We start from the raw sequence: 56,709 nt of genomic DNA, 5'->3' as shown, positions 1-56,709 counted from the left end.
TCCGTTAAAAAGATCACATTGGCGTGGGTATCGATCCGCTGAACCGGAGAGCGGCTGTCCAGATGCTGAAGAAATGCAAACACCTCGTTCTGGGACTGGACCATCTCATTTCCCTGTCGTTGCTTGACACTCTGACTGACGTTTGGGCAGATACTCAACACCCTTTGGGACAAAAGGGATTTGACCCTGCTCAATGCTGACGGGCCGGGATGTGACACAAATAAGGGACTGTGTCATTAGAGCGCTTCGCGCTCCAATGGATTCAAACCGGTTTGTCGTTTGCGTTGGCATCTTTGATGTCAGGCAGCGGCAGGCAAACCCGAAGAATGGCGGCTTGCGTCAGAGGAGGACCCCATGAGCATCCACCCGGCCCTGAAGAAGGTCAGGTTGAACCTGGCCCGGACAAAAGACTTTCCCAACGGCTCGGCGCAGCATGGCTATGAATTTACTGCGCCGCTGGATGAGACCGGTCATATCGATGCCGGGCTTTGGAAACAGGAACGGGACCATTGCCGCGTGCGCCGTTTTTGGGGCAGCGAAGAAGAGGAAGTCGGCCATCTGATTCACCGGCCGGGCGGTTCCTGGGCGTTCCACTATGATAGTGACGGCGATGATGATGATGAGGCGGGCTACCGGTTCGGCGCCCATGCTTTCAATCCGGGGGAATATGTCTCCATCAAGGACGAAGACGGCGACATGCACACCTTTCAGGTGGTGACGGTTCAGCCGTTGCAATAGGCCGGGCTGCGGCCCCACCGCTCAAAGACGCTGCCACTGGCCGGTGGTGCCGCGATCTGTGCCTGGTCACGGGTGTTTGGGTATGGTCGCTTGCCTATGGGGATCTTCCGATAGGCATTGGGTGCAGGTTCAATCCATATCAGAATGATCTCATTGCAAATAAATCTGATTTTTGGCTCTGACGGGCGGGTCTTTCATACGCTATAGAATGACCTATCAGAGTATTGGCAATCGGGAATGAGCATATGGACCAGAAAACCGGCGGCGAATTGTTGGTGGACGCGCTGGAGCGCCATGGGGCGGAACGGGTGTTCTGTGTGCCGGGCGAAAGCTATCTGGCCGTTCTCGATGCGCTCTATGATGCGTCCATTCCCGTGACCGTCTGCCGCCAGGAAGGCGGCGCAGCAATGATGGCCGACGCCTATGGCAAGCTCACCGGCAAGCCGGGCATCTGCATGGTCACTCGTGGTCCTGGCGCCACCAATGCCTCGGCCGGTGTGCATGTGGCAGCGCAGGATTCCACGCCGATGATCCTCTTCATCGGCCAGATCGAGCGCGGCATGCGCGAGCGTGAAGCGTTTCAGGAGGTCGATTACCGGCAGATGTTCGGTGGCATTGCCAAATGGGTTGCCGAAATCGACCATGCGGACCGGGTCCCCGAGTTTTTGTCCCGCGCCTATCATGTGGCCACCTCCGGCCGTCCGGGCCCGGTGGTGCTGGCTCTGCCGGAAGACATGCTGGTGGAAACGGCGGCCGTTTCCCAGCCGCCGGCCTGGAAGCAAGTGGAAACCCATCCGGGCCTGAGCCAGATGGCAGATCTGCAAAAGCGGCTCTGGGCGGCCGAGCGGCCCGTGGCGATCCTTGGCGGCAGCCGCTGGTCGGAAGAGGCGGTTGCCGCCTTTACCCGCTTTGCCGAGCGCTTCGATTTGCCCGTAGCCTGTTCTTTCCGCCGTCAGATGCTGTTCGACAATCTGCATCAAAATTATGCCGGGGACGTGGGCATTGGCATCAATCCCAAACTGGCCACGCGGATCAAGGCGTCCGATCTTGTCCTGCTTGTGGGCGGGCGCCTGTCGGAAATGCCCAGCCAGTCCTACACGCTGCTGGACATCCCGTCCTCCGGCCAGCAGCTGGTGCATGTCCATCCGGACCCGGAAGAACTCGGCCGGGTCTATCATGCGGATCTGGCCATCAATGCCAGCCCGACCGGGTTCTGCAAGGCGGTTGAAGGCCTGCAGCCGCCTGCGGAGCTGAAGGGGGCAGGAGAGGCGGCCGCTGCCCATCAGGACTATCTGGATTGGTCCGGAGCGCGGCCCGAAACGGCTGGCGCGCTGCAGATGGCAGGCGTCATGGACTGGCTTGAGGACAACCTGCCGGACGATGTGGTCTGCACCAACGGAGCAGGCAATTATGCCACCTGGCTGCACCGGTTCCACCGGTTCCGCCGCTTCGGCACCCAGGCCGCGCCCACATCCGGCTCCATGGGCTACGGTCTTCCGGGGGCCGTGGCCGCCAAGCTGGCCTTTCCGCAGCGCGAAGTGGTCTGTTTTGCCGGGGATGGCTGCCTGCAGATGACCTTGCAGGAATTTGGCACCGCCTGTCAGGAAGGTGCCAACATCATCGTGCTGGTCATCGACAACGGCATGTATGGCACGATCCGGATGCATCAGGAGCGCACCTATCCGGGCCGCCCGTCGGCCACCAAACTGGTCAACCCGGATTTTGCGGCGCTGGCGCGCACCTATGGGGCTTTTGGTGCCACGGTGGTGACGACGGAAGAGTTCGGCCCGGCCTTTGACCAGGCACGCGCCTCCGGCAAACCGGCCATCCTGCATCTGAAGCTGGACCCGGAAGCCATTACGCCCGCTGCGTCCCTGAGCCAGATCCGCGCGGTGGCCGAAGCGAAGTAATGCTGCCGATGGGCTGATTTCCGACACCCGAAGGGCCGGTGCTCAAGCCTCTTCCGGCACATCTGCAACGGGCAGGGTGACAAGGGCGATGCCGGGATCATCCGGCGACGTGCCGATGGCAAAGCCAAGGGCCTGGCACATGGAGATCATGGAGGTGTTTTCCTTCAGGACCTCCCCCTTGATCGTCTCGATGCCGTCGCTCTTGGCATAGCGGATCAACAGGCGCATCAGCGCCCAGCCGAGCCCGTGGCCTTTCAGGTCCGAGCGCACCATAACCGCATATTCCCCGGTCTGGTGATCGGGGTCCGCATGCAGCCGCACCACGCCGAGCAGGGTGCCGGTTTCCGGATCAAGCGCCGCAAAGGCTATGGCGCGAGCATAATCAAGCTGGGTCAGGCGGACCAGAAACCGGTGGCTGAAATCGCGCACCGGCGCAAAGAAGCGCAGGCGCAGATCTTCCGGCGTAACCGCCTCGAAAAAGGCCTTGAACAGATCTTCGTCCTCCGGCCGCACCGGGCGCACAAAGACCGATCGCCCGTCTTTGAGCGACAGCGTCTGTTCCCATTCTTCTGGATAGGGGGTGATGGCAAGGCGGGAGGCGCCGGTGCGCCCCGGCCGTGTTTCCGGATGGCACAGGGTCATGCGCGCATCCAGCCCGATCAGCCCGTCGGGCAGGGCCACCAGCGGATTGATGTCCAGTTCCAGGATTTCCGGCAGATCAATGGTGATCTGGGACAGTTTGACCAAAGCTTCGGCCAGCGCGGCCCGGTCCAGCGCGGGCCGGGCCGGGCCGCCGCCAAGCAGCCGTGCAATCCGCGTCCGGCCGATCTGTGCCTCTGCGAGGTTGAGATCCAGGGGGGGAAGCTCCAGCGCGATGTCCTCGCTTTCTTCAATGGAGGTGCCCCCTTGGCCGAACACCAGAACCGGGCCGAAATCCGGGGTCTCGGCAAGGCCCATATAAAGCTCCATCCCGTGCCGGTCTTCCTGCATCGGGTGAATGGACAGACCCGCAATGCGGGCCTCTGGATAGTCCCGTTTGGTATTGGCAATCAGCTCGGCCGCAGCCGCCGCAACCGCTTCGGGGCTCTCCAGCCCAAGACGCACGCCGTCTATGCGGGATTTGAAGGGAAGATCGGGCGAGACCAGTTTGGCAACACAGTGCCTTGAGGTTTGGAAAAACGGCTCCGACAGGGCAGCTGCCTCTTCGGGCGTGGTTGCCATGACGGTCGCAATCACCGGCAGGTCATAGGCGGCCAGAACCGCGCAGACCTCACTTGGGTCCAGCCAGCGGCGCCCCTGTTTCAAGGCGGTTTCCACGATGGCGCGCGCCTTTGCGGCCTCGGGGGTGAAGGTTGAGGGCAGGCTGGGCGGGGCCGCCATCAGGAACTCGCGCGACTGGGCGTCCCGCGCCAGATGCATCAGGCTGCGGGCGGCTTCCGCCGGGCTGGCATAGTTGGGGATCTTGGCGGCAGAGAGTTCCGCACGCACAGCGCCGTCGCTGCCGATAAGCCCTGCGACCAGCGCCTTTTTGCGGCCTGTCCGCCGCTTGTCGGCCGCCGCCGCATTAATGACTGCCTTGCCAATGGCAGGAAGCTTGTGAAACATGCTGGCGGCCTGCAGCACCACGGCCCCGTCCACGGCCGGATCTTTCAGGACCCTGGTGATCGCGGTGGTCAGGTCCTCCGGCGACACGCTTTCGCGCAAAATGACGGAGGCATCGGCCGCCGCCGTTTCATCCAGCAGGGACGGGGCGCGGCTGAGACCGGCCAGGTCACCGCGTGTTTCAGGGCTCAGGCTGGCAAAGGCGCCCCCCAGATCCTTCAGCCGGTCAACCGCAAGGCTGGCAAGGCTGCGGCCATTGGCAATCACCGCCAGCTTGTCCAGCCGCGGCACCCGGATATGAGAGAGGGTTTCCAGCGCCTCGAACATTTCGTCCAGATCAAACACCCGCAAGAGCCCGGTCCGGCGGAAAACCGTTTCATAGACCTGATCCGTCCGCGCCAGGCGCCCGGCGTGGGTCCGGCCGGTGCCGCCCGTGTCCCGGCTCTTGCCGGAGCGGATCACGATTACCGGCTTGCTGCGGGCCGCCGCGCGGGCGGCGGAAATGAACTTCCGGGGAAAGGCGATCCCCTCCATATGCAACACAATCGAGCGGGTCCGGTAGTCCTGGGCGAAATAGTCGATCAGGTCGCTGAGATCCACATCGATGCGCGCTCCAAGGGAGACCACCGCCGAAAAGCCGGTATTGTGGGATTTGGCCCAGGACAGGGTCGCATTGAGCACCGCTCCGGAGCGGGAGAAAAAGGCGATATCACCAGGGGCCGGCGTCTCGGCACTCAACAGTGCGTTCAGGGTCTGAGCCGGCACGGCTAGCCCCAGGCTGCCGGGGCCGATCAGGCGCAGGTTGGTTTTGCGCGCCACATCCCGGCAACGCTGCATCAGCTCTTCCGGCCAGACTTCAAAGCCCGGGGAGGGAATCAGAACCGCACGGGTGCCGCCCGCACCGAGTTTTTCCAACGAGGCGGGCAAAGCCTCAGCTTCGGCCAGATACAGCACAAGATCGGGCATGGTTTGCAGATCGTCCAGGCCCGCTGCGCGGGCCCCTTCAAAAGGAACCTCCCCATCAAAGCCGATCAGGGTCAACGGACGGTCTGCGGCCAAACCTTCCAGGCGCTCGATCAGCGCAGCCGTCAGAAGGCCGGCATGGCGGCAGGGACCGACAAGACCGACCGAGGTGGGGTGAAAGAAGCCTTCAAGATTGCGAATGGTCACGGACCTGCATTCCTTCCTTGACGTCTACCGTCTGCCCGCTGCGGCGCTGCTGACGCAGACCGGGGTCCGGCCGCACCAGGTTGATCAGCGTCAGACTAGCTGAACCGGATTACAAAAGAAAAAATCCCGCAGACCGGACGAGCGGCGCTGCGGGATGGACGCTTGAAGGCTCTTGAACGGGATTGCGCACCCGGTAAAGAGTGTGCCGCGTTCAGTTGAGGTCGAACCGCTTGGTCTTTGCGTTGACATCTCTGAAAGTCAGGCCATCAAAGGCAAATCCAATGAAACGCGATGTCTCTAGTGGGCCATGAGCACGGGAACGGTCATGGCTTCCAGAATTTCCCGCGTGGCACCGCCGAACAGGAATTCACGCATGCGGCTGTGGCCATAGCCCCCCATCACCACAAGATCGTTGCCCTTGTCGGACACCTGATTCAGCACCGTGTCGGCCACACCGGTTTGCGGATTGGTGATCACCTCGACAGTGACATCCATGTTGTGACGGGCCAGATAACTGGCGACCTCAGCGCCGGGCTGGCCCTTGGCCGGATTGGCCTTCTTCTCGATCACCAGAACCGTGATCTTGTCCGCCCGTTCCAGAACCGGAAGCGCTGCATGGATCGTACGTGTGGCCGTTGAACTGCCATCCCAGCCGATCAGCACGTTTTTCGGCTCAAAGGACTGGCTGCCGATATAGGGCACCAGCATGACCGGAACGCCGCTTTCGAACAGGATTGTCTCGATCAAGAGTTCGCGCATGGGCTCAGGCCGGTCCGGATTGGCCTGGCCAATCACGACAAGATCGGTAGGGCGGCAATGGACCAGAACGTTTTCAAGCGGCCCGCCGGTGAGAAGTTCCGCCAGACGGCTTTCATGTTTGGCCCCGGACAGGCGGGCCAGTTCCTCATAGTCCTTTTTGGCTTCATTGGCGGCAGCCATCGCCTGCTCATGGGCCGCCTGCATATAGTCGACGGGCATGGGCGCTGCGGCAAAGGCAGGCACAACCGGCTCGAACGACACCGCGAGGCCCGTGACGTGGGCATCGTGCGCCCGGCCGAATTCCAGGGCGTATTTTGCGGCTGGCTGGTCGCCCGCAAGATCCAGAACGGTCAGAACATCTTTGATAGGCATGAAATCCCTCCTTGGTCAGGGCCTTTCCCGGCCGCGCAAGCAATGCCGCACGACCAGCGGTCCTGCCACCCTAGCCACGGCGTCAGGCAGGCGTCCTTGACGCGCATCAATTCCCGGTGGCAGCGCGCGGCTGCAAGGCGGTTTCTGGCGCGGGCGGAAAAAATACGCCATAACGGGGCATGTCGAAACACTGGCTCATACTGGCCATTCCCCCTGTGCTGCTGCTGGCGGCTGCCTTTGTCCTGACCCGCCTGTTCGTGAGCATGGATCAGGACGGCATTGACCGCAAAGCGGCAGAACGCCTGACGCTCTACCGCCAGACCATTTTGGGCGAATACCAGAAGTTCCGCTATCTGCCCTATATGATCGCGCGCGATCCGCGCGCAACGGCAGCGCTCGGGCTGGGCTCTCCACAGGAAAGCGCCAACCGGTTTCTGGAGGAAATGGCGGCGAATTCCGGCGCTGATCTGCTTTACGTGATGAACGCGGCCGGCACAGCACTGGCGGCCAGCAACTGGCGCGAGGAGCTCTCCCTGGTCGGCCGGAATTATGGGTTCCGGCCCTATTTCAAGACGGCGATGGCGGGCCAGGAAGCGCATTTCTTTGCAATTGGAGCAACCTTGGGAGAACCGGGCCTGTTTCTCGCCCGGCCGACGCCGGTCTCCGAGGCTCCAACCGGGGTGGCCGTGGTCAAGGTCGATCTGCGCCCGCTGGAGGAGGCCTGGGCGGAGGGCGGCGAGACCGTGTTTGCGTCTGACGAAAATGGCGTGATCTTTCTGTCCAGCCGGCCGGAATGGCGTTACCGGACCTTGCGCGAGCTGCCGCCCGGGGTCCGGCGCGACATCAATGCCACCCGGCAATATGCCGCCCACGCGCTGGAGCCGGTCAGCAAGCGGCCGGTCGCAGGCAAAGAGCTTGTCACTCTGGCGGGCGAGACCTTCCGCCACAATTCGGCTGATGTGGGGCTTCTGGGCTGGACCCTGCATTTTCTGGTGCCGGTGGAAGAGGCCCGCACAAGTGCCTTTCCCATCTGGGCGGGGGCGATCACCTTGAGCCTGCTTTATGTGGTGGTCGTGCTGGTTCTGCGCGGGCGCCGCCTGCGCGCAGCGTCGGTTGAGCTGCGCCGGGAATCGGCGGATCTGAAACAGCTCAACACGCGGCTGGTGGAGGAAATCAAAGAGCGCCGCCGCATCGAACGCGAACTTTTGGAGACTCAGCGCGGGCTGGCCCGCTCCAACCGGCTGGCCGCCGTTGGGGAAATGTCGGCTGCCGTAGTGCATGAATTGAGCCAGCCATTGGCGGCACTGCGCATGTTTGTCGCCGGAACGCGGAAATTTCTGGACAAGGGGGACACGGGAACGGCGGTTGAAAACCTGAAGGAAATCGATGCCATCCAGCTGCGCATGGCCCATCTGACCCAGGAACTTAAACGTTTCGCCCGCCCGGGCCAAAGCCGGATCGAGAAGATCGATCTGCGCGAAAGCATCCAGACGGCGGAAAAGATTGTCCGCTCCCGGTTTGAGGAGACAGGTGTGCGTTTGGATCTGAACATGCCGGAAACCGCCTTGCAGCTTGAAACAGCGCCGCTGCGGGTGGAGCAGATCCTGGTCAATTTGCTGCGCAATGGCGCCGATGCAGCTGCCGGAGAGGCGGAGGGGCGGGTTTGCCTGACTGCCCGCCAGAGGGACGAAGAGGTTCTGGTTGAGGTCTGCGACAACGGTCCCGGCATTCCGGAAGATCAGCGTGGGCGGATTTTCGATCCCTTTTATTCCACCAAAACCGGTTCGGACGGCATGGGGCTGGGGCTTGCCATCTCGATCCGTCTTGCGGTGGACCTGGGCGGGCGCTTGTGCGTTCAGGAAAACGTCCCTAATGGTGCGCTGTTCGAGCTGGTCCTGCCGACGTTTTCGCACGGGGCAGGCAGCAGCAATCCGGATGCAGACCTGAAACATGAAGCGGCAGAATGAGCGCACCCGACACCCCTCAAAAGGTTCTGATCGTCGATGACGACCCGTCCATGCGGGCGGCTTTGCGGCAATGGATCCGGCTGGCCGGATTTGAAACGCAAGAAGTGGCTTCTGCCCGCGCCGCCATGGCCGGTTTGTCCCCGGCCTTTGGCGGATGTGTTGTCTCAGATGTCAAGCTGGGGGAGGAGGACGGGCTGTCCCTGCTGCGCCGGATCGGTGCGCTGGACAGTGATCTACCCGTCGTTCTCATCACCGGTCACGGCGATGTGCCCATGGCGGTCGAAGCCATGCGCGCGGGGGCGTATGACTTCATCGAAAAACCGTTTGACCCGGACCACATTGCTGAAGTGGTGCGCCGGGCAGCCGACAAGCGGGCGCTGGTTCTGGAAAACCGGGCCCTGAAACGGCAGATCGCAGAAGGAGCGGGGCTGGAGAGCCGGTTGATCGGCACCAGCCCGGCCATGGAGGCGGTGCGCAAGCAGGTTCTGCATTTTGCCCGTACGGACGCTGCGGTTCTGATCACCGGCGAAACCGGCACCGGCAAGGAGGTGATTGCCCAGGCACTGCATGATTTCAGCCAGCGCAAGGACGGCCCGCTGGTGGCTGTCAATGCGGCAGCCTTGCCGGATACCATGGTGGAAGCCGAACTGTTCGGCCATGAGGCGGGGGCGTTTACCGGCGCGGACCGGCGCCATATCGGCCGGATCGAGTCGGCGGACAAAGGGGTTCTGTTTCTGGATGAAATTGTCTCCATGCCGCTGGCGCTGCAATCGAAACTGCTCAGAGTGCTGCAGGAAAACAAGGTGGACCGGGTGGGAGGTACCAAGCCGGTGGAGGTGGACATCCGGCTGGTCAGCGCTTCGAATCTGGACCCGGCTGAGGCGGTCGGGAGCGGGCGGCTGCGTGAGGATCTTCTGTTCCGGCTGAACACGATCGAGATCCATGTGCCGCCGCTGCGCGAGCGGGGCCGCGATGCGCTGCTTCTTTTTGAGACCTTCGTGAACCGTCTGGCGGTGCGCTATGGTGTAGCCGTGCCGGACCTATCGACCCGGGACGAGGCTTTCTTGCAGACCTATGCATGGCCGGGCAATGTGCGCGAATTGCGCAATGCCGCCGAGCGCTTCGTGCTCAATGCAGATGTGACGCCGCAACCGCTGGAGGATCTGGTCACCCGGCAGAAGGGGCGTACCGCGCCTGAGGCCGCAGGGGGGTTGAAGGAGCATATGGACCGCTATGAACGCGTGCTTATTGCCAGCGCCCTGCGCCGCCACAAAGGCCGGATTGCAGATGTCATGCAAGAGCTCAATCTGCCGCGCCGGACCTTGAACGAAAAGATGCAGCGCCACGAGCTCACACGGGTGCGGGCCGACGCAGTAGACGGTTAGGCGGAATCTTGCCGATCTGAAAAAGTTGTCGGCAAAAACTTGCCGATTGGTGCGGGGCTGGCACCACCGCTTGTCAAAAAAGACAAGCCAATCCGCAGATTTTTACCTTTACCGGGAGACTGGCACGCCCCATGCTTTGGGTCTTGCGGCTTGGACCGTCCCTTGGGGAAAACTTCAGGGATGAGTGTCCAGGAACATGAGCGCCTGATCTGGGAGGATTACATGCTCTCTTCTATGAAGTTTGCGACCGCATTGTCGGCGGCCGCGCTAACTGTTGTTTTTGCCACCGAAACCTTTGCTGCAGATGTGACCTGGAATGTGTCCTTGTGGGGCAAGCGCCGGGCGTTCACGGAACATATTGAAAAGCTCGCCGAAGAAGTGTCTGCAAGGACCGATGGCAAGTTTGAAATCAAGCTGCATTATGGCGGTGCACTGTCCAAATCCCGTGAAAACCTCGATGGAATTTCCTTCGGAGCCTTCGAGATGGCGCAGTTCTGTGCCTCCTACCATGCGGACAAGAACCCGACCCTGACCGTTCTGGAATTGCCGTTCCTGGGTGTGAGCGACCTGGAAACCGAAGTGAAGGTCTCCAAGGCGCTGTATGCCCACCCGGCTGTGCAGAAGGATCTGGCGCGCTGGAACGCAAAGCTGCTGATGCCGTCGCCGATGCCACAGTATAATTTTGCCGGCAAGGGCGATGCACCGTCCTCCATCGCCGACTTCAACGGCATGCGCGTGCGTGCCCTTGGGGGGCTGGGCAAGCTCATGGACGCGGTTGGCGCGGTGCCGACCTCCGTAACAGCCTCTGAAACCTACCAGGCGATTGATTCCGGCACGGTTCAGGCCGCCGGGTTTGCCCCACACGCGCATCTGGCTTTCAAGGTGGTGGAAGTGGCCAACTGGTGGACCAAGAACCTCAACCCGGGCACGGTCCATTGCCCGGTGGTCGTCAATATCGACGCCTACAACGGACTGCCGGATGACTTTAAGGCAGCTCTTGAGAGTTCTGTTGATCCGGCGCTCGATCATTATCTGGCCACCTATGCCAAAGTGTATGACAAGTGGTGGCCGGAGCTGGAAAAGCGCGGCATCGTTCAGATCGAATTCTCTGACGAAGAACTGGCCGCCTTTGCCGAAAAGGCCGGTCCGATCCATGAAGCCTGGGTCGCGGAGCAGACACAAAACGGCCTTCCGGCACAGGAACTGCTCGACATGGTTCAAAAGACCATTGCCGAATAGCCCTTTCAAACTGGCTTGACCTTCAGCTTTCCGGCGCAAGGGGTGCCCATGCGCCGGAAAGCCCTTCCTGGGGCTGACACTCATGATGACAACCAATCCCGCCGGAGGCTCCGCTTCGGACCGTCCGGCCACCTATATCCGTTTTTCGGGCCTGCTGGGCCTCGTTGAAAACGGGTTCAATCTTATCGCTGCTTTCGCCATTCTGGCGCTCATTTTGCTGGCTGTGGCGCAGGTTCTTGGACGCATTGTCTTCAATTTGCCTGTCCCTGGCTTTATCGACATCACCGAGCAGGCGATGGCGATTTTTGCATTCGCAGGCGTTGCCTATTGCCAGCGTGTCGGCGGACATATCCGTATGGAGATCGTGCTGGGAAAACTTCAAGGCCGCACGCTCTACATTTGCGAGCTTTTGGGAGTGATTCTGATTGCTTTCACTGTCGCGCTGCTGATCTGGGGCTCCTGGTATCATTTTGACCGGTCCTATGTGATCGGGGACAGCACAATGGATATCCGCCTGCCGACCTGGCCTTCAAAGCTGGTCGTGCCTGTCGCACTTAGTCTTTTGCTCCTTCGGCTCCTGCTTCAGATCTATGGCTATGCCCGGCTCGTGGCTGATCCGCAGCGCGAGCCCGTTGAGGTGCCCATGATCGAGAATGTCGAGGACGTGGCCAAGCATGAAATCGAGGAAGCCTTTGGTGAAGAAGCAGAAGGGGAGACCTCGAAATGACACCGTTTGAAGTTGGTCTCCTGATGACCGGCGTCCTGCTGGTTCTCGTCTTTTTCGGCGTTCGTGTCGCCTTTGCTGCAGCATTCACCGGGCTTGTCGGTCTCATCATTCACTTCTCTCTTAAAATGGGCTTTGAGCGCGGCTTTTTCGTTGCTTTGAAAATGGCGGGAACAATCCCCCATTCCAAATCGGTGACCTATTCCCTTTCAGTGCTGCCGACTTTCATCCTGATCGGGTTTCTGGCCTTTTATGCCGGCTTTACCAAGCAGCTGTTTGAGGCGGCAAAGCGCTGGCTCGGCTGGTTGCCAGGCGGCATGGCGGTCGGCACGGTGTTCTCCACCGCCGGGTTCGCAGCCGTCTCCGGTGCGTCGGTCGCCACAGCAGCCGTCTTTGCCCGTGTTGCCATTCCCGAGATGCTGGCGGCAGGCTATTCCAAACGCCTGTCATCGGCTGTGGTGGCAGCCGGTGGAACCCTGGCATCCCTGATCCCCCCCTCTGCCATTCTGGTGATCTATGCGATCCTGGTGGAACAGTCGGTTGGTAAGTTGCTGATTGCAGGTTTTCTGCCCGGGATCTTCTCGGCATTCATCTATGTGGCCATCATCGTGGGCATTTCCGCCTGGCGGGGAGATGCGCCGCCGATCAAGGGGTTCTCGTGGGGGGAGCGGTTTTCGTCTCTGCCCGGAACTCTGCCGGTCGTCGGGGTCATTGTGATTGTCTTTGCCAGCCTCTACGGGGTGAGCATCGGGTCTTTTGAATTTTCCGCAACACCCACGGAAGCTGGCGCCATGGGGGCGTTTCTGGTGCTGATTGTCGCTTTCGCCAAGGGTATGAAAGTCAAGCAGCTTGGGCAGGCCCTGCATGAGACCGCGAAACTGACGGTGATGATCTTTACCCTGATCTGGGGGGTTCTGGTCTATGTGCGCTTCCTGGGCTTTGCCGGCCTGCCGGATGCGTTCAAGGAGTTCATTGTCGCGCTGGAATTCTCGCCCTGGATCGTGATGATCTGCATTCTTCTGGCCTATGCGGTGCTGGGCATGTTCATGGATGCCATTGGCATGCTGATTCTGACCTTGCCGGTTGTCTATCCGGCGGTGATTGCGCTGAATGGCGGGGAGGGGGTGTCGGCTGCGGACAGCGCGTTTGGCATGTCCGGTGAGGCCTGCGCGATCTGGTTCGGCATTCTTGTGGTCAAAATGGCGGAGCTCTGTCTGATTACGCCGCCGATCGGCCTGAACTGTTTTGTCGTCTCCGGGGTCCGTCCGGATATTCCGGTTCAGGAAGTCTTCCGGGGCTGCGTCCCGTTCTTCATTGCCGATGTTCTGACCATCGCCGGGCTGCTGGCCTTCCCCTCCATCATTACGCTGTTGCCATCGATGATGGGGTGACGAGCCGGGCGGCCAGGATCAGCCACCGTTCTGCAGAGATGAAAACAAACTGAGAAAGCGCTGCTGGTGTCCCCCCAGCGGCGCTTTTTTGTTTTGAAGCAGATCGGCAGACTGGCTGACCGGGGTCAGTCGAAAACCTGCGCCTGGGACTGGGCTGTGTCGAAGCGGTTCGGGCCGGGTGTTCCGGCGAAGAAGCCGTTAGCGATAAAGATGTATATCCCATAGAGGCTGCCGATAATCGGAATGAGCAGGATCAGCAGCAGAAGGCCTGACGCATCGCGGTCATGGCTGCGCCGGACTTCCAGCGACCATAGGCAAACCAAAGTGGCCAGAAGCAGCAAGACCATGAACAGGCCTTGCACCGTGCCGAAGGCAAAGGACAATATGGCACGACCGGCCTCTTCTTCCGGCAATCCTTCGATCCGGGGCGACAGCGTCACGACAAACGCGGTCAAAATAGCGGCGAAAACAAAGAAGCGGATCGCTCCGATCATCCAGTAATGCAGTCTGCCTATACGCCCTTGGAAGCTGAACAGCACACCTAGGCACAGGGCGAGTGCCCTGCCGACGGAAAAGCTGTCATTGTCTTCAAAGGCGGCGAGGCCGGGGCCATCCTTGACAGCGCCGTAAGTCGGCAGAGGGGCAGCAGCGGCGTAGGCCGTCTGTCTGCCGCCAATTTGCGGAACAGCGCTTGCTGCTGCCCCGCGTTTCCCGAACTGTTTGCGTTGCATGTACCCACTTGCCCCGTTTGCGATCTGGATATTGTCATTTACGCTAGGGGAAGCGTTTTAAGATAGCGAAAAGAAATCTGGTTAAATTATGTCTAAGTAAAAGTCGAAAAGCCAAGATGAAATGGCTTTTGTCTTTGTTTTTATTCTGTTTTCTGAGGGAAGGGGCCAGGTTCCTCTAGAAAAGACTTCCCTGGTCACGGGCAGGTGCTTTGGCTGGAGCTGGTTTCCGGGGCTTTGTTTTGCGCGAGGTCGGGGCGGCAGCGTCGGTCATCGCGACCACATCAACAGTGCCATCCGCCAGTTCAACCGCAAGCGAGTCTCCGGACGTAACGGCTGAAGCGGAGCGCACCGGCAGGCCGTTGCGATCGCGCACAACAGCATAGCCGCGCGCAAGCACATCCTTGTAGGAGAGCGACTTGAGCAGTTTCTGCAGTCCGTCGAGCTTGCTCTTGTCCTGTGTAAGGCGGGCCAGGAACGCCCGGTCCAGCCGCTCGGCAAGGCCGGTCACCCGTTCCTGGCCAAGCTGTTGCTGCTGGGACAGGCGGCCCGGCGTCAGACGGGCGGCGACGGCTGCAAAAGCCTGCCGCTTCTGGGAAACGGCAACGGAGAGCGCGCGCTGCTGGCGCTCGCTCATCTGCCCCAGATCCTGCCGCGCCTTGGAACTGATCCGGTTCAGCAGATGGGGGCTGAGCCGTCCGGCCAGGTTCTGGAAACCCGTCCGGTGGCTGCGGGTGCTCACGAACAGAGACCGTTCGAGCCCATTGGCAAGCGTGTCGAATTTCTGGCGCGGCAAGGCCAGAAGGTCCTGGGGCGCGGGCAGGGCAGCACTTGCTGCCCTCAGCTCCGTGCGGCGCCCGGTGACGAACCGGACCAGGCCGGAATTCAGCCGCCGGGAGCGGTCATCGACCATGGCCATCAGTTCGGCTTTCACCGGCACCGCGATTTCAGCAGCGCCTGTCGGGGTCGGGGCGCGCAGGTCCGCAGCCAGATCAATCAGCGTCCAGTCGGTCTCATGGCCGACCGCTGAAATCAGCGGGATGTCGCTGCCGGCAGCCGCCCGAACTACAGCTTCTTCGTTGAACCCCCAAAGATCTTCGATACTGCCGCCGCCCCTGGCGACGATCAAAAGGTCAGGTCTGGGAATGGCTCCGCCGGGGGAAAGGGCGTTGAACCCGCGAATGCCGTTGGCAACCTCTGCACCGGATGTCTCGCCTTGTACCCGTACCGGCCAGACCAGCACATGAACCGGGAAGCGGTCCGCAACCCGGTGCAGAATGTCGCGGATGACGGCGCCGGTCGGAGACGTGACCACACCAATGACTTTGGGCAGGGGCGGCAGGGTCTTCTTGCGCTCTTCGGCAAAGAGGCCTTCGGCGGCAAGCTTTTTCTTGCGCTCTTCCAGAAGCGCCATCAGAGCTCCGGCTCCAGCGGGCTCCAACGCATCGATCATCATCTGGTATTTCGACTGGCCGGGGAAGGTGGTGATCTTGCCGGTGGCGATCACTTCCAGCCCCTGTTCCGGCTGGATCTTCAGTTTAGAGGCGACGCCCCGCCAGATGACACCGGACAGAACTGCCCGGTCGTCTTTCAGGTCCAGATAGATATGGCCTGATCCGGGCCGGGAGATCCGGCCGAGTTCTCCGCGTACCCGCACATAGCCAAAGGCGTCTTCCATCGTGCGTTTGATGGAAAAGGAGAGTTCCGAGACAGAAAATTCGGCAACGTTGGACTGGGATTCGCTCACGCAGATGATTCCTCTTCTTGCTCCCGAAAGTGGCCGTTTGCCGGAAGAGGGTCAAGGGGGGGCGGAAGGGGAGATGCCGGATCCTGGGGATGTGTCAACATGCCGGTGGAACTGCTCAAGGGTCCCGAAGATGGCATCTGCTCCGAAGCTGTCCCTCAACTGGCGGCGGCAGTGGGAGGCGGGGTCGTCAAGCACCTGCACAAAGAGAAGGCGCGTGCCGTTTGCCTGCAGATCCGTTTCCAGCTGCTTCAGGGTTTCCAGTGCGGTGAAATCGATGTCGTCCACGCAGGAAAAGTCGATGCAGAAAATGGAAAGCGGCGCTTCAGCCCCTCCGGCCAGCTGCCGGACTTCCGCCGCCAGCCGGTCGGCATTGGCGTAGTACATGCTGTGGGTGAAGCGGTAAATCATCACGCCGGGCAAAGCCTGTTGCCCCGAGGCGAGCGGACGGGCTTTCCAGTCCGTTTGCCCGGCCTGGACCAGAAGAAGATTGACCGGGTGATAGCCATGGCGCGTGTGCAGGATCAGGGACAGGACGATGGCCAGGACGATACCGGGGCCAACCCCGGCAAGAACCACCACGAAAATAGTCGCAAGGCTGACCCAGAATTCCGGCCGCCGTTCCTGATAGATCTGTTTTAGCCCCTTCAGGTCGATCAGATCCAGGCCGATCTTGAAGACAAGCGCGGAAAGGGCAGCTTCGGGAAGGTCGGTCAGCAGCTCGGTGAAAAAAAGCAGCACCAGAACAACAACGGCGGCGGTCACCAGCATGGCAAGCTGGCTCCGGCCGCCGGCGCTGTCCACCATCTGGCTCTTTGTCGGGCTGCCGTTGACGACGAAGGTGCCTGTCAGGCCCGCCCCCAGATTCGCAAGGCCAAGGGCGCGCAGGTCGGCCCCGGCCTCAAGCTGGTCTCCGTAGCGGCGGGCATAGGCTCGCGCTGTTGCAGTGCTCTGGGCCAGAATGACAACGAGCATCGCAAGGGCGGTGGGCCCCAGCTGAAACACCAGGCTGGGTGTCATCTCCACGGCGGGAAGCGTGAGGCCGGGCAATCCGCCCGGAACGGGGCCGACAACCGCGAGCCGGGAGCTCAACCCGAAGACCCAGCTCACGAAAACCGCCAACCCGAGCGCCAGGATCGGGCCGGGGATTTTCGGGGACACCAGCCTGAGGACAAACATGAGACCAAGGACACCGCAAGACAGGGCTGCAGCCGATCCATTCATTGCAAGGATGGCGGCTGGAAGCTGCATCACCGCCTCCAGGCCATTGGCCTTGGGCCAGGCAATCTCGCCCATGCCGAGAACAGCCTTTAGGGCAACTTGAATGCCGACACCGGTCAGAAAGCCGGTGAGCACGGTGCGCGACAGGAAATCGGCCATAAAGCCGATGCGGGCGATGCTGGCGGCAATCAGGAGAGCGCCCACCATGAGGGCGAGGAAACCGGCGAGGGCGACGAAGTGATCTGATCCGGTGGCGGCCATCCCGGCGAGAGCGGTTGCGAGAATGGCCGCCGTTGCTGAATCTGCGCCCACCACAAGATGGCGTGAGGAGCAGAACAGGGAGAAGAGGACCATGGGCAGAAGCAGGGTATAGAGCCCTGTGATCACCGGCGTTCCGGCGATTTTTGTGTAGCCCATCACTTCCGGGATGGCGATGGCCGCAAGGGTCAGCCCGGCGAAGATCTCGGGCAGCAGGCGGGCTCTATTGACCGGAAGGACACCGGCCAGGACCCTGTTGGAAAGGAAAGCTCTTGCGGGCGAAGGCATTTGCAGATGGTCCGGATGTTGAGCGAGAGCTTATCAGCAGACCGCTTCGGGTGAAACGGTCCGGAATAAGACGTAGGGTCATGTTAAGGCCGCAGGAGCTGGAAAAAGAATAGGCAGGGCACGCGACTCGGCCTATCGAAAGATGTGTGGCACCGGGAGGCGCCGGACAATACGCCTTGAAACACGCACATGCGAGCGCCTACGGTCGGACCATGGGAAAATACGAGTTTAATATGCAACGGCTGTTTCTGCGCCATGTTCTGGCCGAAGGTGCCCGGATCGAGGCCGACCGGAGTCAGGCCAACTATCTGTTGAATGTCCTGCGGATTAAGGATGGCGATTATCTGCTCGTCTTCAACGGCAGCGACGGCGAATGGCTCGCCAAGATCTCCAGTTCCGGCCGCAGAGACTGCGCGCTCATGGTCATGGAGCGCACCCGCGAGCAGACCGAGCGCAATGATCTGATCTATTTGTTTGCCCCCCTCAAACACGCCCGCCTGGACTACATGGTGCAAAAGGCGGTGGAAATGGGCGCGGGCAGCCTGCAGCCGGTCATGACGCAGCATACCCAGTCAAGCCGGGTCAATCTGGAACGCATGGAAGCCAATGTGATCGAGGCCGCTGAACAATGCGGAGTACTCTCTGTTCCTGAAGTGATTGGCCCGCAAACGCTGAAAGAGGTGCTGGCCGAATGGCCCAGCCTGCATCCGGACCGCAAGCTGCTTTTTTGCGATGAGGCGGAAGGCACCAATAATCCCTTGCTGACGCTCGCGCAGATGAAGGAGGCCGGACCGCAGCCGCTGGCCGTTCTGATCGGTCCGGAAGGCGGGTTTTCCGAGGATGAGCGGACCTTGCTCAAAAGCCTTGCGTTTGTGGTGGTCATCCCGCTTGGCCCGCGCATCCTGCGTGCCGACACTGCAGCCGTTGCCGCTCTTACGGTGATTCAGGCAACCCTGGGCGACTGGACCTAGCCCATGGGAGGGGGGGAGCGTTCTGAGCGCGGCAACACAGTTAGCCGGTCCGGGGTGGGGAAAGCGCTCGGTCCGGCTGGGAGCCCACCCAATCCGGCTTCAGAAACTGTTGCTCACTTCAAGCAAGAGCAACCGCTCCCGCCTGCCGGCCCGGCAGCTGCCGATTCGGGCCCAGGAGAAACACAGCACCGCTGGAAGAGCCGCATCCGGTTGCCGGTGGGGGTTGCGCTGGGGCTTGTCTTTTCAGTGCTTCTGGTCGCGGTTTGCGGAATTATTGTCGGATCTCTTGCCGCGGCCGACCGCCAGATCGCCATGCGCCTTTTGAGCCAGCAGGCTCTCTCCGTGCTCAAACACAACGAGACGGTGCTGAACGGGTTCTTCGCCCGTCAGGAACAGCTGTTCCGCTCTTTGGCTGCCCGGACCGCGCGTCCAGGCGTCTTCCTGAGTGACGCGGATCTCAAACCGGTTCTGGAATTGCTGCCCGAAGGAGTGCAGCTGGAACTTGGACGGACGGTGATGGAAGAGGTCCCGGGCGACATGCTGCCCCGTCCGGCCTGGTCTGGCTTTGAGTACCGCAAGGGGTTTCAAACGGCTGTCCGGGTTCTGGAAATAGATCTCGGCAATGGCCAGCGCCTGTCCGGCTATTACCCGCAACCCGTCTTTGCAAGGCTAGCGCAGGAAATGGCCTTGGATGGAGCCCAGTCGGCTTTTTTGCTCGAGGGCAAGAACAAGGCAATTGCCGTTGCCGCAGTTCCCTTAGGCCGGTTTGCCGCCACACCTGAAGCAGCGCTGCCCGATCTGACAGCCCTGACCGAAACGCCGCTGCATCTTCTGTGGCGGGACATGGGCGGGGCCCATCGCGTGGAAGGGGTGGTGGACGGGCGGCTCTTTCCCGCAGATGGCCGCATGTATACCGCGATCTTCACGCAAATTGAGGCAGGGCCCGCCAAGGGCTGGATTGCCGGGGCGCTCTACAAAGCCAAGGATTTCGGGGCGGTTCTCGACCAGACCTGGTTCGTACTCTACGCGGCCCTGGCCACCCTTGTGGTCGGGGCGTTTCTGTCGTTCATGGTGGGCCGGCTGCTGGGGCGGCCGCTGACCCGCCTTGCGGAAGCTGCGGCGGGTCTGCGCCGGCTCGACTTTGACACCGCCGGGCATTTGCCTAGGTCCCGGCTTGCTGAATTGGACGACGTCAATCAGGCCTTCAACGGTTCCACCGGTGCCCTCAACGCCTTTGCCAGATATGTGCCCCGGCAGCTGGTTTCCCGGCTGATCGAAGAGGGGATGACCGACAGCCGGACGGTGGAACTGCGTGAAATGACCATTGTGTTCGCCGATCTGGCCGGCTTTACCGGCAAGGCCTCGCATTTAAGCGCGGAGGAAACCGCCACCTATCTCAACGGCTATTTTGAAACGGTTTCCAACGTCATTGCCGACGGCGAGGGCACCATTGACAAGTTTCTGGGGGACGGGGTCATGGCCTTTTGGGGCGCGCCCTCCGACCAGCCTGACCACGCGGCCATGGCCATCCGGGCTGTGAAGGAACTGGCGCAGCGGATCGGACAGTCCCGGCAAATCGATCTGCGGGTTCGCATCGGCGTTCACACAGGCAAGGTGGTTGTTGGAGATATCGGCACGGCGGCCCGCATGAACTACACCGTGATCGGGGATGCGGTGAATGTGGCCGCCCGGCTGCAGGAACATGGCAAGAGCGTTGACCCTGAGGCCAAGGTGATCGCGCTTGCCAGTGCTGAGACCATAGCGCAAATGCCGGAAGGCCTGGAGGCGGTCAGTCTTGGGCCCGTGCAGTTGCGGGGGCGGGAGGAGGCTCTTTCAATCTTCAGGATTGCGTGAGCTGTGCCCGGTGCCGTTTCCCTGCTTGCATTCTTCTTTCAAGGCTCCTAAATCACGCGGACCCGAAAGCGCTTTTTTTTCAAAACGCGCCGGAACACTGCGGCTGACCGCCTCCCTGCCCAAAGGCCGCGCAGACATTTAGGACGGTTTCATGGCCCGCGATACGGTCGACAGCACTCCGATTGACTCTGTTGCGGATCTGGCCGCGACGCTGGAAGCGGGCTGCAAGCCGGAAGAGCAGTTCCGGATCGGCACGGAACACGAGAAATTTGGCTTCTGTCTCAAAGAGCTGTCCCCCATTCCCTATGAGGGCGCAAACGGGGTCGAGGCCGTGCTGGACGGCATGGAGACGCTGCTTGGCTGGGAGCGGATCGAGGATGCTGGCAAGATCATCGGTCTTGCGGACCAAAATGGCGGTGGGGCGATTTCCATAGAGCCGGGCGGGCAGTTCGAATTGTCCGGTGCCCCGCTGGAAACACTCCATGAGACCTGCCGCGAGGCGAATCAGCATCTGGCCCATGTGCGCCAGATCGCAGAACCGATGGGCGTCGGCTTTCTGGGCATCGGAATGACGCCGACCTGGACGCGGGCCGATGTGCCGCGCATGCCCAAGTCCCGCTATGACATCATGACCAACTACATGCCGAAGGTCGGCGCACTCGGCCTCGACATGATGTACCGCACATCCACGATCCAGGTGAATCTGGATTTCTCCAGCGAAGCGGACATGATCCGCAAGATGCGGATCGGTCTCGCCCTTCAACCGGTTGCCACGGCAATCTTTGCCAATTCGCCCTTTACAGATGGCAAGCCGAACGGGTTCAAGTCTTTCCGCGCGCAGATCTGGACCGACACGGATGCGGATCGGACCGGCGACATACCCTTTGCCTTTGAGGACGGTTTCGGCTTTGAGCGCTATGTCGACTGGGCTCTGGATGTGCCGATGTATTTCGTCAAGCGTGGCGAGACCTATTTCGATGTGACCGGAACCTCCTTCCGGCAGTTCATGGCCGGGGCCCTTGACGGGAAGATCCCGGATGCGACCCCCAGCCTTGGCGATTGGAACAATCACCTGTCGACCCTCTTCCCGGATGTGCGGTTGAAGAAATATATCGAGATGCGTGGGGCCGACGGTGGTCCCTGGCGCCGTATATGCGCGCTTCCGGCCCTGTGGGTTGGCCTGCTCTATGATGCGGGCGTGCTGGATCAGGCGTGGGAACTGGTCAAGGACTGGACACAGGAAGAGCGCGCGGCTCTGCGCAGCGCCGTTCCGAAAACCGCTCTGCAGACACCGTTCCGCAGTGGTACGGTTCTGGATGTGGCCAAGGAGGTGCTGGCTCTTGCCCAGGAAGGCCTCAAACGCCGCAACCGCCTAAGTGACGGTGATCTGGATGAGCGGGTGCATTTGGCGCCGATCGAAGAGGGGCTGGCTGCGGGCATGTGTCCTGCCGACATTTTGCTGCAACGCTATGAGGGCTCCTGGAACGGAAATATTGCCCAGGTGTTCAAGGAATATGCCTATTAAGGCCGGGGTCCCGGTCTGAACGCCCCAGGTTTGTGTTCCCTGTGGGCCGCGCGATTTGACCTGAGCGCCGCAAAGGGTCACTCTGAGGACGGTTGGTCTTGTTTCTCAAGACCTTGCTGATAGTGACCGGAGCAGTGTGATGACTGGCAGCGATACGGGAGCGCCCCCCTTTGATGTGTTCTCCTTGGCGCAGGATGTCCGGGAACGGTTCGGCTGGTCGAATGAGGATCTGAACCGCGTCATGGAACAGTTGATGCCGGCGGCGTTCAACGGCTTCCGGCATTTCGGCAGCGCGGTTCCTGGCTTTTCGCAGTTTCCGGGCATGGCCACTCCCGTCGATGTGCTGTCTTCCACTGCCTTTGCCGGCACTCCCTTTGCCAGTTTTGTCCAGAACGCCTCTGAGGCCGCTCTGACCCCGTTTTTCGGGCCCGAAGCGGTCCAGAAGGCTCTTGCCAGCCAGATCTCCGGCCTGACGGGGCTTCAAAGCGATGCCATTCAGGAAGTGATGCCGGTGGCCGCAACACTGGCCATGGGACACGTGCTGCGCCCCTTTGTCCATGGGGAGGCGCGCAATCTGCTGGATGCCTATCTGCGCGGTTTCGCGCGCGGACGCCCCAAACCCCAGCCGACACCAGCCGACTATATGCAGGGCTATGCCAATGCCATGAACGCGTTCTGGAGCGCGTTTCTGCAGCCCGCCACGCTTGTCTCCCATCCCGATGCGGACGCCGGACCGCAGGACGCCGCGCCGGAGCAGGAGGAAGAGCCGTTGGCCGAAGAGGAGGAGGCTGGCCATGAGCCTTCCGAGTTTGAAGAGATGGTGTCCAGTTGGATGGCGGCCGGGCGGGATATTCAATCCAGCCAGTTCAAAACCTTTGACAGCTTTTTTGAAAAAGCAGCCCGGGATCTGGACGGGGAGTGATGTGCTCAGGACTGGGCGGGGTCCTGTTTTTCTGCAGTCCTCTTAACAAGTCAAAAAAAGACCCGCCAGGCGGCGGGTCAGTTGATGTCAGCAAGGTTTTGCCGACAGGGGCTGCAAATTCAGCAATTTGGCAACGGGCGGGCCTAGGCCGCCGCCACGGGGGCGCGGCGGCCTGAAAGCTCCGGGAGCTAGGCGGCGAGCTGGCCTTTGCCCTTGCATCCGTCAATCACCTTGAAGGAAGGCGCTGCGGGCTGGCTGCAATTGGCTGCCAGATGGGACGGGGCAATCGCGCCGTGGACGGTTCTGGTCAGAACGGCGGTCGGGTCTTTGTAGAAGGGGGTGGCCAAAGCCCGTCGAACGTCGCTCCGGGTCAGCCCAATGTCCTTCAACTGCTCGTCGGTCCAGGTCTGAAGGTCAATCACCTGACGGCGGTGTTTAAACATACGCCATGCGCGAACAACCGTCTGCCCGAGAAGAGCGAGGAAAGGGATGCTGGAAGAAGGTGTCATGGCATAGGTCTCCTGTTGGCGGCCAAAGGGATTTTCGGCAGCCTGTTCCGCGCCAGAGGCGTTGATCCTTGTGATTGGAACATCCTTTAGATGCCCGTTCGCCAAACATTATTCCAACGAATGTTTTTGATGAAAAATATCAGAATGTGTGATGCTAATCTTGGGAGGTTCGTCGGCTCACAAGTGTGATGGGCTCGCGGATTTTTCATTTCTCTGAAGAATGTATGGCGTGGTACACATCGCATTCTGTCATGAATGGAGTTGGCTATGCTCGACCTTGATCAGCTTCGGACCTTTGTCGCGATTGCCGAAAGCGGCAGTTTCACAAAGGCTGCTGAGACGGTGAACAAAACCCAGTCGGCCGTGTCCATGCAGATGCGCCGGCTGGAAGAGCGAGTCGGCAAACCGCTCTTTGTGCGGGTCGGCCGCCAATCCCGCCTGACGGACAATGGGGAACGGCTGCTGCATTACGCCCGCCGACTGGTCCAGTTGAATGACGAGACCCTGTCCGCCTTTGACGATGGTGAATTGTCCGGCTTTGTCCGTCTGGGGACGCCGGATGACTACGCGGACCGGTTCCTGCCGGAGATTCTGGCCCGGTTTTCCCGATCCAACCCAAAGGCAGAGGTGAGTGTGGTCTGCGCGCCGACCCCCAATCTTAGGGATTTGATCTCCGAAGGGGAACTGGATGTGGCCATCATCACCCATGTGGAAAAGCGGGGCCGCAAGAATGTGCCCATCATCCGCCGGGAGCCCCTCTTGTGGGTCGCCTCCGCCCGCCACTCGACCGAAACGGTGTCCCCCTTGCCGCTGGCCCTGGGGCGGGCCACTTGCGAGTGGCGCAAGGCCGCCATTGCGGCGCTGGATGATCTGAAGTGGCCGCATCGGCTGCTCTATTCAAGCTGGAGTTCAACGGCGGTCGGTGCGGCCGTGCTGGCGGGGCTCGCCATTTCCGTGCTGCCGGAATCGGCCCTGCGCTCGGGCATGCGCGTTCTGACCGAGCAGGACGGGTTTCCCAGCCTGCCGGAATGCGACATCGGATTGATGCGTGCCTGGAATGACAGCTCCCGCGTGACGGACGCTTTGGTCGAGCATATCGTCTCTTCTTTGGGCAACTTGTCCGTGCCTCAGGCAGCTGAATAATCGGTTTCCTTGTATTTTGTTGTGATATCAGTCGCTTGTATTGCCTTACGGTTGTCGTGGCAGTTGAAAATTTGTTTGTAATGTAACAAGTTGTGATGTATCTTCGTCGAATTAATTTGTTTCTCAAATCAACCGCTTGATATGTGGCTGAACCGCGGGCTGTTCTTATGAATCACGCGTTGGACATTGATCAACTCCGGACGTTTTTAGCGATTGCGGAGCTGGGCAGTTTCACGAAAGCCGGTGAAGCCGTGCACAAAACCCAATCGGCCGTCTCCATGCAGATGCGTCGGCTGGAAGAACGGGTCGGCCAGCCGATCTTTATCAAGGACGGCCGCCAGTCCCGGCTGACGGAAGACGGTCAGCGCCTGGTGGAATATGCCCGCCGCATGATCCTGTTGAACGACGAGACAATTTCAGCTTTCAATGGCCAGAAGGAAGTCGGTCATGTGAAGCTGGGGGTCCCCGACGACTATGCGGACCGCCTGTTGCCTCAGGTTCTGGCAGCGTTTAACCGGCTCAATCCGTCCATTGAAGTGCAAGTCGAATGTTCGGGCAGCTCCAAGCTGACCGAAGCCATCCGTGAAGGTGCTCTGGATGTGGCGATCACCACCTCTAGCGACACGATGGATCTGCGCGGCGAGATCATCCGCCGCGAGCCGCTCTACTGGGTGACGTCGACCCAGCATTCCGCGCATACTCAGGACGTGATCCGTCTGGCGCTGGGCCCGGCCACTTGTGGGTGGCGCCGCCTGTCCATGGATGCGCTGGATCGGGCGGCGCGGCGCTACCGTGTCTCCTACACCAGCTCCAGTGCTGCGGCTTTGGTTGGGGCGGTTCAGGCCGGACTGGCCGTGACCGTGTTCCCGGAAAGCGCTATCCGTGACGGTATGCGCATTCTGGACGAACGGGACGGATTTCCTGCGCTACCCTACTGTGACATTGCCTTGCTGCGCTCCGACAACGCCCGGGAAGCCATGCATGACACCTTGTGCAACCACCTTGTGGCGGCCATCGGAAATGTGGGCAATGGCGGCGGACAGTTGGCCGCAGAGTAACAGCTCGGTCGTTTTGGAAGCATCCGTGATGTTGAGCGCAATCTCCGTCAGTGCGGGAACTGCTCTCTAGCGGGCGCGCAGCATCAGCAGGTTGCCGCCGAGCACGAAAACCAGGCCAGCCGCAGCAGTTCCCGTCCAGTGATAGTCTTCGAAAAACGTAGATACGGTGAGGGCGACAACCGGAAACACAACGGTGGCATAGCCAGCCCGTGCCGATCCGATCCGGCCCAGAAGCGTCAGGTAGGAGCCAAAGGCGATCACCGAGGCGACAACCGCCAGATAGACAAGCCCGCCGAGATAGGACAGGGTCCAGTCTACCGCAAAGCTGTGGCCACGCAGGGTTGAGAAGATACCGAGAAAGACGGTTCCATAGGTCATGCCCCAGGCGCTGGCCGGTACCACGCCGATGCCGCGCCGCTGGGTGTCGGCGGACAGCATGTTGCCGAGACAGAAGGACAAAGTGCCGCAAATACAGGTGACCAGTCCAAGTCCCGCGCCTGCGGACGCTGCGGCCCCTGCAAGGCTCGGCCAGAACATCAGCGCAATCCCGGCAAAGCCGAACAGTCCGGCCACAAGCGCCAGCAGGTTGGGGCGCTGGCCGAACAGGATCAGCGCCAGAAACAGGTTGAAGACCGAGGTGGTGGAAAACACCACTGCCAGAAGGCCGGAGGGCAGATAGCCCGCCCCGTAATAGAACAGGGTGAAATTGGTTGAAAAGATCAGGGCTCCCAGACCGGCAAATCGCACATGTTCGGCCAGCGGAAAAGCGAGGCTATGCCCGCGCCACCTGGCCCAGCCGATCATGAGCATGCTGGCCAGCACAAAGCGCCAGAACACGGAGACTTCCGGAGCAATGCCCACCACCTGGGTTTTCATGGCAATCCAGCTGAAGCCCCAGGCCAGCACGGTTGTTACATACAGCCCGTAATCGGTTGCGGAAAGGCCGGTGGGTCCGCTGCGTACAGCGGGGGACGCGAGGCTCATCGGGTCAATTCTCCTGGAAATATGCTCCCGACTTTGGCTGGAGTGCCCGTGCAGCGCAAATGATAGTTTTTGATATTCCCATCAGTGGCTCAGATGGATAGGGTCCTATTCTACCGCTTGGGCTTCAAACGGTCCGCCATCCCCCCAGTCTTCTGGAATGTGCCGTATTTGATCCGGAACGCGCCGTTGGCCGTTTGCAGAAAAGCGTGTTTTTCTTGAAGACAGATTTGATCAGGACACTTGATGACGCTGCTTGTAATTGAAAACTATCCCAAGGCCGGTCCGGCATCCCTTGGCCGGCTCGCGGCGGCGGCGGGGTTTGATCTGACCACGGTGCACGCCTATGCGGGCGGGGTCTTGCCGGACAATATTGCCGGGTTCGGCGGGCTGATCGTGCTGGGCGGGGCGCAGGACGCGCTGGCCGATGAAGCCTATCCGCATTTGCGGGCGGTCTGTGGTCTGATCCGGCAGTTCCATGAGGCGGACCGTCCGGTGCTGGGCATTTGCCTGGGCTGCCAGCTGGTGGCGCGGGCCTTTGGCGGCGGCAATATTCTGGGCCGCCCGGTTGAATTCGGCTGGCACACGGTGACGCCCACCCGGGACGGGCAGGCCGATCCGGTTCTTTCAGCTCTGAAAGGGGGCGGCCCGATGTTTCATTGGCACACGGACACGGTGGCGCTTCCCGAAGGCGCCGTGCATCTGGCGCAGAGCGCCATGACCCCCAACCAGGCGTTCCGGCTGGGCCGGGCGACCTATGGAATTCAGTTCCACTTTGAAGCGGCTGAAGAAGATGTGCGTAGCTGGTCCCGGGATCTCATTGAGGATATCCGGCCGCACACCCCCGACTGGCCGCAGCGTCTTGACGGCGAGGCCGCACGCCACGCGCGCGAGGCGGACGCGTTCGGCGCGGCTCTGTCCGCCGCCTGGCTCGGGCTTGTCCGCCAGGGGGGTGTCACCGGCGGACAGGGCGCGCGTTAGAGGGCTCGCGTCAAAGCACAAGATTGTGGCGGCCGACCTTGGTGATGTCGGTTTCGCCGCACAGGCCCATGGTCACGTCCAGTTCCTTGTGCATCATGGTCAGCACCTGAGCCACGCCGGCCTTGCCCATGGCGCCGAGGCCATAGATAAAAGCCCGGCCGATATAGGTGCTGTGCGCGCCGGCCGCGACCGCCTTGAACACATCCTGGCCAGAGCGGATGCCGCCGTCGAAATGGACCTCCACCCGGTCGCCAACCGCATCCACAATCTCAGCCAGAACGTCATAGGAGGCCAGCGCCCCGTCGAGCTGGCGCCCGCCATGGTTGGACACGACAATCGCGTCCGCCCCGATGTCGGCGGCGATTTTCGCATCCTCCACATCGTTGATGCCTTTCAGGATCAGCTTACGGTCCCAGTGGCTCTTCACCCATTCAACGGATGACCAGTCAAGGGTCGGGTCAAACTGGCTGTTGGTCCATTCGGCAAGTGACGTCATGTCCTCCACCCCGGACACATGGCCATGGATATTGCCGAATTCCCGGCGCTTGGTTTGCAACATGTTCCAGCACCAGCGGGGTTTGAATGCCAGGTCGATCAGCACCCCGGGCTTGGGCTTGGGCGGCGTGCTGAGGCCGTTCTTGATGTCCTGATGGCGCTGGCCCAGAACCTGAAGGTCCAGGGTCAGAACCAGCGCAGAGCAATCCGCCGCCTTGGCCCGCTGCATCAGGCTTTCCGAAAAACCCCGGTCCCGCATGACATAAAGCTGGAACCAGAACGGATTTTTGGTGTGTTCGGCTACGTCTTCGATGGAACAGACACTCATGGTGGACAGGGTGAAGGGAACCCCGAATTCCTCGGCTGCCTGGGCCGCCAGAATTTCCCCATCCGCATGCTGCATGCCGGTCAGACCGACAGGGGCAAGGGCCACCGGCATGGTGACCTCCTGACCGATCATTGTCGTCTTCAGGGAACGGTTGTCGATGTTGCGGGCAACCCGCTGGCGCAGCTTCTGGCGCTGCAGGGCAGCCTCATTGTCCCGGTAGGTGCTCTGCGTCCACGATCCGGTATCCGCATAGTCGTAGAACATTTTCGGAACCCGGCGTTTTGCGAGGGTCTGCATATCGGCAACGCTGGTGACGGTGGTCATGGTGATATCTCCCGGAACCTTCAGGTTTGATTGGCTTTTTTGATGGATTTAAGCGGGCGCAGCCCCGCAGTCTGTTCGCGCTGATCCAGCAGCTCAACGTCAAACAGCGTGCCGCGCACATAGTCGATATGGGCTTCAGAGGCGCGGCGCGCCCCGGCGCTGTTGCCTGCAAGGATCGCTTCGGCAATCTCCCGGTGCTGCCGCAGCAACTCACTGCGTGCGTCCGGATGGTGATAAAGCCGGCCGCGATTGTAGAAGACGCCGTTTTCCAGAAGCCGGTAGCAGGCGCGCAGAGTGTGCAGCATCACCACATTGTGGGCGGCTTCGCCCACAGCATGGTGAAACTCCACGTCAAGCAGGGCTTCCGCTGTCAGGTCTTCGTCTTCATGGGCGGTCTGCATCTGCGCGATGATGTCTTGAAGCCGGGCCCGGTCGGACGGTGCCGCACGGTCCGCCGCGTGACCTGCGGCCTGGCTTTCTATGTCCCGCCGGAATTCGAAATAGTCGTTGATGGCAGCCGGATGCCGGGCGATCAGTTGGACCACCGCTTCGGAGAAAACCGGCCCGATCAGATCGCAAACAAAGGTACCGCCGCCCCGGCGCGCCTCGGTCAGGTTCCGCTCTTCCAGAACCTTGAGGGCATCACGCAACACCGGGCGGGACACTTTCAACTGCTCGGCCAGATCCCGCTCGGCCGGCAAACGCTCGCCAGAATGCAACACCCCTTTCAGGATCAGGGTCTCGATCTGCTCGACAACTGCATGGGCGGTTTTTTGATGATCAACGGGCTGAAACATGTCCGGCCAAGTCCTCCATGGCGCACCATAGGTGCTGATCCAAAATTGGTCAATTTTTTTATCCAATTTGAAAGTGCGTGCACCTCTTCGGGAAAATGCGGGGCGCGCCGATTTTAGGCCTTGGTTTCAAACCGCTCTTGGGGGCACACTGAAACCACTGAGCAAAAATGCCGTGGGGCGCCTCCATTGGACAAGGGATCAGACAACGGTTCGTCATTGCCTTCCTTCCGAATGTCTCCTTTACGGGACTGGGTTCTGGGAGAGGTCCATGCGCGTCCCTTTCGCGCACTCTCCGGCCCGCGCACGGTGTTGCACTATGCTTTTTTGACCACGCCGGAAGAAGCGGCCCGGGACCAGACATGGCTGAGCGAATTCTGCCTGTCGCGCGGCACCCACGGCCCGGCACCGGGCACACGGCACCACACCCTGCCATTTGGCGGTGGAACCTTCAGCTGGGAACAGCATGCGGAATTCACCACCTATACCTGGGACGGACCTGCGCAGGCGGAACAGATTTTCGGCCAATTGCCAGCTACCCACCCTTTCGGAGCCGCCTTTCATGCGCCCGGAGACTTGCTGGTGGCCGTGCGTCTGGAGCTGCACGCGCCGATGGACCCTGGCATCTGGCGTGGCCAGTTTGATGAGAGCAGCTTGACGGTGTCCAATCTGGAAGACAGCGCGGCCATGGTGGCCACCGACTTCCGGCAGGACGGGGACGGCCTGACCCGGATGCTGGTCTTCAACCGGGATTTGAGCGACGTTCAGTCCGGCGCGGTGGTGCAGCGGCTTCTGGAAGTGGAAACCTACCGGACACTGGCGCTCTTGGGACTGTTTGAGGCCACCCGGCTTCAGCCCGACATCCGGCGGTTTGAGATTGAACTGGCGGATTTGACCGGCAAGATGAAAGACACATCCGCATTGGGGGCCAATCAGGAGCTTCTGGACAAGCTGTCCGCGCTGGCGGCTGCCCTGGAAGCGGGGGCGGCGGCCAGCACCTTCCGGTTTGGCGCCAGCCGGGCCTATGACCAGATCGTCAAGGCCCGCTTTAGCACCTTGAAGGAAGAGGCTGCGCCCGGAGAGCTGTCTATGGCCGCCTTTCTGGCCCGCCGCCTTGCTCCGGCCATGCGCACCTGCCAGGCAATTGAAGACCGGCAGGCCATGCTGTCGCGCAAGCTGGCCCGGGCCACAACCTTGCTGCGCACGCGGGTGGATGTGGAGCTGGAACAGCAGAACCGCAGCTTGTTGCAGTCCATGAACCGCAGGGCCCGGCTTCAGCTGCGCCTGCAGCAGACGGTTGAGGGCCTGTCCGTGGCCGCCGTCAGCTATTATGTCGTGGGTCTGATCTCCTATCTGGCCAAGGCGGCCAAAGGCGCGGGCCTGCCTGTGCCGGATGCCAATGTCACCACGGGGCTTGCGGTGCCGGTGGTCATCGCCCTCATCTGGTGGACCATGCACCGCCTCCGCAAGAAAAACGGTGATCCCTAGGCAGGGGCAAACTCACAGCGAAGAAGCGGCTCTTTTCAGACCGGCCTGACGCAGCCGGGGTTTCGTTCAGATCGTGTTTTATCGGATGTGCCTTGTGCGGTCTGAACGCTTGGATGTGAACGCAAAAGACAAAACGGTTTGAAGACGCATGAACGCCGCACGCTCGCAAAAAAGGCCGGTCTCCCGGCCTTTTCCATCTCGTCGCGTCCGAAGCAGGGCCCGCTAGTTTGTGGTGCCGTCCGCGTTGAACTGGGCCAGATAAGCGATCACATTGGCACGGTCTTCTTCCTTCCGCAGCCCGGCAAATGCCATCTTGCCTTTCGGAATGAGCTTTTTCGGCTTGGTCAGGTAGACGTCCAGCGTGGCCACATCCCACACCTTGCCATCCTTCATCTCCAGCAAAGCCTTGGAATATTTGTAGCCTTCGATTGCGCCCCACGGGCGGTCCACAACGCCGTTCAACACGGGGCCAACCTTGTTCTTGGCTTTTTCGCCGACTGCATGGCAGGCAGCGCATTTTTTGAAAACCTTCTCACCCTTGACCGCGTCGCCATCGGCGCTCGCGTGAGCGGTCAGCGCCAGAAACAGGGTCCCGGCGATCATCAGCATACGCTGCATAAATCTCTCCCTCGAGTTGCGTGCATTCGTATGAGCGCACAAGATCAAGAACCCGGCCCATATGCAAGTGTCGAGCCGTCGCATCCGCAGATCTACGGATACTCACAATGGCTGCTTTCCGGACCAGCTGACATCAGCTTGCCTGCACCGATCCAAGCGGTGTTGTGACCGGCAGCCGCAGCCACTCATCCAGCCCCTCGTCCCAATAGGGCGAAGAGCCATAAAGGCCGGCCAGGAAGTCAATAAAGACCCGGACCTTGGCCGGAAGAAACTGGCGGCTGGGATAAACCGCATAGAGCCCGACATCCTTCGAGGCCCGGTATTGCGGCAGAAGGATCTGCAATTTTCCTTCTCTCAGATCCGGACCGATGTCCCAGGTGGATCTCAGCGCAATGCCGACGCCCGACAGCAGGCATTCGCGCACCACTTCGTTGGAATTGGTCTTGACCGGAGACTGGGTGCGGACGGTCTCAAGCCCGTCCGGCCCGGCAAGGCGCCAGGGATCCTGATTGGTCGCTGCAAGCGTCACATGGTTGCTGGCCAGATCTTCGATGGTCTCTGGAACGCCAAATGTCTCAAGATAGGAGGGACTGGCGCACAAGATCCGGTGGACCGGGGCAAGGCGCCTGGCAACGAGGCTGGAATCGGACAGTTCGGCGATCCGGATCGCCAGATCGTAACCGTCGCCGACAATGTCGACAAAATCATCCGACAGGTCGAGATTGATGGACAGATCCGGGTTTTCCGACAGGAACCGGCCCAGATGCGGCGCAATATGCAGACGTCCGAACGAGGTCGGCACGGCCACGCGCAGACTGCCCCGCGCTTTGGCGGAGCCACGGCAGACGAAGGATTCAGCTTCTTCCACCGAAGCCAGGATCGCGACCACCCGTTCATAGAACCCCTGTCCGGCTTCCGTCATGGCGATCTGGCGTGTGGTGCGCTGGAGCAGGCGGGTGCCGAGTTTTTCCTCCAGTCTGCGGATCCGTTTGGAAACAACTGCCGGGGACAGGCTCATTTCGCGCCCCGCCGCCGACATGCTGCCCGCGCTGACCACCCGGGCGAAAATCTCCATGTCCGTCAGATTGCTCATTTTCAATCTCTCAGAAAGACAATTTATGGTCTTTGGCCCCTAGCAAATGCGGTCAAGCTTGCCACAATTGATCAAAGCCGATGAACTACCAGCTCTTGTTACGATAGGACAAGCCGTCTAGATCATGGCAAGACCATGGAAGGAGAGCCCCGTGACCGCAATCGCAATGCCAGCCCCGGACGAAGATGTCCTGGCCCGCCGTCAGGAGATTGTGAAAGCACTGCAGGCCATTGTGCCGGGCGAAGGGGTGATCCATGAAGAACGTGAAATGCGGGCCTATGAGACCGACGCCCTCACGGCCTACCGGCAATTGCCGCTGATCGTGGTGTTACCGGAAACGGTCGGGCAAGTCTCCAAGGTCCTGAAATATTGCCACGACAACGATGTGAAAGTGGTGCCGCGCGGGGCTGGAACCTCCCTGTCCGGGGGCGCGCTGCCGGTGGCGGATGGCGTTTTGCTGTCGATGATGAAATTCAACCAGGTGTTGGACATCGACTTCGAGAACCGGGCCGTTGTGGTGGAGCCCGGGGTGACCAATCTGGGCATCACCAGGGCCGTGGAACATGAGGGCTTTTATTATGCACCCGACCCGTCCTCCCAGATCGCCTGTTCGATCGGCGGCAATATCGCGGAGAATTCCGGCGGTGTGCACTGCCTGAAATACGGCCTGACCACCAACAATGTGCTGGGTTTGGAGATGGTTCTGATCACCGGCGAGGTGATCCGGCTCGGCGGCAAACATCTGGACAGTGAAGGCTATGATCTTCTTGCCCTGATGACCGGATCGGAAGGACTGCTGGGGGTGGTGACCGAAGTGACGGTGCGCATCCTGCAAAAGCCGGAAACGGCCCGGGCACTGCTGATCGGCTTCCCGGCCAGCGAGGATGGCGGGCGCTGTGTTGCCGAAGTCATCGCCGCCGGGATCATTCCAGGCGGTATGGAGATGATGGACAAACCGGCCATCCACGCGGCGGAGGATTTCGTTCATGCGGGGTATCCGCGCGACGTTGAAGCCCTTTTGATTGTCGAACTGGACGGTCCGGAACGGGAAGTTGATTTCCTGATCGGCCGGGTCGAAGAGATTGCCAAGGCCAATGGGGCCAGCCATTTGCGCATCTCCGAGAGTGAAGAGGAGCGCATGACCTTCTGGGCCGGGCGCAAGGCGGCCTTTCCCGCTGTGGGCCGGATCTCGCCCGATTATCTATGCATGGACGGCACCATACCGCGCCGGGAATTGCCGAAGGTTCTGGCGCGCATGCGCGAACTGGCGGAGGCGCACGGGCTTGGCGTGGCCAATGTGTTCCATGCCGGGGATGGCAACCTGCATCCGCTGATCCTTTACGACGCGAACAAGCCGGGCGATCTGGACGCAGCTGAGGCGTTCGGCGCTGATATTCTGCGCTTGTGTGTCGAGGTTGGCGGCGTCTTGACCGGAGAACATGGGGTCGGCATCGAAAAGCGCGACCTGATGACGGACATGTTCACCGAAGAGGACCTGAAGCAGCAGCAAAGGGTGAAATGCGCCTTTGATGCCAAACAGCTGCTCAATCCCGGCAAGGTGTTTCCGGTTCTGCACCGCTGTGCGGAACTTGGCAGGATGCACGTGCACAAGGGGCAGCTGCCGTTCCCGGATATTCCGCGCTTCTAAGGACTGAGTGATGGACGCGATAATAAAGCCCCGCAGCGCGGGCGAGGTTGAGCAGGCCGTCAAATGGGCTGCCGCCGAAGAAGAGCCGCTCGAATTGGTCGGCCATGGTTCCAAACGGGCTCTTGGACGGCCTGTGCAGGCGGCCCATATGCTGGATCTGTCGGAGCTGACCGGCGTGGACACCTATGAGCCGGAAGAACTGGTCCTGACCGTGCGGGCCGGCACACCCATGGCCGAGATTGAAAAGCTGGTCGATGACCATGGCCAGGAACTGTCCTTTGAGCCGCTGGACTATGGCCCGCTTCTGGGCTTTGAGCCGGGAAAAGGCACCATTGGCGGGGTGCTGGCGGCCAATCTGTCTGGCCCGCGCCGGATCAAGGCGGGGGCCGCGCGCGACCATATTCTGGGCATGGAGGCGGTCTCCGGGCGGGGGGAGATTTTCAATTCCGGTGGCAAAGTGGTGAAGAACGTCACCGGTTATGACCTGCCGCGGGCGCTGTGCGGCTCTTTCGGCACTCTGGCCGTGGCCGCAACCGTGAGCCTGAAGGTCAATCCGAAGCCGGAAACCTCAGCGTCTTTGGTGCTGACCGGCTTGGGCGACGAAACCGCTGTCAAAGCCCTGTGCAGGGCCATGGGATCGTCAGCGGAAGTGTCGGGCGCGGCGCATCTTCCTGCTGGCATTGAGGGCGGCGTCAGCCGCACCATACTGCGCCTGGAAGGGTTTGAAACCTCGGTCGACTACCGCTTCAAATCTCTTGAGACGCTGCTGGCGGACTGCGGACCGGCGGAGCGCCTGGAGGAGGCGGCGTCCGTGTCCCTTTGGACCCGCATCCGCAATGTTATGCCGTTTGCGGGAAGGGATGTGCCGGTCTGGCGCGTGTCCGTTGCTCCGTCCTCAGGGCCCGAGCTGGTGGCAGCGCTCCGTAATACCTGCGAGATAAAGGCTTTTTATGATTGGAGCGGCGGCCTTGTATGGGTGAGTCTTCAAGATGGCCTGGCCCATGAAAAAGACGTGCGCGCTGAAGTGACCCGGGCTGGCGGCGGCCATGCAACCTTGGTGCGGGCCGGGTCTTCGGTCCGTTCCAGTATCCCGGTCTTTCAGCCCCAGACCCGGCCGCTGGCGGCCTTGTCCCGGCGGCTGAAAGAGCAATTTGATCCGAAGGGCATCCTGAATCCCGGCCGGATGGTGCCGGGGCACTAGTCACCTGAATCCGAAGTTCGTCACATTTCCCCGGCATGCGCCGAACGAACTTCAGATTAAAGAAGGGAACTAGAAAGTTGATGTTTCTGGAGCATCGTGCAGACTTGTCCCCCGGTGCTCTACTGTGGTTTTCGAACTTGAAATACGCTCCGGCGGTTACGGCCAAAATGAGGCGTGTTTCAGATTTGCCACACCAGGCTTTGGACCGCTTCCGAGACGGGTGGATGTGTTCGGGCCGGGCGGCCGGGAAGTCCCGTCAGCCGCAGTCCGCAAAGGGCTGTCAGGAAAGTCACCATGTTCTTTTCTGCAAAACCCTTTTACCGGAAACGACCATTGTAGTGGGCGCGGGCGGACCCTACTATCCGCCCCGTTCGGGAGACGAGAAGGGTAACAGGGCACCATGCAGACGAATTTTACCGCAGACCAGCTGAAGGACAGTCACGTTGCGGAGTCTGAAAAAATTCTACGCAAATGCGTGCATTGCGGCTTTTGCACAGCCACCTGTCCGACCTTCACGCTTCTGGGCGATGAACTCGACAGCCCGCGCGGCCGGATCTATCTGATCAAGGATATGCTGGAAAATGACCGGCCTGCGGATGACAAGATCGTCAAGCATGTTGACCGGTGCCTGTCCTGCCTTGCCTGCATGACGACCTGCCCGTCGGGAGTGCACTACATGCATCTGGTCGACCATGCCCGCATTCACATTGAAAAGACCTATAAGCGGCCCTTGGCCGACCGGCTGATGCGTGCCGTTCTGGCCTTTGTGCTGCCCTATCCGAACCGCTTCCGGCTGGCTTTGACCGGTGCATTTTTTGCCCACCCCTTTGCCGGGGCGTTCAAGGCGCTGGGCGGTCCGCTGGTCCGAATGGGCGCGATGCTGGAGCTGGCGCCGCGCCACGCACCCGGACGGGGCGAGAAGGAAGGGCCGGGAACCTTTGCAGCCGAAGGGGCGGGCCGCAAGGGCCGGGTCGCGCTGTTGAGCGGCTGCGCGCAGCCGGTTTTGAACCCGGCAATCAATGATGCAACGATCCGGCTGTTGCAACGCAAGGGGTATGAGATCGTTCTGCCCAGAGGCGAGGTCTGCTGCGGCGCACTGGTGCACCATATGGGCAAGGAAGAGGCGTCCCTTGAAAATGCCCGCCGCAACGTGGATGTCTGGCTGGGCGAGGCAGACGGGGAGGGGCTGGACGCGATCCTGATAACGGCGTCCGGATGCGGCACCACGATCAAGGATTACGGCTTCATGCTGAAGGACGACCCGGCCTATGCCGAAAAGGCCGCGAAAGTATCGGCCCTTGCGAAAGACATCACTGAATTCCTGACCGGGATTGATTTGGGAACGCCTGCGCTGCAGCCCGGACTGACGGTGGCCTATCATTCGGCCTGTTCCATGCAGCACGGCCAGAAGATCACCCGCCAGCCGAAGGATCTCTTGAAGTCGGCCGGGTTTGAGGTCAAGGATGTGCCGGAAGGGCATTTGTGTTGCGGCTCGGCCGGCACCTACAACATTCTCCAGCCGGAACTCGCCCGCAAGCTCCGGGACCGGAAAGTGGCCAATATCGAAAAGACCCGCCCTGATGTGATTGCCACCGGCAATATCGGTTGCATGACCCAGATCGGCCTTGGCACGGATATTCCGGTTCTGCACACGGCTGAGCTTCTGGACTGGGTCTATGGGGGGCGGGAGCCGGAGGCGGTCAGCGCGCTGAAAGCCGAAAGCGCGGCGCACTAGGCCTTTCAGGGCGTTCTCCTTGGGCCGGAAAGCAGATCACAGATCCCGGGTGCCGAGTTGCACCGGGGTCTTGTCCGGATCATGCGCGGCCGGCTGGCCCGCAAGCCGCAAGGTCCGCTCCAGCAATTGCTCGTAGATCGGACGTCCGCCCAGATGATGGGCCGTAAGGGACGCGGTGGTGCAGGTGACCAGCACCGGCATGATCAGGGAATAGGCGCCGGTCAGCTCCATCACCAGAACCACCCCGACCATCGGTGCACGCACGGAGGCGGCAAAGAAGCCCCCCATCGCGGCGACCGCGCAGGCGGCTCGGAAATGGTCCTCCAGCGGGAGGAAGCTGGCGGTCAGAATCCCGAAGGCCAGCCCGGCGCAGGTCGCAATGGACAGCATGGGCGCAAAAATGCCCCCTGGCACGCCGGAGGCGTAGGAAAAGAGGACGCCTCCGAACCTGAGAACGGTCAGCAGCAGCAGGGCAACGACGCCATAGTCACTTACGATCAGGTCGGTCACCAGGTCCTCACCGCCGCCGGTGGCGGGGGGAAACGCATTCAAAAGCAGGCCCGTGACCGCGCCGATGACCAGTGCGGGCAGCCACCGGCGCCCCTTCGGGATCCGGTGGAACAGATCCATCACCAGGATCAGTGCGCTGTTGAAGAACACCCCGAGCAGGCCCAGAATAATGCCTAAAATCCCAAGGAAGACATAGCTCCAAACCGGGATGTAATCCACTTGGACCATTAGAAACGGACCGATCTGGGTCAGTTCCTCGGTGATGGCCGCGCTCAGGATCGAGGCGATGATGACGGCCATATAGGTGCGGTAGGAAAAAGGGAACTGGCGACGCGTCTCCTCAACAATGAACAGGATCGCGGCCAGGGGCGCGTTGAAGGCGGCGGCGAGACCCGCCGCAGCCCCGGCCGCCAGCAGGCCTTTGTGATCGGACGGGGAAACATAGTGATAGGACCGGGACAGGGCCTCGGCGGTCATGGCTCCCATGTGAATGGTTGGCCCCTCGCGTCCCAGAACCAAGCCGGACCCAAGGGCAAGCACGCCGCCAACAAATTTGGCGATCAGAACCTGAGGCCAGCGGATCGGCCGCTTGTCTTCCATCGCTCCTTCAATTTCCTGAATGCCGCTGCCGGCCGCCTCCGGCGCGACCCGCTGGATCAGGAGAAAGGCAGTGACGACGCAAGCCGCCGAAATGACGGCGGATACGGCATAGGGCAAGGCCCCTTGGCCGAGCATGAGGCGCAGGGCAGCATATTGGTGATGCAGGAATTCAAGACCGGCATGGAACCCGGTCGCCAGACCGCCGACGAGAATCCCGACAAGGGCCGCTTTGACAAAATAGGCCGCGTCAGCGCGGGACAGGTAGCTTTTGCGGCGCACGCTCATGGCCTAACGTCGTTTCGAAAGAGACGGCAGGAGGAGAGAGCTTTCCCCCCATTCGCTGGTCAAAGTGCAGAGAAACGGCGGCTGGCGCAAGCTCTGCCTTGGTATTTGTGCCAGATATGGGAGGTCAGCGGGGCACTCTGGGCACAGCCCGGCCGCCGCTGCCGGCAGCTCTGGACGACGAGCCAATCCGGAAAAGCGGGGGGCAGGGGCAGCTGTCGCGCGGCGCCGTCACGGCTTTCCAGACGCACGTCCCAGCCCCGACCGATGCTAGATCACATGCACCTTGGTGCCGACGCCAACCCGTTCATAAAGGTCCTTGACGTCCTGATTGCGCATACGGATGCAGCCGGAGGAAACCGCATGGCCAATGGTCCAGGGCTGGTTGGAGCCATGTATGCGGTAAAGGGTCGAGCCGAGATAAAGCGCCCGGGCGCCGAGCGGGTTCTGGGGGCCGCCGGGCATGAAGGCCGGAAGGTCGGGACGGCGCTTGCGCATGGCGGCGGGCGGGCGCCAGTCCGGCCACTCGGCCTTGCGGGTGATCCGGTGGGTTCCCGCCCATTCAAAGCCGGGTTTGCCGACCCCGACACCATAGCGGCGGGCGGTGCCGCCTTTCTGGACGAGGTAGAGATAGCGTGAGGTTGTGTCGATAACGATGGTGCCCGGCTTATAGGGGCCACCATAATCGACGACAGCGGGCAGGAATTGCGGTGCCACCTGTCGGGTCTGCTGGCGCGTCTTTGGCTGGCGGGCGGGTTCCAGTTTGCGCGACCACCAGTTGGCCCGGCGCAGTTTCGGCTGCTGCATCTGCCGTTGTTGTATCTGACGCTGATATACCGGTGCGGCAACCCGCCGTGCGGCCTGGGGCTGAAGCTGCAGCATCCAGGGTTCGGTCAGGTTCGGGCTCAGGACCAGCGGCGGCGGGGCCACCTGCCCGGCAGAGGCGGGGCTGGCGGTCAGCGCGGCGCCGAGAATGGCAGCGCCTGCGAAAGACAGCAGCGTTTCGGGGATCTTCTTCACACAAAACATGGTGGTACTCATGACTCGTCAACAACCATATTTACCGGCAATTTGAGGCCGCCGGTTAACACACTGGCAATGATGATACGAAGAGGGCTTCAGCCAAAAGTGAATCGAACCGTTAGTATTTCAATAAACGTTTCTTATGGTTACCCGAAGCTTGAGAAACACCGTGAATAAAAGGTTACCGGTCGGTGGAGCCAGTGAGATGTTAACGGGAGACGCGGCCGGAAAGAGGCTTCAGCGCACCCGCCGCCGGGCGTCGCGGGCCACAAGCGGCAGCAGTGGTTTGGTCTGTTTCATCGACATGCCCGGCCGGATCCTGGGATCATACAGCATGTTCAAAATGATCTGGTCGAACACCGTGAACCGGCTGTGCCGCGAGGTGTCATTGAAAACCGAGTGCGTGAGAGCCTTGTCATCATTCATCGGGCCAAGCCCTTGCAGGATCTCTTCCACAAGGCAGCGTTTGAATAGGAATTCGCCCTCGTCGGAGACGATGACGGCGGAGGAGCGCTTGATCCCATCGCGGCCGGAGACCACCCGCACAAGGCAGCGGCCCGGCACTTTGGCACGGTCGTTCTTATAGATATCCTTTTTCACCACGGGCACATATTGGGCCCGGTCCACCACATAGACGTCAAAATTTGCTTTGGCCGGATCGTTGGTGATTCTGGTTTGCAAACCGCCAATGCGCTTGTCGATGTCGCGGATGAACCGGTGAACCATGCGGGTCCGGTTCTGTTTGGACAGGTTATGGACGTAGAAGGTCACCGGCCGGGTGAATTTTTTCACCAGATAGGGCCGCCAGCTCCAACTGCGGTATTCGAGCCCGAAAACGGTTTTTTCAAACCCGCGCAAAAGTTCTTCGGTGGAAAAGGAGTCGCTGGCCGCCCGTGACGGGGAGGCGGTCAGGACGGCCACAAGAGCCAGAAGAAGTGGCAGATGAACAAAGCGCATACCAGTCATATACCCCTGAATGGATTGGCAGACCATTAGCATTTTCGCAGGTCGCAGCGCCGGAAAGGCTGACTGCGCGCGGTCTGAGGGCGAAAGGGCAATCAGACAAGTCACGGCTGTAAAAGGGGGCTGCTGGCCGTTAAAGTTTCGCCCATGCTGTAACTTTCTGCAGAAACGGAAAAACATTTCCTTAAACTTCCGCTGCTATTCATAGGCCAACCAGTTTTGGAATGCGCCTGCAGGGGCAAGGGACGGGAGTAGGCATGGCCGCGGTGAAAAGATCCTTTCGAGCGGAAAGCTTGATACGCATTAATTCCGAGGCAGAGCTTGATCCTGCTTTCAAAGAAGAACGCAGGCACCAGGAAGTTCTTGCCGAAATTTCAAGTCTGAAAGCCCTGATCAACAGCGGTACAGCCGGGCAGTCTGCCCCCCTTGATGCGCAGGCCATGAGCGAACAGTTCATGAGCGAATTCCGCAAGGAATTGTCGGAAGCCGCCAAGCTGAAGGTTGAGCTGGACGCCATCTATGAGGCGATTGCCCAGACGAAAAAGGAAATCGCGACCCTGCACCAGACCACGGGTGCGGAGGGCGATGAAATGGCCCGCGTGACCAACGAACTGGACGCGGTCGTCATCGGCACGGAAGGGGCCACCGAAACAATCCTGTCCTCCGCCGAATTCATCGATGAAACCGCCAATACCCTGTCCGCCCGTGTAACGGGCGAAGATGCCGAAATGGCAAATGACATCCGCGACAAGGTCATCCAGATTTTCGAAGCCTGTAACTTCCAGGACCTGACCGGCCAGCGTATTACCAAGGTGGTCGGCACGCTCCGGTTTGTGGAAGACCGGATCATCCAGATGATGGATATCTGGGGTGGCATTGAGACCTTCAAGGACATCGAGGTCGAAGATCGCGATGTGAAGGAGGGCGATGCGGCTCTTCTCAACGGCCCGGCGCTGGAAAGCGACACGGATGTTGCGACTCAGGACGACATCGACGCCCTGTTCGCCTGACCGGCCCGCAAGTTCGCGCAAAAGCCCGGCCCTGTGCCGGGCTTTTGCCGTTTTCAGGTAGGTGTTCTTTTGTCTTGCCGGGGGCGTGGTTAACAGATAGACATATCATGAACAAAACAGGAATAAGGGGCTGGATATGGCCGGTCAATCATCCGGAATTGGGGCAAAGCCTGAGCGGGATCCGGTCACCGGCCTGATGAAAGGGCCCGACGGCAAGAACCGCTGCTGGTGGTATGGGGGATTGGAGGATTATCAGCGCTACCACGATACGGAATGGGGCTGGCCGGTGGCCGATGACCGCCGCCTGTTTGAAAAGATCTGCCTGGAGGGTTTCCAGTCAGGCCTGTCCTGGTTGACGATCCTCAGGAAGCGTGAGGCATTCCGGGCCGCTTTCGCCAATTTCGAGTTTGAGGACGTGGCCACATTCACCGGCCAGGATGTGGAGCGCTGCCTTCAGGACAGCGGTATCGTGCGCCACCGCAAGAAGATTGAATCCACCATCAACAATGCCAGGCGCGCTCTGGAGCTGCGCCAGGAATTCGGCTCGCTGGCCGCCTATTTCTGGTCTTTTGAACCGGCCCCGGAGAACCGCCCGGCCCGGCTGGATTTTGAGACCGCAAAGACTCTCGGCAAGACGGCGGAAAGCACCACCCTGTCCAAGGACCTGAAAAAACGCGGCTGGAGCTTTGTCGGACCTACCACCGTCTATGCCTTCATGCAGTCCATGGGCATGGTCAATGACCATCTGGAAGGCTGTTTTTGCCGGGAGCTGGTGGAAGAGGCGCGAAACGCTTTTGTCCGGCCGGTGCCGGCTTGAAATACTTCGCGGCAAGATGACCGGCCGCACCTGATAGAAACGGCCCTAACCGGTTTTGGAGCCCCTTCGGGGCAAGCATCGTTGGGTCTTCAACTGCCGCCGGATCAGACACTTTGCCGCGTTTTTTGGTCCGAAAACACGTGATGATACGGAGGGACAGCACCAGCGGCAGGCGTTAGCGTGCTCAGGTCGACCGAAAGCTGATGGGTGCTGTCATGAGATATCTGATTGCCTATGCCTCCACCGAAGGCCAAGCCGAGAAGATTGCCAGATACATGGACGCTGCGTTGTCTGCGTCAGGGCACACGGTTCTCCTGCACAATGTCAGTGGTCTTTCAGGCGGGCTGTCCGTCTCTGATTTCGACAAGGTCATCATCGCCGGGTCCGTGCATTCCGCCAAACATCAGTCAGACCTGGAACTCTTTGTTTTTGCCAACAGGGACCGGCTGAATGCGCTGCCAGGCCTTTTTGTATCTGTCAGCCTGGCCGCAGCGTTTCCCGATACCAGACAGGACGCTGCAGCTTATGCCGAGACCTTTTTGAAAGCGGCCCAATGGACTCCAACACAGACCGTCCTGGTCGCTGGCGCCGTGAAGCCGGGCAATTACGACTGGTTTGACACGTCCGTGCTGCTGGAGGGGGACCTGTCCAGCCATTTTAACGAGGACCTGCAGGAAACACGTGACTTTACCGACTGGGACGCTCTGACAAAACAGGTGTCGGATTTTTCAACGCAGTGAGACGTACAAAACTGGCCGGGGCTGCAATCCTGCCCGGAGCCCGGTTTGCTCTCAATTTGCCTTTGCCATTGTAAGCCCCGGCCGGGCTGGGGCTTTTAGTGCGGATGTGATGCTGCGGTGCCGGATCAGGACCGGTTTCAGCCGCAGACCTTGTCTTTCAGCGGTGCAAAGAGCGGGTTCTCCTTTGAGAACACATAATCCAGCGTCTCCACCGTCACCGTATCTGCCCCTTCCTCTATAAGGATCTGAGCGCAATCGGCGACCGCGTCCTTGGGGCACAGCACGTTGACCCGGTGCGGATCACTGCTCTCGGCAAAGCGCTGCAGGGCACCGACCTTACTCACGGCCCGCAGTGCCTGGGTGCGGTCATCGACAACCGCCTTGACCAGTTTGACCTTGCGCGCCGCCTCTTCAGCGGCAATCCGGTCCAGAATCGCGCGGGTCGCCGTAAGAGCGGTCGCGGACCAGCTGGCGTTCAAGGATGCCACCAGATGGGCCTGGCTTTCCAGGATCACGCCGTCGCGCAGGATCTTCAGATTGTTGGCATGAAGGGTCGAGCCCGTGGTGGTGATGTCGACGATCAGCTCAGCGGAGCCAGCCGCCGGAGCACCTTCCGTTGCCCCGGCGCTTTCGACGATCCGGTAGTCGGCAATGCCATGTTTGGCAAAATAGGACCGGGTCAGGTTCACATATTTGGTGGCCACCCGCAGGCGGTGGCCGTTGCGGCTTCTGAAATCGGAAGCCACATCGCCGAGATCCGCCATGGTCTCCACATCAATCCAGGCCTTGGGCACGGCCACGACCACATCGGCCGGGCCGAAGCCAAGCGGGGTTACGATATGGACCGTGGCGGCCGGGTCGGAGATGTTCTCTTCCACCAGATCGAGACCCGTGACCCCGAAATGCACGGTGCCGTCCGAAAGCGCGCGGGCGATTTCGGAGGCGGACAGGAATGCGATTTCCACGTCGGGCAGGCCCTTGATGGCGCCACGGTAATTGCGGGCGCCGCCCGGTTGCAGGACTTTCAGCCCGGCCCGGCCGAAAAAGCCGTGGGTGTTTTCCTGAAGGCGGCCCTTGGAGGGGATGGCGATGATCAGCTTGCTCATGGGTCAGCCTTCAATGCTGGCGGCGATCCGGTCCAGCCACATGGAAAAGCCGATTGCCGGCACATTGTCGCCGCCACCCAGAAGGGTCAGCAGCTTGTCATACCGTCCGCCGCCCACAAGCGGGCCGCCCACAGCCGTTGACGTGGAATGGATCTCAAACACGAAACCGGAATAATAATCGAGGCGCCGGCCGAACTCGGCGGCAAAGCTCAGGCTGGCCGGGTCGATGCCCTTGGCACTCAGCGCGTCCAGGCGCTGTCCGAATGCGGCGAGAGGAGCTGCCAGATCCAGACCATGGGCCGAGCTGAAATTCGTCAGGGCTGCGACGGCGGAGGTGCCATCGGCCTTGAGCGCCAGATAGGCGCGCAAGGTGCGGGCCGCTTTTTCATGGGCGCAGGAGCCACTGGCAAGGGCGGCCTGTTCCAGAAACCGCTCGGCGATTTCCGCCGGGCTACGCCCGCCCACGGCAGAGATGCCAGCAATGGACAGGAGATCCTCCACCACCGCATGGGCGGCGGCCGGGTCGGCCCCTTCCAGAGCGGACAGGAAACCAAGGCGGACATCCCGGCTGTCGTCTTCCGAAGGGGCTCCATCCGTGCCAGCGCCGGCCCCGGCCATGCGGTCAATGGCGGCCGACAATTTGTCGGTTTCACCGAAGAGATCCCGCAGGCGCCGCTGCCAGACTTTGGGGAGGTCCAGTCCGGTCAGCACGGCGGCAAACAGGGTCTCGTCACCAATGCGCACATCTGTGCTGCGCACCCCAAAGGTGGCGACGGCCTTGATCGACAGGGCCAGAAGATCGGCATCTGCGGCGGCAATATCCGTCCGTCCGAGGCTTTCCGCCCCCAGCTGGGGGATTTCGCCCAGCCCGTCGGGCCGCTGACGGAAGACCGGTCCAGAATAACAATAGGCCGCTGGCAGCGGGGCCTTTTTGCGGGCCACATGATACCGGCACACGGGAATGGTGAAATCCGGCCTTAGGCAGAGGTCGGCGCCGTCGGTGCCTTGGGTCAGGTAGAGACGGCGGCGGATGTCCTCGCCGGTCAGGTCCAGAAACACATCTGCAGGCTGCAGGATCGGCGGTGCCACACAGTCATGGCCAGCCTCCTGAAAGAGCTGCAGCACTGCGTCGATTGTTGCCGGGTTCAGCCCGGTTGATCCAGCCGCCGGTTGCATGCCTCAGCCCTCGTTTTGCCGTCTGCGGTCTTCGGCCTGGCCGTCCAGCAGGCCCCGCACGGTGGCCACCAGATCCGCTTCGGAAACGGTGACCTGTGCCGGGCGGCTTTCCCGCCAGGTGATGTTGTCGGTGATTTCCTCCGACAAGCGTTTGCCTTCGATCAGGTCCTTGATCTGCAGTTCTCCAGCGGCCCGTTCGTCCGAGCCCTGAATGATGGCAACCGGGCAGCCGCGCCGGTCCGCATATTTCAGCTGGTTGCCGAATTTCTTCCAGTTGCCCTGATACATTTCCGCCCGGATGCCGGCCGCACGCAGGTCCTGAACCATCTTCTGATAGCGGCCGAGGGTCTCAACATCGCCGTCCATCACGGTCACAAGAACCGGGGCCACCGTGCCGGAGGCGGACAGTTTGCCCAGGTTCTTCAGCGCCGTCATCAGGCGGGACACGCCGATGGAAAAGCCGGTGGCCGGAACATCGCGGCCGGTGAAGCGCTTGACCAGCCCGTCATAACGGCCGCCGCCACCAACGGAGCCGAACTGGACGACTTCACCCTTTTCATTGGTCACATCGAAGAGCAGCTCGGCTTCATAAACAGGGCCGGTGTAATATTCCAGGCCGCGGACCACAGACGGGTCGATCTTGATCCGGTCCCCGCCATAGCCGCAGGCGGCAAAGATGGCGGCCATGGTGTCCAGCTCCCGTACGCCGTCATTGTCAAGCGTGCCGACACCGGAAACGAAATCCGCGATCGTATCGATGGCATGGGCGTCCAGACCAGCGCCCTTGGTGAAGTCGCCGCTGTCATCCTTGCGCCCTTCGCCGAGCAGCAGGCGGACGCCTTCAATCCCGAACTTGTCGAGCTTGTCGATCGCGCGCAGAACGGTGAGGCGGCGCTCGTCGTTTTCCTCACCGCCTAGGCCGACGCTTTCCAGAACCCCGTCGAGAACCTTGCGGTTGTTGACCCGGATGACATATTGGCCGCGCGGGATGCCCAGGGCTTCCATAGTATCGGCCATCATCATGCACATTTCCGCATCGGCCTGAACGCCGGATGCGCCCACCGTGTCGGCATCGAACTGCATAAATTGGCGGAACCGGCCTGGACCGGGCTTTTCATTACGGAACACCCAGCCCGCCCGGTAGCTGCGGTAGGGCAGCTGGATCTCGTTGATATGCTCCGACACATGTCGGGCCAGCGGCGCGGTCAGGTCGTAGCGCAGGCTCATCCACTGCTCGTCCTCGTCCTGCACGGAAAATACGCCGGCATTCGGCCGGTCAGTATCGGGCAGGAATTTACCGAGACAGTCGGTAAATTCAAAGGCAGGGGTTTCGACAGGGTCGAAGCCGTAGCGCTCATAGACCGCGCGGATCTTGCTGATCATGTCATCCGTGGCGCGGATGTCCTCAGCGGGGCGGTCGGCAAAACCCCGTGGCAGGCGTGCCTTCAATTTGTTCGGTTTTTTGGCCATGAAGTCGTCAGATCCCGGCGAGTTCTCCACCGGCCGCCACCATGGATCTGCGGCAACCGGCGCTAAGTCAATTGCGGTTGTCCTAGACGAAACGGCAGATGAGGGCAAGGTTGGCAAGCCGGGCAGGCAAGGGCAAGGGAGCAGGCCCGCGCAGCTTGCCCGGTAAAAAGGGCGGACACCGCCTTGTTTGCATCACACTTGCCCGTCAAAGGGCGTCGGGCAGGGAAAGACAAACCGGCGCTGCAAAGGCGCGATGTCTTTGCTTGTATTTAACGTCAGGCAGGCTATGGTCCGGCCGAATTCAGTCATGTGGAGACAAACCGGCGCAAGGCCGGTGCCCGGCTGCGGCTGCGGATTGGGCGGACAAGGTTTTGAGAATGGACAGCGCAGCGAGCATCGCACATGGGACGCAAGACGAAGGCTTGCCCTCTTCCCCGGCCCCTTCCGCTCCACATGCCGCCGAATTGAGCGTGGTCCTGCCGAGCTTCAATGAAGCTGCAAATATTCCGGTTCTGATCGGCCTTCTGGACAAGGCGCTGGCCGGGATCGCCTGGGAAGCGATTGTCGTTGACGACAATTCCCCGGACGGGACGACCGAAGTGGCCCGGGCGATTGCGCTCAAGGACCGGCGTGTGCGGGTGATCCGGCGCATTGGCCGGCGCGGTCTGTCTGGGGCGTGCGTGGAGGGCATTCTGTCTTCGTCGGCGCCCTATGTGGCAGTCATGGACGCGGATCTCCAACATGACGAAACGCTGCTGCCGCACATGCTGGCTGCCATCCGGGAAGAGGGCACGGATCTGGTGGTCGCGAGCCGCAAGGTGGAGGGCGGCACGGTGGGCGAGGGTCTGTCGGCGGTCCGCGCCTGGGGGTCCAACATTGCCAACAGCCTGGCGCAGAAGCTGCTCCATGTCACGTTAAGCGATCCGATGAGCGGCTTTTTCATGGTCCGGCGGGCCAAGGCGGAAGAGCTGGCCCCCAAACTCTCACCCCAGGGGTTCAAGATCCTGCTGGATCTGGTCTCAAGTGCCGGTGGTGCACTGACCATCAAGGAACTGCCCTTCACCTTCCGCGAGCGCCAGCACGGCGAAAGCAAGCTGGATACGCTGGTGACGCTGGATTATTTCGGGTTGCTGTTGTCGAAATATTTCGGGGATGTGGTCTCCGTTCGCTTCCTGATGTTCGGCCTTGTCGGCGCAAGTGGCCTCTTTGTGCATTTGCTGGCGCTGCGGCTGTTCCTGCTCGGCGGCCTGGAGTTCAATCTGGCGCAGACCGCAGCGTCTTTCGTTGCCATGACCTCGAACTTCTTTCTCAACAACCAGCTGACCTACCGCGACCGGCGTTTGCACGGGGTGAAGGCTCTCTTCGGTCTTCTGACCTTCTATGCGGTCTGCTCGGTCGGGGTTCTGGCCAATGTGGGGGTTGCCAATCTGGTTTATATGGACCCGGATTACTGGTGGGTGGCCGGGACAGCCGGTGCCGTGATGGGAGCCGTTTGGAACTATGCGGCCAGCTCGGCGCTGACCTGGCGCAAGTCCTGAGCCTGAACCTGTGAGAGCCCCAAGGTTTCTGGAAGAGTGACGCGCGTGCCACGGACCATCGACAATCTGCCGTTTTTCCTGCGGCCGGCGGGGCTTTTTTGGATCATCGGACTGCTCACGGCCCTGAAGGGGTTTGCGGCCGCAAATGCCTGGTTTGTGGAAGATGAAGCCTATTACCGTCTGTGGGGGCTCTTTCCGGCGCTGAGCTATTTTGACCACCCGCCCATGATCGGCTGGTGGATCGCGCTGGGGCAGGCGGTCTTCGGTGATACGGTCTTTGCCGTGCGGGCCATGGTGATTGTCTCCGGCCTGATCGGGTCGCTCGCGCTCTGGCGCACGGTGGTGATCCTTTATGATGCGCGCTGTGCCGGTTGGGCGGTGCTGTTTCTCAACACCAGCCTTCTGGTGGGCATTGGCGGGATTCTCGCCACTCCGGATGCCCCGTCTGTTCTGTTCTGGGGGCTGACCTTCTGGACCCTGGCCGAACTGGTCAGATCACGCAATGCGTCCTGGTTGCTGTTGACCGGCCTGATGGCCGGGGGCGGTTTGCTTTCAAAATATTCCGTCCTGTTTCTGGGGGCCGGCATTGTCCTGTGGCTTGTGTGGGTGCCACAGGAGCGGCGCTGGTGGCGCACTTGGCAGCTCTGGGCCGGCGGGCTGATTGCGCTCTTGTGCTTTGCGCCGGTCCTTTACTGGAACCATCTCCACGACTGGGCAAGCTTTTACAAGCAATTCGGCCGGGCCGGCAGCGGCGGCTTCACGACCAGATACATCTTGGAATTTCTCGGGGCCTTTCTGGGTTTGCTCAATCCCTTGACCGCCCTTCTGGCTCTTGCGGGCGTGGGCCTTTTCGTCAGGGGACTGCGCGAACGGCAGAGCGCTCCTTCTCTGGTGCTGCTGACATGCCTGCCGTTTCTGGCCTATCTGTGTTTTCATTCTCTCCATGCCCGGGTTCAGGCCAACTGGCCGGCCCCGCTCTTTCCTGCCTTGGCCATTCTGGCGGCGGTGTTCGTCACGCATGGGCAGGCAGGGAAGGCTCTCTGGCGCCGGATCGGTGTCGGTGCCGTTGTGCTGGGGCTCGCCGTGGCCGGGCTGGTTCAGGTTCATGCGGTCTGGCCCCTGACCGGAGCGCTGGCGCGCAAGGACCCGACCTTCCAGCTGCGCGGCTGGCCGGAAATCGGTTTGGAGTTGAAAGGACTGGCGCAGCAGGCCGATGCATCTTTCGTGCTGACCACCAGCTACGGCCTGAACGCGCAGCTTGATTTTCTGTTTAAGAAAGACCTGCCGGTTTTCCAGACAAGTGAACCGCTGCGCTACGTGATGCGTCCGGCGCCTGACGCTGGTCTCTTCGACAGACCGGGACTTTATGTGACCGAAAAAAGGCGCGACCGCGCAGATCAATTGAGCAACAGCTTTGGAAATATCGAGAAAATTGCTGTTTTGAACCGGGAAGTCAAAGGCGTTCGACTGGAAAAACTGGTGGTTTATCGCGTGAGTGGCCTGAAGGGTCTTGTCTTTGAGCCGATTGTTGCAAGATAAGCGCGCTTTGCTTTCAAAATCAGCCCAGGGGCCGAGCCAAGACTTGCAATAGCTTGTGGAATGCCGCAGGGAGGGGGCGTTCCCTTTCACCCGGCCTGCCTGTCAGATTTTATGAAACGAATTACTCTAGGTGCCTTGGATTACGGTCTTGCCTTTGGCGTGGACCGGGCGCTGCGTGACCTCGCGGAGCGCGGCCGTCTGAGCGCGGTTGGCGCGCTGGTGGCATCCGAGCTCTGGCCCCGGGAGTTCCGGCCCTTGCAGGAAACGGCGGAAAAGGTTGGCAGCAGCGTCCTGTTCGGCCTCACGCTTGCCTTCAGCGGCGACCGGGTGTCTCCTGTCAGCACACGCATGAAAGAGACCTATGGCCCGCGCATGTTCACCCGCGAGAAACTGGGCAGGCGGGCTTTCTTCAAGTTGCTGCCTGACGAAATCCTGCTGGAAGAAGCGATGGCGCAGCTGACGCGCTACAGCGTGCTGATGGAGCGGGCTCCGGATTTTGTGGCGGTGCGTGATGGCCTTCTGGCCAGAACGGCACTGGCCCGGCTCGTGTTCCGGGCCGTGGAGCGGGCAGGCTATGACACGCCGCCGCTGATTATTTCGCCGCTGCAGCCCGGTCTGAAGACCTTGCGGCTCTCCCGTCTGGCAAAGCCGCACAATCTCAAGCTTTTGCCCAGGGCCGAGCCGCTGCCGCCAACGGCCGATGTGGAAGAATTGCACCGGCTTTTGCTCAATCACTTTGACGGGATGGGCGACCGCAGTTTCGTGGCCTGCATTCCGGGCCGCTCAGATGACCGGCTTATGCGGGATGAGCCGCGCCGCAAAATCGGCATTCGCGAGTGCCAGTATGAAGTTCTGTCCAGTGAAAGGTTCTTTCATACTCTGGAGCGCAAGGACGTTTTTTTAAATTGATGGTCCTGGGGCTGGATACGGCCGGTTGGCTGGCGTTTTTGGCTGGCTGGAACGAAAAAACGGTCCTGCGGGGAACAGGACCGTTTTTCGTGGAGGTCAGGAAGGGGGAGGGGCGGCCCCGCTTCCATGCCTATTGATATAGGGATTTTTTTCTTGAACGCACGTGACGGACATCACAGGATTGCGCGTGGCCTGAACTTTGTGTCGTGAATTCCTTGGCAGGGGGTAAATGTGGCAGAAATCAAAGACTTCTTAAAGAACAGCTTTTCTCTGGAAGGCCTGGAGCCGGACCTGGCTGTTGGCCTGTCCCGTCTGGCCCGGCCAATGAAACTCGCATCCGGCACAATTCTGTTTGAAAATGGCGATCCGGGAAATGGCTGTTATGCGGTTCTGGAAGGTTCGCTCAAAGTGTCGCTCCTGTCCGTCGACGGTGACGAGCAGCTGCTTGCGGTTCTGGGGCCGGGCGATCTGGTGGGTGAACTGGCGCTGCTGGACGGGCGTCCCCGCTCGGCGACGGTGAGTGCCCTGAAGGAGGCCCAGTTGGCCTTTATCGAAAAGGCAGCTTTCCAGCGCTTTTCCGACGAGCACCCGGCCGTCTACCGGCATATGTTGTCCATTGTCGGCAAGCGCCTGCGCCACGCCAATGACGTTCTGGCCGCCCGCTCGTTCTTACCCTTGCCCGGACGGGTGGCGCAAACCTTGCTGCAATTGTCGGAGACCTTCGGCAAGACACTGGATGATGGCCGGACCTTGATCCACTACAAGCTTAGCCAGGCTGACATCGCCAATATGGCCGGGGCGGCGCGCGAAAATGTCAGCCGGGTGCTGAATGACTGGAAACGTTCGGGCACCATCAGCCGGATTTCGGGATATTATTGCCTGGAAGACCGCGCGTTTCTGGAGCAGGCGGCAACGCTGTAAATCCTGGCCAAAGGGGCCTTTTCTCAAGCACCCGGCGGCAGCTCACGCTGCCGCTTTTCTCGTGCGAGTGATCAAAAAAACCGCTGAAGAACAGCGTTTCCCGTTCATATTAACGCTTTTGGTGGTGCAACAGGGCCTCCAAACCTTCTAGTCTCTTTCAAAGTTTGACAGGAAGAGGGGCCTGACGTGAGCGACGAACAGGAAAAGCCGCGCGGCGAATTGACATTGCGGACCATGGCCATGCCGGCTGACACCAATGCGGCCGGGGACATTTTCGGTGGCTGGGTGCTGTCGCAAATGGACCTTGCAGGTGGTATCGCGGGGGGGCAGCGGGCAGAGGGCCGGGTGGTGACCATCGCCGTGGACAAGATGAAATTCATCCGCCCTGTTCATGTGGGCGATGTCCTTTGCGTCTATACCGATATTGTGCGGGTTGGCACGTCCTCCATGGAAATCCGGCTGGAATCCTGGGCCCTGCGCCATCGCTACGGCCACCGGGAAAAAGTCACTGAAGCCCACTTTACCTTTGTCTCGGTGGACGATGACGGCCGGCCTCGTCCGGTGCCGAAATAGGCAAGGCCGCAAGCTCTCATTGTCCTGCGGCGGTGCAGACACACAGAGCGGATGTGTCAGCGGCTCGGCCTGTTAAGCAGGTCCGCAAAGAGATCCTCATCAATCGCACAGGTGCACCCTGCCGCCCATAGCCGCAGGAGGTCCTTCAGGCGCCGATCCCGCTGGTCGGCGGACAGCGGTGTCTTGTGCTTCGGCAAGCCGCCCAGAAGGCGCAGGCTCTTCAGATGCAAAAGCACGCAGTCCTCCGCCGCTTCCAGCCATACGGTCCGGTCGGCGCAGGCGGCCGGTCCGTCGGGACAGTCTTCGATCAGAACGGCTGCACGTCCTGCGAGGGGGTCTTGAAACAAAAAATCCTCCATCGGTTGCCCGAGGAGGACTGGCGCATGCAATCAACCGCTTTGTTGCCGGGATCTTCTGTTCAGAAGCCCCAGCCGCATCCCTGGTGCGGAAACCACCTTGCCCGGTTGGCAGGTTGGCGAGGGCGCCAGCCCTTCTCTTGATGATGGCGGGGCTTATGCCATGTCCAGCCAGCCTTGGCAACCCGGCCCACAGAGCCGTGAAAAGCCTTGAAAAATCTGGCGCATCTTATGGATCGGACACCTTGACCACCAGTTTGCCGGTATTGGTGCCGTCAAACAGTTTGTTGATCACGGCCGGAGCATTCTCCAGACCGGCTTCAATGTCCAACCTGTAGGTCAGTTTGCCATCAGCAAGCAGTTTGCCGAGCGCCTGGAAATACTCCGGATAGCGCGCATAGTGGTCCGGCATGGTGAAGCCCTTGAGGGTGAGGCGCTTGCGGACGATTGCGGTCATATCCGGAGCGGGGGCGATGCCTTCACCATTATACACGGAGATGAACCCGCACATGATCATCCGCCCGTGGGCCCTCATGTTTTGCAGCGCCGCGTTGAAGGGGGCGCCGCCGACATTTTCAAAATGAAGGTCGATCCCGTCCGGGGCCACAGCCTTCAGGCCATTGTCCAGATCGTCGGTCCGGTAGTTTAGAACCGCGTCGAAGCCAAGCTCATTGACAAGCCAGTCGCATTTTTCCTGCGTGCCGGCAATGCCGATGACCCTCAGTCCCAGGGCCTTGCCGATCTGGCCAACAAGGGAGCCGACGGATCCTGCAGCACCGGTAACGCAAAGGGTCTGGCCTTCCTTGGGTTCACCTTCCACGACAAGACCGTGATAGGCGGTGACCCCGGGCAGACCAAGCAAGCCGCAATAATCTTCGATCTGCGCGATTTTCGGCACAACACTCAGCTGACCAGGGGCGACGTCCAGATATTCGGTCCAGCCGGTCATGCCGCTGACCCAGTCGCCTTTTTGATAAGCATCCGAGCGGCTGTCTTCCACGATGCCGACGCCCAGGGAGCGCATGGTCTCACCCAGTTCGACCGGGGGAATGTAGCTGTCCGTTGCAGGTGACACCCAGCCGCGCATGGCCGGATCCAAAGACACATAGACAATCCGCACCCGCGCCTTGCCGTCTTCAAGCAGAGGGAGGGGCTCGTCAACCGTCTTGAAATGCTCCGGGCCAAGACGTCCGTCAGGACGGGCAACCAGGGTCAGGCGGGTATTTTTCATGGGACACATCCGTTTTTGAACTGCGCCGGGATCAGTAATGGGGCGGTTTTTCCACCGGGGGCTGGGGCAGGACATTGTCCATCAGCTCTTCCACCTGATCGGTCATCTGGCTGAGCGCCCGGGTAAGCCGGTCGATCTGTTTGCCCTGGGCAATGACCACGCCGTTGAGATCGTCAATGGTGTTCTGGGCATGGGCAAGGTCGACTTCAAGCTTCTCCAGCCGTGTCTCCTGATCTGTGCTCACAGGGGGCTCTCCATGGTGGGGGTCTTTGACAGGGGATACATCCGGCGCATCGCTGGGCAAGATATAGGTCAGCCGGGCTGCAAGAACAAATAGGATTTGCCTGCGCGGCTTTCCTCTAAAGACGTTTGATCATGTCCTGATAAGCCGGCTCGTGCAGACGCTGGCCGGCGTCTTGTGCACGGACCCATTGGCGGGTCCGGTGGCTTTCCGCCCAAAGGGAGGCGTCCAGCACCGTTTCGATCTCCATGGCAAAGACAGTGACCTCGCAAGGGGCGCCCCATTTCTCATAGGAAAAGCTGCCCAGCGGGTTGCGTGCGACGCGCCCTTCAACCCCTGCTTCCTCGCGGGCCTCCTTTTGCGCGGAGGCGGCGGGGGAAAGGCCGGGCTCGACAATGCCTTTGGGCACCACCCAGTTACGGCCGCTGCTGGAGCGGATGATCAGGATTTGCAGGCCTTCGCCGGTCCGCCGGTAGGGGAGCACGGCGGATTGCCGGTAATAATAGGCGGGCCGCGCGCGTCTTTCCGGGCCATCCGGGGCCGGGTAGGGGAACCTGCCGGGCAGGTCCCGGGCGTCGATACCGGCCACCACCCGGGGTGCTTCCAGCGTCCCGCACAGATGAAAGAGCGTGCCGGAGCGGGTTTTGATCTCAAGCCCCAGCCGGTCCGCCAGTGACGCGCAGGCTTCCGGCGGCAGACACACAAGCTGACGCTGCCTGTCCTTGGACAGAGTAGGGAGCAAGGCGAGGGGATCGGAGACGGTTTCGATCCGGCGCGCCGTCCAACCTGCAGCCTTCACGGCCTTTTCCGCAGACACCCGTGACCTCTCGTCCGGGCTTGTGAGTACCCGGTCGGGACGCAGGTCCCTCCGGCCGAGAGCCGCCCCGATTTTCTGGGCCTGGCGTTTGCCCTTGGTGCGCAAAGGCCGTTCCGCCTCCGGCCCCGGCCAGGCTTTGTCGGCGGCCCCGGCACATAACAGCAGAATGTCCATGATCGCGTCCTGTACTTTCAAGCGTGACACCCTTCATGTCGCAGCGGGATCGGCTGCCCTAAAGTGTCTGACGTTGCTTAATCAAGCGGTTAGTCTACTCCGCTTGCTCCTTGGGATGAAAGTGGTGGGGACGTTGGGGACTGACCACGCACAGATCTGAAACCATGGTTGTGTCTCAGCCTCATGATCCAGCAACAGAGCAGCCGTCGCTTTAAGGCCATGTCTGCCATCGTTTATAGTCTGAGGTGTTCATTATTCTACCGGGTTCACCCGGAAGGATCTGGACAGCCGGATCAGTGAGCATCAGCATGGACGCTAGGATGGCTATTCGGCCCGCCACCGGCCGGTCACACTCAGCCTTATCCTGAGGAGGGCTGAAAGCCCGTATCCAAGGAGCGGCTGCAAAGTCAACAAGAGCGCCAAATGCAAACAGGGCAGTTCGGAAACGTGCCCCGAACTTAAGCGTGATCGCAAGTCAATCGTCTCTCGCGCCCTTCAATAGAGCGAGAGCATTGTTCCGGGGCCGTTATTTGTTGCCATGCAGGTTCAGGCTACGGCATTTGGCGAAACAGCCATTCGCGCCCGGCAGGCTCGTAGTCGCTTCCGGCCCGGAGCGGTCGTTCGTCCGACTGCATGTCGCTGCGGCGCAGCCGCTCATACCGGCCATTCGTTACGGCTGCGTTGTCTGCGCCCTTGCCAAGGGGCATTGTGCGGGCAAGGCTGCCGTTTAGAGAAAAGACGTGAGATGTATTGCCGAAGCAGTCAGTTCTACAATCTGCAATTTCCGAGTATCTTGCCTTTGCAGGGTGGCATTGGGTGAGTGAATGCGCTGGAAAGCCGAAGGATTTGACGGGGTCTGGTTCCTCCGCTCTCATTCGGAACCGGGAAATCTGCAGGGAAAGATGCGTGGCAAGACCCAGCTGCTTGAAGTAACAAGCGACAACGTTGTGTTGCAGGTCGGAGAAAACCCTTTCCTGACAGCGTGGGAAGTGAAGGATTGAGTATGTTGATGAGAGCAGCACTTGGATTTGCAGTGCTCATTTTTTTTGAGAGTGGCGCAACCGCCCAGTCTGTCTCTAAAGATCGCCTCAATGATTGGGAGTTTCGTTTTTATGCCTGCAAGAACGTTGTCATGAACGCAGTGATAGTCGCCCGGCTCATGGCAAAGCACAAGATCACTGACCAGAGTGGCATAGAAGAGCTTCATTCCCAACTCGGCCCCACGATGGCAGAGGCGGTGAAAAAGCATGAAAAAGAATATCAGTTTATAGATGGCGAAGCTCAGTTCGTGAGCGACCTGACGTTCTCCGTGGTCACAGGCATGGTCCAGGGTGGCTTCGAACTTTCAGAGACGCAATTGATCAATTCAGGCAGTAATATCTGCATCCACACGATCGAGTCCGTGGCTCAATGAGTGGCGGTTGTCCTGGAAGGGCAATGCGCTTGGTTGTCTAATTCCGGCCTCACAGTCAAGTCCCAAGCCCTGTTGCCTCCTCACCAGGTCCACGGTTGTCTTCGAAGTCGCTGCCAGCAGGGTCTGTGGAGCGCT

49 protein-coding genes and 1 riboswitch (1 of these 50 only partly in view) are annotated in these 56,709 nt (G+C 60.9%); of the genes, 27 read left to right on the top strand and 22 right to left on the bottom strand.

Annotation, left to right across the window (positions count from 1 at the left end):
• On the bottom strand, positions 1-104 hold the beginning of the coding sequence (locus ACXAH0_RS17400) for a bifunctional aminoglycoside phosphotransferase/ATP-binding protein (protein ID WP_475193409.1). The gene continues 1,444 nt to the left of window position 1, outside the view; the window shows 104 of its 1,548 coding nt (coding positions 1-104); its start codon is at positions 102-104; its stop codon lies beyond the left edge, outside the window.
• A 250-nt stretch (positions 105-354) separates the two neighbouring features.
• Between ACXAH0_RS17400 and ACXAH0_RS17395 the strand changes: the two genes are divergently transcribed.
• On the top strand, positions 355-738 hold the full coding sequence (locus ACXAH0_RS17395; RefSeq protein WP_475193402.1) for a hypothetical protein: 384 nt from the start codon (positions 355-357) through the stop codon (positions 736-738).
• Positions 739-983: 245 nt separating this feature from the next.
• Positions 984-2,648 carry a thiamine pyrophosphate-binding protein gene (locus ACXAH0_RS17390; protein WP_475193399.1) on the top strand — a complete coding sequence of 555 codons (1,665 nt, stop codon included), beginning with the start codon at positions 984-986 and terminating at the stop codon, positions 2,646-2,648.
• A 42-nt stretch (positions 2,649-2,690) separates the two neighbouring features.
• On the opposite strand, the gene ACXAH0_RS17385 is transcribed toward ACXAH0_RS17390, so the two are convergent.
• Positions 2,691-5,420, bottom strand: coding sequence for a bifunctional acetate--CoA ligase family protein/GNAT family N-acetyltransferase (locus ACXAH0_RS17385; RefSeq protein WP_475193394.1), 2,730 nt, complete (start codon positions 5,418-5,420; stop codon positions 2,691-2,693).
• Positions 5,421-5,717: 297 nt separating this feature from the next.
• A complete protein-coding gene (locus ACXAH0_RS17380) occupies positions 5,718-6,551 on the bottom strand; it encodes a universal stress protein (protein WP_475193390.1) in 834 nt (277 codons plus the stop codon).
• A 179-nt stretch (positions 6,552-6,730) separates the two neighbouring features.
• Between ACXAH0_RS17380 and ACXAH0_RS17375 the strand changes: the two genes are divergently transcribed.
• The 5 genes from ACXAH0_RS17375 (at position 6,731) to ACXAH0_RS17355 (ending at position 13,257) form a co-directional block, all read left to right on the top strand.
• A complete protein-coding gene (locus tag ACXAH0_RS17375) occupies positions 6,731-8,518 on the top strand; it encodes a sensor histidine kinase (RefSeq protein ID WP_475193385.1) in 1,788 nt (595 codons plus the stop codon).
• Positions 8,515-9,903, top strand: coding sequence for a sigma-54-dependent transcriptional regulator (locus ACXAH0_RS17370; RefSeq protein WP_475193381.1), 1,389 nt, complete (start codon positions 8,515-8,517; stop codon positions 9,901-9,903). Before ACXAH0_RS17375 ends, ACXAH0_RS17370 begins: the two co-directional genes overlap by 4 nt.
• A gap of 180 nt (positions 9,904-10,083) precedes the next feature.
• On the top strand, positions 10,084-11,142 hold the full coding sequence (locus ACXAH0_RS17365) for a C4-dicarboxylate TRAP transporter substrate-binding protein (RefSeq protein ID WP_475177309.1): 1,059 nt from the start codon (positions 10,084-10,086) through the stop codon (positions 11,140-11,142).
• Between the two features lie 82 nt (positions 11,143-11,224).
• Positions 11,225-11,869, top strand: coding sequence for a TRAP transporter small permease subunit (locus ACXAH0_RS17360; RefSeq protein ID WP_475193378.1), 645 nt, complete (start codon positions 11,225-11,227; stop codon positions 11,867-11,869).
• Positions 11,866-13,257, top strand: a complete 1,392-nt coding sequence (locus ACXAH0_RS17355; RefSeq protein WP_475177305.1) for a TRAP transporter large permease — start codon at positions 11,866-11,868, stop codon at positions 13,255-13,257. The genes ACXAH0_RS17360 and ACXAH0_RS17355 overlap by 4 nt, the downstream gene beginning before the upstream one ends.
• Before the next feature lie 125 nt (positions 13,258-13,382).
• On the opposite strand, the gene ACXAH0_RS17350 is transcribed toward ACXAH0_RS17355, so the two are convergent.
• The 3 genes from ACXAH0_RS17350 to ACXAH0_RS17340 form a co-directional block, all read right to left on the bottom strand.
• Entirely contained in the window at positions 13,383-13,988 is a 606-nt protein-coding gene (locus tag ACXAH0_RS17350; protein ID WP_475193372.1) for a DUF805 domain-containing protein, read from the bottom strand.
• A 175-nt stretch (positions 13,989-14,163) separates the two neighbouring features.
• A complete protein-coding gene (gene xseA, locus ACXAH0_RS17345; RefSeq protein ID WP_475193368.1) occupies positions 14,164-15,732 on the bottom strand; it encodes an exodeoxyribonuclease VII large subunit in 1,569 nt (522 codons plus the stop codon).
• Between the two features lie 51 nt (positions 15,733-15,783).
• Entirely contained in the window at positions 15,784-17,496 is a 1,713-nt protein-coding gene (locus tag ACXAH0_RS17340) for a SulP family inorganic anion transporter (protein ID WP_475193362.1), read from the bottom strand.
• Positions 17,497-17,708: 212 nt separating this feature from the next.
• Here ACXAH0_RS17340 and ACXAH0_RS17335 point away from each other — a divergent pair, with 212 nt between their 5' ends.
• From ACXAH0_RS17335 to ACXAH0_RS17320, 4 genes are all read left to right on the top strand, one after another.
• Positions 17,709-18,467 (top strand): 16S rRNA (uracil(1498)-N(3))-methyltransferase, encoded by a 759-nt coding sequence (locus ACXAH0_RS17335; protein ID WP_475193603.1) that lies wholly within the window; start codon positions 17,709-17,711, stop codon positions 18,465-18,467.
• 216 nt (positions 18,468-18,683) lie between these two features.
• Positions 18,684-20,321 carry an adenylate/guanylate cyclase domain-containing protein gene (locus ACXAH0_RS17330; RefSeq protein ID WP_475193599.1) on the top strand — a complete coding sequence of 546 codons (1,638 nt, stop codon included), beginning with the start codon at positions 18,684-18,686 and terminating at the stop codon, positions 20,319-20,321.
• Between the two features lie 151 nt (positions 20,322-20,472).
• Positions 20,473-21,846, top strand: a complete 1,374-nt coding sequence (locus tag ACXAH0_RS17325) for a glutamate--cysteine ligase (protein WP_475177288.1) — start codon at positions 20,473-20,475, stop codon at positions 21,844-21,846.
• Between the two features lie 139 nt (positions 21,847-21,985).
• The gene (locus ACXAH0_RS17320; RefSeq protein ID WP_475193357.1) at positions 21,986-22,768 is read left to right on the top strand and encodes a DUF937 domain-containing protein; all 783 of its coding nucleotides are present in this window, start codon (positions 21,986-21,988) and stop codon (positions 22,766-22,768) included.
• 188 nt (positions 22,769-22,956) lie between these two features.
• On the opposite strand, the gene ACXAH0_RS17315 is transcribed toward ACXAH0_RS17320, so the two are convergent.
• Positions 22,957-23,277, bottom strand: a complete 321-nt coding sequence (locus tag ACXAH0_RS17315) for a DUF1127 domain-containing protein (RefSeq protein ID WP_475193354.1) — start codon at positions 23,275-23,277, stop codon at positions 22,957-22,959.
• A 267-nt stretch (positions 23,278-23,544) separates the two neighbouring features.
• Between ACXAH0_RS17315 and ACXAH0_RS17310 the strand changes: the two genes are divergently transcribed.
• Positions 23,545-24,420: a LysR substrate-binding domain-containing protein gene (locus ACXAH0_RS17310; RefSeq protein ID WP_475177275.1), complete on the top strand. Its 876-nt coding sequence runs from the start codon at positions 23,545-23,547 to the stop codon at positions 24,418-24,420.
• 167 nt (positions 24,421-24,587) lie between these two features.
• Complete coding sequence (locus tag ACXAH0_RS17305; protein WP_475193350.1) at positions 24,588-25,478, top strand: LysR substrate-binding domain-containing protein; 891 nt, start codon at positions 24,588-24,590, stop codon at positions 25,476-25,478.
• 66 nt (positions 25,479-25,544) lie between these two features.
• Here ACXAH0_RS17305 and ACXAH0_RS17300 read toward each other — a convergent pair whose 3' ends face one another.
• Positions 25,545-26,462 carry a DMT family transporter gene (locus ACXAH0_RS17300; protein WP_475193347.1) on the bottom strand — a complete coding sequence of 306 codons (918 nt, stop codon included), beginning with the start codon at positions 26,460-26,462 and terminating at the stop codon, positions 25,545-25,547.
• 243 nt (positions 26,463-26,705) lie between these two features.
• Between ACXAH0_RS17300 and ACXAH0_RS17295 the strand changes: the two genes are divergently transcribed.
• Positions 26,706-27,440: a type 1 glutamine amidotransferase gene (locus ACXAH0_RS17295; RefSeq protein WP_475193344.1), complete on the top strand. Its 735-nt coding sequence runs from the start codon at positions 26,706-26,708 to the stop codon at positions 27,438-27,440.
• Between the two features lie 10 nt (positions 27,441-27,450).
• Here ACXAH0_RS17295 and ACXAH0_RS17290 read toward each other — a convergent pair whose 3' ends face one another.
• Positions 27,451-28,587, bottom strand: a complete 1,137-nt coding sequence (locus tag ACXAH0_RS17290) for an alpha-hydroxy acid oxidase (protein ID WP_475177253.1) — start codon at positions 28,585-28,587, stop codon at positions 27,451-27,453.
• 20 nt (positions 28,588-28,607) lie between these two features.
• The gene (locus tag ACXAH0_RS17285; RefSeq protein ID WP_475177246.1) at positions 28,608-29,384 is read right to left on the bottom strand and encodes a FadR/GntR family transcriptional regulator; all 777 of its coding nucleotides are present in this window, start codon (positions 29,382-29,384) and stop codon (positions 28,608-28,610) included.
• Positions 29,385-29,615: 231 nt separating this feature from the next.
• On the opposite strand from ACXAH0_RS17285, the gene ACXAH0_RS17280 reads away from it, so the two are divergent.
• On the top strand, positions 29,616-30,869 hold the full coding sequence (locus tag ACXAH0_RS17280) for a DUF3422 family protein (protein WP_475177241.1): 1,254 nt from the start codon (positions 29,616-29,618) through the stop codon (positions 30,867-30,869).
• 222 nt (positions 30,870-31,091) lie between these two features.
• Here the strand turns inward: ACXAH0_RS17280 and ACXAH0_RS17275 are convergent, their stop codons facing one another.
• Complete coding sequence (locus ACXAH0_RS17275; RefSeq protein WP_475177238.1) at positions 31,092-31,487, bottom strand: c-type cytochrome; 396 nt, start codon at positions 31,485-31,487, stop codon at positions 31,092-31,094.
• A 133-nt stretch (positions 31,488-31,620) separates the two neighbouring features.
• Positions 31,621-32,580, bottom strand: a complete 960-nt coding sequence (locus ACXAH0_RS17270; protein ID WP_475193342.1) for a LysR family transcriptional regulator — start codon at positions 32,578-32,580, stop codon at positions 31,621-31,623.
• Between the two features lie 166 nt (positions 32,581-32,746).
• Here ACXAH0_RS17270 and ACXAH0_RS17265 point away from each other — a divergent pair, with 166 nt between their 5' ends.
• From ACXAH0_RS17265 to glcF, 3 genes are all read left to right on the top strand, one after another.
• Positions 32,747-34,228: an FAD-linked oxidase C-terminal domain-containing protein gene (locus ACXAH0_RS17265; protein ID WP_475193594.1), complete on the top strand. Its 1,482-nt coding sequence runs from the start codon at positions 32,747-32,749 to the stop codon at positions 34,226-34,228.
• A 10-nt stretch (positions 34,229-34,238) separates the two neighbouring features.
• Entirely contained in the window at positions 34,239-35,429 is a 1,191-nt protein-coding gene (gene glcE / locus ACXAH0_RS17260; RefSeq protein ID WP_475193338.1) for a glycolate oxidase subunit GlcE, read from the top strand.
• Between the two features lie 400 nt (positions 35,430-35,829).
• A complete protein-coding gene (gene glcF, locus ACXAH0_RS17255) occupies positions 35,830-37,164 on the top strand; it encodes a glycolate oxidase subunit GlcF (protein WP_475193335.1) in 1,335 nt (444 codons plus the stop codon).
• Between the two features lie 36 nt (positions 37,165-37,200).
• Here glcF and clcA read toward each other — a convergent pair whose 3' ends face one another.
• The 3 genes from clcA to ACXAH0_RS17240 form a co-directional block, all read right to left on the bottom strand.
• Positions 37,201-38,559, bottom strand: a complete 1,359-nt coding sequence (gene clcA, locus ACXAH0_RS17250; RefSeq protein ID WP_475177216.1) for a H(+)/Cl(-) exchange transporter ClcA — start codon at positions 38,557-38,559, stop codon at positions 37,201-37,203.
• A 267-nt stretch (positions 38,560-38,826) separates the two neighbouring features.
• Positions 38,827-39,597, bottom strand: coding sequence for a L,D-transpeptidase (locus tag ACXAH0_RS17245; protein WP_475177210.1), 771 nt, complete (start codon positions 39,595-39,597; stop codon positions 38,827-38,829).
• A 219-nt stretch (positions 39,598-39,816) separates the two neighbouring features.
• Complete coding sequence (locus ACXAH0_RS17240; protein WP_475177206.1) at positions 39,817-40,536, bottom strand: DUF2927 domain-containing protein; 720 nt, start codon at positions 40,534-40,536, stop codon at positions 39,817-39,819.
• A gap of 299 nt (positions 40,537-40,835) precedes the next feature.
• Between ACXAH0_RS17240 and ACXAH0_RS17235 the strand changes: the two genes are divergently transcribed.
• The 3 genes from ACXAH0_RS17235 (at position 40,836) to ACXAH0_RS17225 (ending at position 43,109) form a co-directional block, all read left to right on the top strand.
• The gene (locus tag ACXAH0_RS17235) at positions 40,836-41,552 is read left to right on the top strand and encodes a protein phosphatase CheZ (protein WP_475193331.1); all 717 of its coding nucleotides are present in this window, start codon (positions 40,836-40,838) and stop codon (positions 41,550-41,552) included.
• Positions 41,553-41,688: 136 nt separating this feature from the next.
• Entirely contained in the window at positions 41,689-42,369 is a 681-nt protein-coding gene (locus ACXAH0_RS17230) for a DNA-3-methyladenine glycosylase I (RefSeq protein ID WP_475177197.1), read from the top strand.
• A 215-nt stretch (positions 42,370-42,584) separates the two neighbouring features.
• Positions 42,585-43,109: a flavodoxin domain-containing protein gene (locus ACXAH0_RS17225; protein ID WP_475177192.1), complete on the top strand. Its 525-nt coding sequence runs from the start codon at positions 42,585-42,587 to the stop codon at positions 43,107-43,109.
• A gap of 137 nt (positions 43,110-43,246) precedes the next feature.
• Here ACXAH0_RS17225 and hisG read toward each other — a convergent pair whose 3' ends face one another.
• Genes hisG through hisS form a run of 3 tightly spaced genes read right to left on the bottom strand, consistent with a single transcriptional unit; the run spans position 43,247 to position 46,861 of the window.
• Positions 43,247-44,215, bottom strand: coding sequence for an ATP phosphoribosyltransferase (gene hisG, locus ACXAH0_RS17220; protein WP_475193329.1), 969 nt, complete (start codon positions 44,213-44,215; stop codon positions 43,247-43,249).
• 3 nt (positions 44,216-44,218) lie between these two features.
• Entirely contained in the window at positions 44,219-45,391 is a 1,173-nt protein-coding gene (locus ACXAH0_RS17215; RefSeq protein ID WP_475193324.1) for an ATP phosphoribosyltransferase regulatory subunit, read from the bottom strand.
• 3 nt (positions 45,392-45,394) lie between these two features.
• Positions 45,395-46,861, bottom strand: coding sequence for a histidine--tRNA ligase (hisS, locus tag ACXAH0_RS17210; protein ID WP_475177175.1), 1,467 nt, complete (start codon positions 46,859-46,861; stop codon positions 45,395-45,397).
• A 377-nt stretch (positions 46,862-47,238) separates the two neighbouring features.
• Between hisS and ACXAH0_RS17205 the strand changes: the two genes are divergently transcribed.
• From ACXAH0_RS17205 to ACXAH0_RS17185, 5 genes are all read left to right on the top strand, one after another.
• Positions 47,239-48,399, top strand: a complete 1,161-nt coding sequence (locus ACXAH0_RS17205) for a glycosyltransferase family 2 protein (protein WP_475177171.1) — start codon at positions 47,239-47,241, stop codon at positions 48,397-48,399.
• A 45-nt stretch (positions 48,400-48,444) separates the two neighbouring features.
• On the top strand, positions 48,445-49,938 hold the full coding sequence (locus ACXAH0_RS17200) for a glycosyltransferase family 39 protein (RefSeq protein WP_475193320.1): 1,494 nt from the start codon (positions 48,445-48,447) through the stop codon (positions 49,936-49,938).
• Between the two features lie 111 nt (positions 49,939-50,049).
• The gene (locus ACXAH0_RS17195; RefSeq protein WP_475177160.1) at positions 50,050-50,847 is read left to right on the top strand and encodes a ChbG/HpnK family deacetylase; all 798 of its coding nucleotides are present in this window, start codon (positions 50,050-50,052) and stop codon (positions 50,845-50,847) included.
• A 231-nt stretch (positions 50,848-51,078) separates the two neighbouring features.
• A complete protein-coding gene (locus ACXAH0_RS17190) occupies positions 51,079-51,768 on the top strand; it encodes a Crp/Fnr family transcriptional regulator (RefSeq protein WP_475177155.1) in 690 nt (229 codons plus the stop codon).
• A 234-nt stretch (positions 51,769-52,002) separates the two neighbouring features.
• The gene (locus tag ACXAH0_RS17185) at positions 52,003-52,341 is read left to right on the top strand and encodes an acyl-CoA thioesterase (protein WP_475177715.1); all 339 of its coding nucleotides are present in this window, start codon (positions 52,003-52,005) and stop codon (positions 52,339-52,341) included.
• A 56-nt stretch (positions 52,342-52,397) separates the two neighbouring features.
• Here ACXAH0_RS17185 and ACXAH0_RS17180 read toward each other — a convergent pair whose 3' ends face one another.
• From ACXAH0_RS17180 to ACXAH0_RS17165, 4 genes are all read right to left on the bottom strand, one after another.
• The gene (locus ACXAH0_RS17180; RefSeq protein ID WP_475177149.1) at positions 52,398-52,688 is read right to left on the bottom strand and encodes a hypothetical protein; all 291 of its coding nucleotides are present in this window, start codon (positions 52,686-52,688) and stop codon (positions 52,398-52,400) included.
• 40 nt (positions 52,689-52,728) lie between these two features.
• Positions 52,729-52,849: riboswitch (SAM-I-IV-variant riboswitch) on the bottom strand.
• Positions 52,850-52,926: 77 nt separating this feature from the next.
• The gene (locus ACXAH0_RS17175) at positions 52,927-53,928 is read right to left on the bottom strand and encodes an NADP-dependent oxidoreductase (RefSeq protein ID WP_475193317.1); all 1,002 of its coding nucleotides are present in this window, start codon (positions 53,926-53,928) and stop codon (positions 52,927-52,929) included.
• Positions 53,929-53,959: 31 nt separating this feature from the next.
• A complete protein-coding gene (locus tag ACXAH0_RS17170; protein ID WP_475177136.1) occupies positions 53,960-54,172 on the bottom strand; it encodes a SlyX family protein in 213 nt (70 codons plus the stop codon).
• A gap of 115 nt (positions 54,173-54,287) precedes the next feature.
• Positions 54,288-55,160 (bottom strand): NUDIX hydrolase, encoded by an 873-nt coding sequence (locus ACXAH0_RS17165; RefSeq protein ID WP_475193311.1) that lies wholly within the window; start codon positions 55,158-55,160, stop codon positions 54,288-54,290.
• A 1,009-nt stretch (positions 55,161-56,169) separates the two neighbouring features.
• Here ACXAH0_RS17165 and ACXAH0_RS17160 point away from each other — a divergent pair.
• Positions 56,170-56,574, top strand: a complete 405-nt coding sequence (locus ACXAH0_RS17160; protein WP_475193308.1) for a hypothetical protein — start codon at positions 56,170-56,172, stop codon at positions 56,572-56,574.
• Positions 56,575-56,709: the final 135 nt, after the last annotated feature.

It is taken from the genome of Roseibium sp. AWQ4_290 (genome assembly GCF_056160985.1).
This window is presented reverse-complemented; position numbering and strand designations above follow the sequence as displayed.

Excerpts from the sequence above, each read along its gene's own strand:
- ACXAH0_RS17395 (WP_475193402.1), top strand. The coding sequence starts at position 355 with ATGAGCATCCACCCGGCCCTGAAGAAGGTCAGGTTGAACCTGGCCCGG.
- ACXAH0_RS17390 (WP_475193399.1), top strand. The coding sequence starts at position 984 with ATGGACCAGAAAACCGGCGGCGAATTGTTGGTGGACGCGCTGGAGCGC.
- ACXAH0_RS17380 (WP_475193390.1), bottom strand. The coding sequence starts at position 6,551 with ATGCCTATCAAAGATGTTCTGACCGTTCTGGATCTTGCGGGCGACCAG.
- ACXAH0_RS17375 (WP_475193385.1), top strand. The coding sequence starts at position 6,731 with ATGTCGAAACACTGGCTCATACTGGCCATTCCCCCTGTGCTGCTGCTG.
- ACXAH0_RS17370 (WP_475193381.1), top strand. The coding sequence starts at position 8,515 with ATGAGCGCACCCGACACCCCTCAAAAGGTTCTGATCGTCGATGACGAC.
- ACXAH0_RS17365 (WP_475177309.1), top strand. The coding sequence starts at position 10,084 with ATGAGTGTCCAGGAACATGAGCGCCTGATCTGGGAGGATTACATGCTC.
- ACXAH0_RS17360 (WP_475193378.1), top strand. The coding sequence starts at position 11,225 with ATGATGACAACCAATCCCGCCGGAGGCTCCGCTTCGGACCGTCCGGCC.
- ACXAH0_RS17355 (WP_475177305.1), top strand. The coding sequence starts at position 11,866 with ATGACACCGTTTGAAGTTGGTCTCCTGATGACCGGCGTCCTGCTGGTT.
- ACXAH0_RS17350 (WP_475193372.1), bottom strand. The coding sequence starts at position 13,988 with ATGCAACGCAAACAGTTCGGGAAACGCGGGGCAGCAGCAAGCGCTGTT.
- ACXAH0_RS17340 (WP_475193362.1), bottom strand. The coding sequence starts at position 17,496 with ATGCCTTCGCCCGCAAGAGCTTTCCTTTCCAACAGGGTCCTGGCCGGT.
- ACXAH0_RS17335 (WP_475193603.1), top strand. The coding sequence starts at position 17,709 with ATGGGAAAATACGAGTTTAATATGCAACGGCTGTTTCTGCGCCATGTT.
- ACXAH0_RS17325 (WP_475177288.1), top strand. The coding sequence starts at position 20,473 with ATGGCCCGCGATACGGTCGACAGCACTCCGATTGACTCTGTTGCGGAT.
- ACXAH0_RS17320 (WP_475193357.1), top strand. The coding sequence starts at position 21,986 with ATGACTGGCAGCGATACGGGAGCGCCCCCCTTTGATGTGTTCTCCTTG.
- ACXAH0_RS17315 (WP_475193354.1), bottom strand. The coding sequence starts at position 23,277 with ATGACACCTTCTTCCAGCATCCCTTTCCTCGCTCTTCTCGGGCAGACG.
- ACXAH0_RS17310 (WP_475177275.1), top strand. The coding sequence starts at position 23,545 with ATGCTCGACCTTGATCAGCTTCGGACCTTTGTCGCGATTGCCGAAAGC.
- ACXAH0_RS17305 (WP_475193350.1), top strand. The coding sequence starts at position 24,588 with ATGAATCACGCGTTGGACATTGATCAACTCCGGACGTTTTTAGCGATT.
- ACXAH0_RS17300 (WP_475193347.1), bottom strand. The coding sequence starts at position 26,462 with ATGAGCCTCGCGTCCCCCGCTGTACGCAGCGGACCCACCGGCCTTTCC.
- ACXAH0_RS17295 (WP_475193344.1), top strand. The coding sequence starts at position 26,706 with ATGACGCTGCTTGTAATTGAAAACTATCCCAAGGCCGGTCCGGCATCC.
- ACXAH0_RS17290 (WP_475177253.1), bottom strand. The coding sequence starts at position 28,587 with ATGACCACCGTCACCAGCGTTGCCGATATGCAGACCCTCGCAAAACGC.
- ACXAH0_RS17285 (WP_475177246.1), bottom strand. The coding sequence starts at position 29,384 with ATGTTTCAGCCCGTTGATCATCAAAAAACCGCCCATGCAGTTGTCGAG.
- ACXAH0_RS17280 (WP_475177241.1), top strand. The coding sequence starts at position 29,616 with ATGTCTCCTTTACGGGACTGGGTTCTGGGAGAGGTCCATGCGCGTCCC.
- ACXAH0_RS17275 (WP_475177238.1), bottom strand. The coding sequence starts at position 31,487 with ATGCAGCGTATGCTGATGATCGCCGGGACCCTGTTTCTGGCGCTGACC.
- ACXAH0_RS17270 (WP_475193342.1), bottom strand. The coding sequence starts at position 32,580 with ATGAGCAATCTGACGGACATGGAGATTTTCGCCCGGGTGGTCAGCGCG.
- ACXAH0_RS17265 (WP_475193594.1), top strand. The coding sequence starts at position 32,747 with ATGCCAGCCCCGGACGAAGATGTCCTGGCCCGCCGTCAGGAGATTGTG.
- glcE (WP_475193338.1), top strand. The coding sequence starts at position 34,239 with ATGGACGCGATAATAAAGCCCCGCAGCGCGGGCGAGGTTGAGCAGGCC.
- glcF (WP_475193335.1), top strand. The coding sequence starts at position 35,830 with ATGCAGACGAATTTTACCGCAGACCAGCTGAAGGACAGTCACGTTGCG.
- clcA (WP_475177216.1), bottom strand. The coding sequence starts at position 38,559 with ATGAGCGTGCGCCGCAAAAGCTACCTGTCCCGCGCTGACGCGGCCTAT.
- ACXAH0_RS17245 (WP_475177210.1), bottom strand. The coding sequence starts at position 39,597 with ATGAGTACCACCATGTTTTGTGTGAAGAAGATCCCCGAAACGCTGCTG.
- ACXAH0_RS17240 (WP_475177206.1), bottom strand. The coding sequence starts at position 40,536 with ATGCGCTTTGTTCATCTGCCACTTCTTCTGGCTCTTGTGGCCGTCCTG.
- ACXAH0_RS17230 (WP_475177197.1), top strand. The coding sequence starts at position 41,689 with ATGGCCGGTCAATCATCCGGAATTGGGGCAAAGCCTGAGCGGGATCCG.
- ACXAH0_RS17225 (WP_475177192.1), top strand. The coding sequence starts at position 42,585 with ATGAGATATCTGATTGCCTATGCCTCCACCGAAGGCCAAGCCGAGAAG.
- hisG (WP_475193329.1), bottom strand. The coding sequence starts at position 44,215 with ATGAGCAAGCTGATCATCGCCATCCCCTCCAAGGGCCGCCTTCAGGAA.
- ACXAH0_RS17215 (WP_475193324.1), bottom strand. The coding sequence starts at position 45,391 with ATGCAACCGGCGGCTGGATCAACCGGGCTGAACCCGGCAACAATCGAC.
- hisS (WP_475177175.1), bottom strand. The coding sequence starts at position 46,861 with ATGGCCAAAAAACCGAACAAATTGAAGGCACGCCTGCCACGGGGTTTT.
- ACXAH0_RS17205 (WP_475177171.1), top strand. The coding sequence starts at position 47,239 with ATGGACAGCGCAGCGAGCATCGCACATGGGACGCAAGACGAAGGCTTG.
- ACXAH0_RS17195 (WP_475177160.1), top strand. The coding sequence starts at position 50,050 with ATGAAACGAATTACTCTAGGTGCCTTGGATTACGGTCTTGCCTTTGGC.
- ACXAH0_RS17185 (WP_475177715.1), top strand. The coding sequence starts at position 52,003 with ATGGCCATGCCGGCTGACACCAATGCGGCCGGGGACATTTTCGGTGGC.
- ACXAH0_RS17175 (WP_475193317.1), bottom strand. The coding sequence starts at position 53,928 with ATGAAAAATACCCGCCTGACCCTGGTTGCCCGTCCTGACGGACGTCTT.
- ACXAH0_RS17165 (WP_475193311.1), bottom strand. The coding sequence starts at position 55,160 with ATGGACATTCTGCTGTTATGTGCCGGGGCCGCCGACAAAGCCTGGCCG.
- ACXAH0_RS17160 (WP_475193308.1), top strand. The coding sequence starts at position 56,170 with ATGAGAGCAGCACTTGGATTTGCAGTGCTCATTTTTTTTGAGAGTGGC.